The 55,093-nt window shown below is 63.0% G+C and carries 55 protein-coding genes and 3 pseudogenes (2 of these 58 running past the window's edge); 26 read left to right on the top strand and 32 right to left on the bottom strand.

What is annotated here, in order from left to right:
• From ACMGF8_RS19115 to ACMGF8_RS19090, 6 genes are all read left to right on the top strand, one after another.
• Positions 1-72, top strand: partial view of a hypothetical protein gene (locus tag ACMGF8_RS19115; protein ID WP_102864541.1) — the 3' end only. It extends 219 nt beyond the left edge of the window; only the last 72 of its 291 coding nucleotides appear in the window; the start codon falls outside the window, past its left edge; it ends in the stop codon at positions 70-72.
• Positions 73-357: 285 nt separating this feature from the next.
• On the top strand, positions 358-3,069 hold the full coding sequence (mgtA, locus tag ACMGF8_RS19110) for a magnesium-translocating P-type ATPase (RefSeq protein WP_207167750.1): 2,712 nt from the start codon (positions 358-360) through the stop codon (positions 3,067-3,069).
• A gap of 138 nt (positions 3,070-3,207) precedes the next feature.
• Entirely contained in the window at positions 3,208-3,408 is a 201-nt protein-coding gene (locus ACMGF8_RS19105) for a hypothetical protein (protein WP_102864539.1), read from the top strand.
• 27 nt (positions 3,409-3,435) lie between these two features.
• Complete coding sequence (locus ACMGF8_RS19100) at positions 3,436-5,151, top strand: Na/Pi cotransporter family protein (RefSeq protein WP_207167748.1); 1,716 nt, start codon at positions 3,436-3,438, stop codon at positions 5,149-5,151.
• Positions 5,139-5,489, top strand: a complete 351-nt coding sequence (locus ACMGF8_RS19095) for a DUF2493 domain-containing protein (RefSeq protein WP_060839003.1) — start codon at positions 5,139-5,141, stop codon at positions 5,487-5,489. Before ACMGF8_RS19100 ends, ACMGF8_RS19095 begins: the two co-directional genes overlap by 13 nt.
• Positions 5,490-5,562: 73 nt before the next feature.
• Entirely contained in the window at positions 5,563-6,348 is a 786-nt protein-coding gene (locus tag ACMGF8_RS19090) for a hypothetical protein (protein WP_207167746.1), read from the top strand.
• 756 nt (positions 6,349-7,104) lie between these two features.
• On the opposite strand, the gene ACMGF8_RS19085 is transcribed toward ACMGF8_RS19090, so the two are convergent.
• The 13 genes from ACMGF8_RS19085 to ACMGF8_RS19025 form a co-directional block, all read right to left on the bottom strand.
• The gene (locus tag ACMGF8_RS19085) at positions 7,105-7,821 is read right to left on the bottom strand and encodes an NAD(P)H-dependent oxidoreductase (RefSeq protein ID WP_416756964.1); all 717 of its coding nucleotides are present in this window, start codon (positions 7,819-7,821) and stop codon (positions 7,105-7,107) included.
• Between the two features lie 9 nt (positions 7,822-7,830).
• Positions 7,831-9,039: a pyridoxal phosphate-dependent aminotransferase gene (locus ACMGF8_RS19080; RefSeq protein ID WP_305949366.1), complete on the bottom strand. Its 1,209-nt coding sequence runs from the start codon at positions 9,037-9,039 to the stop codon at positions 7,831-7,833.
• A 27-nt stretch (positions 9,040-9,066) separates the two neighbouring features.
• Entirely contained in the window at positions 9,067-10,674 is a 1,608-nt protein-coding gene (locus tag ACMGF8_RS19075) for a 5-guanidino-2-oxopentanoate decarboxylase (RefSeq protein WP_305949365.1), read from the bottom strand.
• A 10-nt stretch (positions 10,675-10,684) separates the two neighbouring features.
• The gene (locus ACMGF8_RS19070) at positions 10,685-12,784 is read right to left on the bottom strand and encodes an acetate--CoA ligase family protein (protein WP_416756963.1); all 2,100 of its coding nucleotides are present in this window, start codon (positions 12,782-12,784) and stop codon (positions 10,685-10,687) included.
• A 21-nt stretch (positions 12,785-12,805) separates the two neighbouring features.
• A complete protein-coding gene (locus ACMGF8_RS19065) occupies positions 12,806-13,966 on the bottom strand; it encodes an acyl-CoA dehydrogenase family protein (protein ID WP_129405962.1) in 1,161 nt (386 codons plus the stop codon).
• A 218-nt stretch (positions 13,967-14,184) separates the two neighbouring features.
• Positions 14,185-14,976 carry an enoyl-CoA hydratase/isomerase family protein gene (locus ACMGF8_RS19060; RefSeq protein ID WP_060843407.1) on the bottom strand — a complete coding sequence of 264 codons (792 nt, stop codon included), beginning with the start codon at positions 14,974-14,976 and terminating at the stop codon, positions 14,185-14,187.
• Between the two features lie 1,358 nt (positions 14,977-16,334).
• A complete protein-coding gene (locus ACMGF8_RS19055) occupies positions 16,335-17,738 on the bottom strand; it encodes an amino acid permease (protein ID WP_416756962.1) in 1,404 nt (467 codons plus the stop codon).
• 208 nt (positions 17,739-17,946) lie between these two features.
• Positions 17,947-20,202, bottom strand: a complete 2,256-nt coding sequence (locus tag ACMGF8_RS19050) for an ATP-binding protein (protein WP_207167734.1) — start codon at positions 20,200-20,202, stop codon at positions 17,947-17,949.
• A complete protein-coding gene (locus ACMGF8_RS19045) occupies positions 20,199-20,996 on the bottom strand; it encodes a substrate-binding periplasmic protein (protein ID WP_207167732.1) in 798 nt (265 codons plus the stop codon). The genes ACMGF8_RS19050 and ACMGF8_RS19045 overlap by 4 nt, the downstream gene beginning before the upstream one ends.
• 1 nt (position 20,997) lies before the next feature.
• Positions 20,998-21,714 (bottom strand): response regulator, encoded by a 717-nt coding sequence (locus ACMGF8_RS19040; protein ID WP_060838992.1) that lies wholly within the window; start codon positions 21,712-21,714, stop codon positions 20,998-21,000.
• A gap of 82 nt (positions 21,715-21,796) precedes the next feature.
• Positions 21,797-22,435 (bottom strand): TetR family transcriptional regulator C-terminal domain-containing protein, encoded by a 639-nt coding sequence (locus ACMGF8_RS19035; RefSeq protein WP_060838991.1) that lies wholly within the window; start codon positions 22,433-22,435, stop codon positions 21,797-21,799.
• A gap of 1,024 nt (positions 22,436-23,459) precedes the next feature.
• Positions 23,460-24,254 (bottom strand): class II aldolase/adducin family protein, encoded by a 795-nt coding sequence (locus tag ACMGF8_RS19030; RefSeq protein WP_207167730.1) that lies wholly within the window; start codon positions 24,252-24,254, stop codon positions 23,460-23,462.
• Positions 24,255-24,341: 87 nt separating this feature from the next.
• Complete coding sequence (locus ACMGF8_RS19025) at positions 24,342-25,403, bottom strand: ABC transporter substrate-binding protein (RefSeq protein ID WP_129406772.1); 1,062 nt, start codon at positions 25,401-25,403, stop codon at positions 24,342-24,344.
• A 215-nt stretch (positions 25,404-25,618) separates the two neighbouring features.
• On the opposite strand from ACMGF8_RS19025, the gene ACMGF8_RS19020 reads away from it, so the two are divergent.
• Both ACMGF8_RS19020 and ACMGF8_RS19015 read left to right on the top strand, forming a co-directional pair.
• Positions 25,619-27,571, top strand: a complete 1,953-nt coding sequence (locus tag ACMGF8_RS19020) for an FAD-dependent oxidoreductase (RefSeq protein WP_207167728.1) — start codon at positions 25,619-25,621, stop codon at positions 27,569-27,571.
• 73 nt (positions 27,572-27,644) lie between these two features.
• The gene (locus tag ACMGF8_RS19015; RefSeq protein WP_416756961.1) at positions 27,645-28,256 is read left to right on the top strand and encodes a cupin domain-containing protein; all 612 of its coding nucleotides are present in this window, start codon (positions 27,645-27,647) and stop codon (positions 28,254-28,256) included.
• 38 nt (positions 28,257-28,294) lie between these two features.
• Here the strand turns inward: ACMGF8_RS19015 and ACMGF8_RS19010 are convergent, their stop codons facing one another.
• From ACMGF8_RS19010 to ACMGF8_RS19000, 3 genes are read right to left on the bottom strand one after another with little or no spacing between them, the layout of a single operon-like run.
• A complete protein-coding gene (locus ACMGF8_RS19010) occupies positions 28,295-28,432 on the bottom strand; it encodes a hypothetical protein (RefSeq protein WP_416756960.1) in 138 nt (45 codons plus the stop codon).
• Positions 28,416-28,907: a hypothetical protein gene (locus ACMGF8_RS19005; RefSeq protein ID WP_416756959.1), complete on the bottom strand. Its 492-nt coding sequence runs from the start codon at positions 28,905-28,907 to the stop codon at positions 28,416-28,418. The genes ACMGF8_RS19010 and ACMGF8_RS19005 overlap by 17 nt, the downstream gene beginning before the upstream one ends.
• A 9-nt stretch (positions 28,908-28,916) precedes the next feature.
• On the bottom strand, positions 28,917-29,174 hold the full coding sequence (locus tag ACMGF8_RS19000) for a hypothetical protein (protein WP_416756958.1): 258 nt from the start codon (positions 29,172-29,174) through the stop codon (positions 28,917-28,919).
• Positions 29,175-29,485: 311 nt separating this feature from the next.
• Here ACMGF8_RS19000 and ACMGF8_RS18995 point away from each other — a divergent pair, with 311 nt between their 5' ends.
• On the top strand, positions 29,486-29,785 hold the full coding sequence (locus ACMGF8_RS18995) for a hypothetical protein (RefSeq protein WP_305948503.1): 300 nt from the start codon (positions 29,486-29,488) through the stop codon (positions 29,783-29,785).
• Between the two features lie 54 nt (positions 29,786-29,839).
• Positions 29,840-30,280, top strand: a pseudogene (locus tag ACMGF8_RS18990) (cupin domain-containing protein); the annotation flags it as partial.
• Positions 30,281-30,333: 53 nt separating this feature from the next.
• Here the strand turns inward: ACMGF8_RS18990 and ACMGF8_RS18985 are convergent.
• On the bottom strand, positions 30,334-30,615 hold the full coding sequence (locus ACMGF8_RS18985; protein WP_305948502.1) for a hypothetical protein: 282 nt from the start codon (positions 30,613-30,615) through the stop codon (positions 30,334-30,336).
• A gap of 558 nt (positions 30,616-31,173) precedes the next feature.
• Between ACMGF8_RS18985 and ACMGF8_RS18980 the strand changes: the two genes are divergently transcribed.
• The 6 genes and pseudogenes from ACMGF8_RS18980 to ACMGF8_RS18955 all read left to right on the top strand — a co-directional run.
• Positions 31,174-33,414: a putative bifunctional diguanylate cyclase/phosphodiesterase gene (locus tag ACMGF8_RS18980; RefSeq protein WP_416756957.1), complete on the top strand. Its 2,241-nt coding sequence runs from the start codon at positions 31,174-31,176 to the stop codon at positions 33,412-33,414.
• A gap of 513 nt (positions 33,415-33,927) precedes the next feature.
• Entirely contained in the window at positions 33,928-34,470 is a 543-nt protein-coding gene (locus ACMGF8_RS18975; protein WP_305948500.1) for a redoxin domain-containing protein, read from the top strand.
• A gap of 11 nt (positions 34,471-34,481) precedes the next feature.
• The gene (locus ACMGF8_RS18970; RefSeq protein ID WP_305948499.1) at positions 34,482-35,021 is read left to right on the top strand and encodes a DsbA family protein; all 540 of its coding nucleotides are present in this window, start codon (positions 34,482-34,484) and stop codon (positions 35,019-35,021) included.
• 97 nt (positions 35,022-35,118) lie between these two features.
• A complete protein-coding gene (locus ACMGF8_RS18965) occupies positions 35,119-36,219 on the top strand; it encodes a low temperature requirement protein A (protein WP_115487450.1) in 1,101 nt (366 codons plus the stop codon).
• Positions 36,220-36,447: 228 nt separating this feature from the next.
• Positions 36,448-36,750 carry a putative quinol monooxygenase gene (locus ACMGF8_RS18960; RefSeq protein ID WP_023047152.1) on the top strand — a complete coding sequence of 101 codons (303 nt, stop codon included), beginning with the start codon at positions 36,448-36,450 and terminating at the stop codon, positions 36,748-36,750.
• A gap of 194 nt (positions 36,751-36,944) precedes the next feature.
• Positions 36,945-37,127: pseudogene (locus ACMGF8_RS18955) on the top strand (potassium transporter); the annotation flags it as partial.
• A 38-nt stretch (positions 37,128-37,165) separates the two neighbouring features.
• Here ACMGF8_RS18955 and ACMGF8_RS18950 read toward each other — a convergent pair.
• Both ACMGF8_RS18950 and ACMGF8_RS18945 read right to left on the bottom strand, forming a co-directional pair.
• Positions 37,166-38,149: an LLM class oxidoreductase gene (locus tag ACMGF8_RS18950; RefSeq protein WP_078047889.1), complete on the bottom strand. Its 984-nt coding sequence runs from the start codon at positions 38,147-38,149 to the stop codon at positions 37,166-37,168.
• Positions 38,150-38,620: 471 nt separating this feature from the next.
• Entirely contained in the window at positions 38,621-38,914 is a 294-nt protein-coding gene (locus ACMGF8_RS18945) for a DUF3077 domain-containing protein (RefSeq protein WP_305948497.1), read from the bottom strand.
• Positions 38,915-39,205: 291 nt separating this feature from the next.
• Here ACMGF8_RS18945 and ACMGF8_RS18940 point away from each other — a divergent pair.
• Positions 39,206-39,905, top strand: a pseudogene (locus ACMGF8_RS18940) (phytanoyl-CoA dioxygenase family protein).
• Here ACMGF8_RS18940 and ACMGF8_RS18935 read toward each other — a convergent pair.
• From ACMGF8_RS18935 to ACMGF8_RS18925, 3 genes are all read right to left on the bottom strand, one after another.
• A complete protein-coding gene (locus ACMGF8_RS18935) occupies positions 39,900-40,472 on the bottom strand; it encodes a DUF1963 domain-containing protein (protein ID WP_197662858.1) in 573 nt (190 codons plus the stop codon). The pseudogene ACMGF8_RS18940 and the gene ACMGF8_RS18935 overlap by 6 nt on opposite strands.
• An 86-nt stretch (positions 40,473-40,558) precedes the next feature.
• Positions 40,559-40,747, bottom strand: a complete 189-nt coding sequence (locus tag ACMGF8_RS18930) for a hypothetical protein (protein WP_305948495.1) — start codon at positions 40,745-40,747, stop codon at positions 40,559-40,561.
• A gap of 1 nt (position 40,748) precedes the next feature.
• The gene (locus ACMGF8_RS18925) at positions 40,749-41,012 is read right to left on the bottom strand and encodes a hypothetical protein (RefSeq protein ID WP_102864520.1); all 264 of its coding nucleotides are present in this window, start codon (positions 41,010-41,012) and stop codon (positions 40,749-40,751) included.
• Positions 41,013-41,234: 222 nt separating this feature from the next.
• On the opposite strand from ACMGF8_RS18925, the gene ACMGF8_RS18920 reads away from it, so the two are divergent.
• The gene (locus ACMGF8_RS18920) at positions 41,235-41,663 is read left to right on the top strand and encodes a hypothetical protein (protein ID WP_416756956.1); all 429 of its coding nucleotides are present in this window, start codon (positions 41,235-41,237) and stop codon (positions 41,661-41,663) included.
• 215 nt (positions 41,664-41,878) lie between these two features.
• Here ACMGF8_RS18920 and katG read toward each other — a convergent pair whose 3' ends face one another.
• The 3 genes from katG to ACMGF8_RS18905 all read right to left on the bottom strand — a co-directional run bounded on the left by katG (position 41,879) and on the right by ACMGF8_RS18905 (position 45,572).
• Positions 41,879-44,059, bottom strand: coding sequence for a catalase/peroxidase HPI (gene katG, locus ACMGF8_RS18915; protein ID WP_207167711.1), 2,181 nt, complete (start codon positions 44,057-44,059; stop codon positions 41,879-41,881).
• A gap of 257 nt (positions 44,060-44,316) precedes the next feature.
• Positions 44,317-44,889 (bottom strand): HD domain-containing protein, encoded by a 573-nt coding sequence (locus ACMGF8_RS18910; protein ID WP_207167709.1) that lies wholly within the window; start codon positions 44,887-44,889, stop codon positions 44,317-44,319.
• A gap of 125 nt (positions 44,890-45,014) precedes the next feature.
• Complete coding sequence (locus tag ACMGF8_RS18905) at positions 45,015-45,572, bottom strand: helix-turn-helix domain-containing protein (RefSeq protein ID WP_060843387.1); 558 nt, start codon at positions 45,570-45,572, stop codon at positions 45,015-45,017.
• Positions 45,573-45,761: 189 nt separating this feature from the next.
• Here ACMGF8_RS18905 and ACMGF8_RS18900 point away from each other — a divergent pair, with 189 nt between their 5' ends.
• Positions 45,762-46,103 (top strand): low molecular weight protein tyrosine phosphatase family protein, encoded by a 342-nt coding sequence (locus ACMGF8_RS18900; protein ID WP_102864516.1) that lies wholly within the window; start codon positions 45,762-45,764, stop codon positions 46,101-46,103.
• Positions 46,104-46,251: 148 nt separating this feature from the next.
• On the opposite strand, the gene ACMGF8_RS18895 is transcribed toward ACMGF8_RS18900, so the two are convergent.
• Positions 46,252-47,448, bottom strand: coding sequence for a PrpF domain-containing protein (locus ACMGF8_RS18895; RefSeq protein ID WP_207167706.1), 1,197 nt, complete (start codon positions 47,446-47,448; stop codon positions 46,252-46,254).
• 359 nt (positions 47,449-47,807) lie between these two features.
• Here ACMGF8_RS18895 and ACMGF8_RS18890 point away from each other — a divergent pair, with 359 nt between their 5' ends.
• The 4 genes from ACMGF8_RS18890 (at position 47,808) to ACMGF8_RS18875 (ending at position 49,957) form a co-directional block, all read left to right on the top strand.
• Entirely contained in the window at positions 47,808-48,395 is a 588-nt protein-coding gene (locus ACMGF8_RS18890) for an AidA/PixA family protein (RefSeq protein WP_207167704.1), read from the top strand.
• A gap of 240 nt (positions 48,396-48,635) precedes the next feature.
• Positions 48,636-49,256, top strand: coding sequence for a LysE family translocator (locus ACMGF8_RS18885; RefSeq protein ID WP_207167702.1), 621 nt, complete (start codon positions 48,636-48,638; stop codon positions 49,254-49,256).
• Positions 49,257-49,364: 108 nt separating this feature from the next.
• On the top strand, positions 49,365-49,646 hold the full coding sequence (locus tag ACMGF8_RS18880) for a ribbon-helix-helix domain-containing protein (protein WP_207167700.1): 282 nt from the start codon (positions 49,365-49,367) through the stop codon (positions 49,644-49,646).
• On the top strand, positions 49,643-49,957 hold the full coding sequence (locus ACMGF8_RS18875; RefSeq protein ID WP_102864511.1) for a type II toxin-antitoxin system RelE/ParE family toxin: 315 nt from the start codon (positions 49,643-49,645) through the stop codon (positions 49,955-49,957). Before ACMGF8_RS18880 ends, ACMGF8_RS18875 begins: the two co-directional genes overlap by 4 nt.
• An 81-nt stretch (positions 49,958-50,038) precedes the next feature.
• Here the strand turns inward: ACMGF8_RS18875 and ACMGF8_RS18870 are convergent, their stop codons facing one another.
• The gene (locus ACMGF8_RS18870; protein ID WP_242553944.1) at positions 50,039-50,746 is read right to left on the bottom strand and encodes an RNA polymerase sigma factor; all 708 of its coding nucleotides are present in this window, start codon (positions 50,744-50,746) and stop codon (positions 50,039-50,041) included.
• A 122-nt stretch (positions 50,747-50,868) separates the two neighbouring features.
• Between ACMGF8_RS18870 and ACMGF8_RS18865 the strand changes: the two genes are divergently transcribed.
• Positions 50,869-51,270 carry a hypothetical protein gene (locus tag ACMGF8_RS18865; RefSeq protein WP_102864510.1) on the top strand — a complete coding sequence of 134 codons (402 nt, stop codon included), beginning with the start codon at positions 50,869-50,871 and terminating at the stop codon, positions 51,268-51,270.
• 86 nt (positions 51,271-51,356) lie between these two features.
• The gene (locus tag ACMGF8_RS18860; RefSeq protein ID WP_207167698.1) at positions 51,357-51,911 is read left to right on the top strand and encodes a UPF0149 family protein; all 555 of its coding nucleotides are present in this window, start codon (positions 51,357-51,359) and stop codon (positions 51,909-51,911) included.
• Positions 51,912-51,996: 85 nt separating this feature from the next.
• On the opposite strand, the gene ACMGF8_RS18855 is transcribed toward ACMGF8_RS18860, so the two are convergent.
• The 4 genes from ACMGF8_RS18855 to ACMGF8_RS18840 all read right to left on the bottom strand — a co-directional run bounded on the left by ACMGF8_RS18855 (position 51,997) and on the right by ACMGF8_RS18840 (position 54,003).
• Positions 51,997-52,584, bottom strand: coding sequence for a hypothetical protein (locus tag ACMGF8_RS18855; RefSeq protein ID WP_207167696.1), 588 nt, complete (start codon positions 52,582-52,584; stop codon positions 51,997-51,999).
• A 16-nt stretch (positions 52,585-52,600) separates the two neighbouring features.
• Positions 52,601-53,212, bottom strand: coding sequence for a hypothetical protein (locus ACMGF8_RS18850; RefSeq protein WP_115582303.1), 612 nt, complete (start codon positions 53,210-53,212; stop codon positions 52,601-52,603).
• Positions 53,213-53,319: 107 nt separating this feature from the next.
• A complete protein-coding gene (locus tag ACMGF8_RS18845) occupies positions 53,320-53,670 on the bottom strand; it encodes a hypothetical protein (RefSeq protein WP_060838961.1) in 351 nt (116 codons plus the stop codon).
• A 39-nt stretch (positions 53,671-53,709) separates the two neighbouring features.
• Positions 53,710-54,003: a hypothetical protein gene (locus tag ACMGF8_RS18840; protein WP_207167695.1), complete on the bottom strand. Its 294-nt coding sequence runs from the start codon at positions 54,001-54,003 to the stop codon at positions 53,710-53,712.
• Positions 54,004-54,092: 89 nt separating this feature from the next.
• Here ACMGF8_RS18840 and ACMGF8_RS18835 point away from each other — a divergent pair, with 89 nt between their 5' ends.
• Entirely contained in the window at positions 54,093-54,521 is a 429-nt protein-coding gene (locus ACMGF8_RS18835) for an N-acetyltransferase (RefSeq protein WP_416756955.1), read from the top strand.
• 83 nt (positions 54,522-54,604) lie between these two features.
• On the opposite strand, the gene ACMGF8_RS18830 is transcribed toward ACMGF8_RS18835, so the two are convergent.
• On the bottom strand, positions 54,605-55,093 hold the 3' portion of the coding sequence (locus ACMGF8_RS18830; RefSeq protein WP_207168040.1) for a PhzF family phenazine biosynthesis protein. 297 nt of this gene lie beyond the right edge of the window; only the last 489 of its 786 coding nucleotides appear in the window; its start codon lies beyond the right edge, outside the window; it ends in the stop codon at positions 54,605-54,607.

The following is a 55,093-nucleotide window of genomic DNA, read 5'->3' as shown; positions in this document are numbered from 1 at the left end:
GGCGCGGCCCTGCTCTTGCAGCAGGCCGGACTGATCTTCGGCCTGTACCTCGGGGCGCGCACTTACCCATAAATCAACGGTCACTTTCCGTTGTTTCCACACAAACTTCTTACTTGGAAGTTTGACGGCACCTTATTGCCTTCTCGTTAATAAAACTTGCTGGAGAAAGTTATGGAAGAGGCCAGTAGTAGGTTCGCTGTCCATTCAACTTCATTGTTTGGGCAGCGAACGTTAAAACCTGAAAAACGCCAAGATCCGTATCGATCGCTAACCTGCGGCTCGACATACTTTCGCTCGTCTTTAATTAGTTGAGTGGTCGCTGTGTCGTGCCGTAGTCAGGCGGCAGGAGCACACGCAATGACTGAAAAAACCACAACTTCCCGCAACACCAGCGCCACCCGCGACAGCAACAAACTGTCGATGCGTGCCGCCCGCGAAGCCCAGAACGGCCTGGCCGTGACCCTGGCCAACGTCAACTCCAGCACCGCTGGCCTGACTGAACTGGACGCCGAAGGCCGCCTGCAACGCGACGGCCACAACGAGGTCGCCCACGACCGTCCGCCTCACGCCCTGGTGCAATTGCTGCAAGCCTTCAACAACCCCTTCATCTATGTGCTGATGACCCTGACCGGTATCAGTTTCTTCACCGACTTCTGGCTGCCGCTGCAAGCCGGCGAAGAAACTGATCTGACCGGCGTGATCATCGTCCTGGTGATGGTGCTGGCCAGCGGCCTGATGCGCTTCTGGCAGGAACACCGCTCGGCCAAGGCCGCCGAAGCCCTCAAGGCCATGGTCCGCACCACTGCCGCGGTGCTGCGCCGCGAGCAGATGGGCATGCAGGCCCGGGTTCGCGAAGTCCCCATGCGCGAACTGGTGGTGGGCGACATCATCCAGCTGTCGGCCGGCGACATGATCCCGGCGGACATCCGCCTGATCGAATCCCGCGACCTGTTCATCAGCCAGGCGGTGCTCACTGGCGAAGCCCTGCCGGTGGAGAAATACGACACCCTGGGCGCCGTGCAGGAAAAATCCGCCCAGGCCCTGGCCGCCGACCAGCAAGACCTGCTGGACCTGCCGAACATCTGCTTCATGGGCACCAACGTGGTCAGCGGCACCGCCACCGCGGTGGTGGTGGCCACCGGCGAGCGCACCTACTTCGGTTCCCTGGCCCGTTCCATCGTCGGCTCGCGCTCGCAGACCGCCTTCGACCGTGGGGTCAACAGCGTCAGCTGGCTGCTGATCCGTTTCATGCTGGTGATGGTGCCCATCGTCCTGCTGATCAACGGCTTCACCAAGGGCGACTGGGCCGATGCCTTCATGTTCGCCTTGGCGGTGGCGGTCGGCCTGACCCCGGAAATGCTGCCGATGATCGTCAGCGCCAACCTGGCCAAGGGCGCCGCGGCCATGGCCAAGCGCAAGGTGGTGGTCAAGCGCCTCAACGCGATCCAGAACTTCGGCGCCATGGACGTGCTGTGCACCGACAAGACCGGCACCCTGACCCAGGACCGGATCATCCTCGAACACCACGTCGACATCAGCGGCAGCCGCTGCGACGCGGTGCTGCAACTGGCCTGGCTCAACAGCCACCACCAGAGCGGCATGAAGAACCTGATGGACCGCGCCGTGGTCGCCTTCGCCGAGGGCAACCCGCACTTCACCCCGCCGGCCGCCTGGCGCAAGGTCGATGAACTGCCCTTCGACTTCGTCCGTCGGCGTCTGTCGGTGATCCTTGCCGACGCCCGTGGCGATCACCTGTTGGTGTGCAAGGGCGCGGTGGAAGAGATGCTCGAAACCGCCACCCGGGTCCGCCAGGACGGACTGGCCGTGAGCCTCGACGCCGAGCGCCGCGCCGCCCTGCTGCAACTGGCCGAGGACTACAACCGCGACGGCTTCCGCGTGCTGCTGGTGGGCACCCGGGACCTGCCCAAGGGCCAGACCCGCAACCAGTACAGCGCCAGCGACGAACGCGAGCTGGTGATCGAGGGCTTCCTGACCTTCCTCGATCCGCCCAAGGAAACCGCCGGCCCGGCCATCGCCGCCCTGCGTGACAACGGCGTGACGGTCAAGGTGCTGACCGGCGACAACCCCATCGTCACCGCGAAGATCTGCCGCGAAGTGGGCCTGGAAGCGGGCGAGCCGCTGCTGGGTCGCGACATCGAGCACATGGATGACCAGGTGCTCGGGCGCCTGGTGGAAGAACGCACGGTGTTTGCCAAGCTCACCCCGCTGCAGAAGTCCCGGGTGCTCAAGGCCCTGCAAGCCAACGGCCACACCGTGGGCTTCCTCGGCGACGGCATCAACGACGCCCCGGCCCTGCGCGATGCCGACGTCGGCATCTCGGTGGACAGCGGCACCGACATCGCCAAGGAATCGGCGGACATCATCCTCCTGGAAAAGAGCCTGATGGTGCTGGAAGAAGGGGTGATCAAGGGCCGCGAGACCTTCGGCAACATCATGAAGTACCTGAACATGACCGCCAGCTCCAACTTCGGCAACGTGTTCTCGGTGCTGGTGGCCAGTGCCTTCATCCCCTTCCTGCCGATGCTGGCGATCCACCTGCTGCTGCAGAACCTGATGTACGACTTCTCCCAGCTGGCCCTGCCCTGGGACAAGATGGACAAGGAATACCTGGCCAAGCCGCGCAAGTGGGACGCCAACAACATCGGGCGCTTCATGCTGTGGATCGGGCCGACCTCGTCGATCTTCGACATCACCACCTTCGCCCTGATGTGGTACGTGTTCGCCGCCAACAGCGTGGAAATGGCCGCCCTGTTCCAGTCCGGCTGGTTCATCGAGGGGCTGCTGTCCCAGACCCTGGTGGTGCACATGCTGCGCACCCGCAAGATCCCGTTCATCCAGAGCACCGCGGCCCTGCCGGTGATGCTGGCCACGGGACTGGTGATGGCCCTGGGGATCTACGTGCCCTTCTCGCCCCTGGGCAGCATGGTCGGCCTGGTGCCGCTGCCGTGGGAATACTTCCCTTGGCTGGTGGGCACCCTGCTCAGCTACTGCGTGGTCGCCCAGACCATGAAGACCCTGTACATCCGCCGCTTCAAGCAGTGGTTCTAAGGGCCTGGTTCTAAGGGCGTGAGCCCGGCGCGGCCGCCCTCGGACGGCCGCGCCCGATACACCTGACCAACGATGCCACCGTCGGCGCGGCCAGCGCCCTGCCGACGGCGACGCTGTTCGCCCGAAAGGAGCATCGCCATGTATCTCAAGCCTTTTTCCATGGTGCAACGCGGCCTCCAGGCCCTGCTGGTCTGCTGCCTGTGCACCAGCGCCCGCCTGCTCACCCGCGTGAGCATCCGGCTGTATGTTCGCGGCCTGCTGAGCGCCGTTGAAATTCGTTTTCTGCTGGGTTTCAGCGCCGCCATTACCCGCGCCTCGCTGCGGGTGGCGATCGCCTGAACCCGTCACCGACCCGGGAGCACACTCATGTCGGGCACCACACTTCTGATCAACCTGGCCGGGGCCATCGCCCTGCTGCTCTGGGGCTCGCAGATGATTTCCGGATCCCTGCTGCGCGGCTTCGGCAGCCCGCTGCGGCACTGGCTCGGACAACACCTGAACAACCGCTGGCTGGCGCTGCTGTGCGGCGTCGGCATCACCGGCGTGCTGCAAAGCAGCACCGCGGTGAGCCTGATGGCCAGCTCCTTTACCGCCGCCGGCACCCTGGGCCTGGCCCCGGCGCTGGCGGTCATGCTCGGGGCCAATATCGGCTCGACCCTGGTGGTCCAGCTGCTCAGCCTCGACCTGTCGCTGCTGGCCCCGGTACTGCTGCTGGCGGGTTTCCTGACCTTCCGCCTGCGGGACGACTCGCGCTTTGAAAGCATCGGCTGCGCGCTGATCGGCCTGGGCCTGATGCTGCTGGCCCTGGGCATGCTCGGCGCCACCCTGGGCGCGGTGGAAAGCACCCCGGTGTTCCAACTGGTGATGACCAGCCTCGACGGCGACCTGTTGCTGGCGCTGCTGGTGGCCATGCTGCTGACCTGGATGTGCCACTCCAGCGTCGCGGTGGTGCTGCTGATCGCCTCCCTGGCCGGCACCGGCCTGCTGTCGCCGGCCACCAGCATGGCCCTGGTGCTGGGGGTCAACCTCGGCGGCACCCTGCCATCCCTGCTCGGCGCCAGCGGTAACGTGGCCCGGCGCCTGCCCCTGGGCAACCTACTGGTGCGCCTGGTGGGCGTGGTCCTGGTGCTGCCGTGGATCACCGCCCTGGCCCGCCTGGACGCAGTGCAAGCCCTGGCACCGGAGTTGCTGGTGGTCTACCTGCACAGCGCCTTCAGCCTGGTCCTGGCCCTGCTGTTCATCGGCTTCACCCAGCCCCTGGGCAAACTGCTGACCCGGCTGCTGCCGGCCCCCGCCCCGGTCACCGACCCGGGCATGCCGCTGTACCTGGATCAGGCCGGCCTGGAAGTGGCCAACATCGGCCTGGCCAACGCCGCCCGCGAAGCCCTGCGCATGGCCGACATGCTTTCGAGCATGCTCGACCGGGTGCTGCAGCTGTTTCGCACCTCAAGCATCACCCATGCCGAGCAGGTGCGGCACATCGACCAGTCCCTGGACCTGCTCAGCGCGGCGATCCGCGCCTACCTGGCGGACATCGGCAAGGAAGGCATCAGCGACCAGGACGCCGACCGCTCCCAGGAAATCCTGCTGCTGGTGATCAACCTGGAGCACGCCGGCGACATTCTTTCCACCAGCCTGGCGCAATTGGCAGTAAGGCGCCTGCGCCGAGGCGAAGCCTTCTCCGAGTTCGAGCTGGGCACCCTGTACCCACTGCACCAGGAGTTGCTGGACAGCCTGAGCCTGGCCATCACCGTGTTCCTGCGCGAAGACCTGCCCACCGCCCACCAGTTGCTGGCGCGCAAGGAAAACGTGCGGCGCCTGGAAGCCGCCGCCGGCCGCGAGCACTTTCGCCAACTGCGCGAAGACCAGAGCGCCTGGGCCGAGTCCGGGGACATCTTCCAGCGCCTGCTGCGCGACTACCGCCGGGTCCACCACCACATCGCCGCCCTGGCCTACCCGGCCCTGGAGCGTGCCGGTGAGCGCGACATCGAACACGGCTACCTCAGCGAGCCCCTGGCCGAAGCGCCGGGCGCCGAGCACCCCGTGACCGGGCTCAAGGAGGACAGCCCATGCGCGTCCTGATCTGCGCCGGCCGCTACTACGCCGACAGCCGCCTGTGTCGCCGGGTCCTGGAAGCCTTCCAGCGCCTGCACGAAGTGCGGGTGGTGATCCACGGCGGCAGCCAGTTCCTCGGCGCCCACATCGAGGACTGGGCCCGGGAAACCGGGGCCCACATCGTCCGCTACCCGCCCAACTGGCAACTGCACGGCAAACACGCCGAGCGCCTGCGCAACAGCTTCATGCTGGCCGACAGCCGCCCGGACATCGTCCTCGCCCTGCCCGGCGGGGAAGACACCGAAGAGCTGCTGGCCCAGGCCCGGGTCCGCGGCATCCAGACCCTATCGGTGGACGCCCAGTAAACACCCCACGCAGCACCCACCCGCGCCGGCTCCCCAACCAAACGGTCCGGCGCCCAACAGAACGAGACCTGCCATGTCCAAGCACCGCCCACATCGCTCCTCGCGTTGCGCCTCCTGGGGCCACACCCTGCCTGCCGCGAAAAGCCGCATGCTCAAACGCAACCTGCTGTTCCTCGCCCTCACCGCCGGGGCCACCGCGACCCTGGCCCTGTGCTCCAAGGCCCAGGCCGCCGGCGGCGCCTACGTGGTGGATGACGGCGCCATCAACGCCCCCGGGGAATGCAACGTCGATGCCTGGTACCAGAGCACCCGGCATCAAGGCTCCAGCCACAACAGCGTGATCGCCCCGGCCTGCACCTTCAGCCAACTGCCCTGGGTACAAGTGGGAGCCGCGGTACAGCGCCAGCAGGCTGACGGCCAGGGCGAAACCCAGGTCAGCCCCCAGCTCAAGATCGCCCTGCTGGACCGCGCGGACCTGGGCCTGCAACTGGCCCTGGCCGGCTCCGCCCACTGGGCCCTGAACCGCCACCACAGCTTCGACGGCGGCGACCTCACCCTGCCCCTGACCTTCAGCGCCAGCGACCGCCTGCGGCTAAACCTGAATGCCGGCTGGACCCACGCCTACGACGATGGCGAGCAGAACCACCGCTGGACCTGGGGCAGCGGAGTCGAATACGACCTCATGCCGAGCCTGACCCTGATTGCCGAGCGCTACGGCCAGCGCGGCGGCGAACAAGGCTGGCAGGCTGGCCCGCGCCTGCACGTGGGCCAGCACCTTGACCTGGACCTGATCCTGGGCCAGCACCTGACCGAAGCCCGCGACCGCTGGCTGACCACCGGCGCAACCCTGCGCTTCTGAGCGCCCCATAGCGTCGCCGCCCCTGTAGCCGCTGCTGAGCCTGCGAAGCTGCGCAAAGGTCCAAAGGGCCTTGCCTGACGATCTTGGGCAGCCTCAAGATCCCCGCGTCTCCTACGGAGCCGTTCGCAGCCTGCGGCAGCGGCTACACAAAACGCGGCGAATCCTGTAGCCGCTGCCGAGCCTTAGCGAGGCTGCGCAAAGGTCCGCAGGACCTTGCCTGACGATCGCCTGCCAAACCTCTATCGATCTTGAGAACCCCGCGTCTCCTGCGGAGCCGTTCGCAGCCTGCGGCAGCGGCTACACGAAACGCGGCGAATCCTGTAGCCGCTGCCGAGCCTTAGCGAGGCTGCGAAAAGGTCCGCAGGACCTTGCCTGACGATCGCCTGCCAAACCTCTATCGTTCTTGAGAACCCTGCGGCCCTACGGGCCGTTCGCAGCCTGCGGCAGCGGCTACACGAAACGCGGCGAATCCTGTAGCCGCTGCCGAGCTTTAGCGAGGCTGCGAAAAGGCCCGCAGGGCCTTGCCTGACGATCGCCTGCCAAACCTCTATCGTTCTTGAGAACCCTGCGGCCCTACGGGCCGTTCGCAGCCTGCGGCAGCGGCTACACGAAACGCGGCGAATCCTGTAGCCGCTGCCGAGCCTTAGCGAGGCTGCGAAAAGGCCCGCAGTGCCTTGCCTGACGATCGCCTGCCAAACCTCTATCGCTGTTGAGAACCCTGCGTCCCTACGGGCCGTTCGCAGCCTGCGGCAGCGGCTACAGGGAGCAATCAGCCGGCAGTGGATGCAGGGCTTCGTCGAATTGGTCCAGGCGCGGGAAGACCAGGGGTTGGTCGTTCGCCAGGTGCTGCAGGCGTTGACGGTAGCGGTGCAGGAAATCTTCTCGGGCTTCCTGGCTGATGTAGGGCACATGCCAGGCCACGAACGGTTCCAGCACCTCGCACCCGACATAGGCCAAGGTGCCCCGCAGCAGCGGGCGCAGCATGTCCTGCAGCGGTCCATGGATCGCGCCTTCGCCAAACATGTGCTCACGTCCGCCCAGGGTCAGGGTCACCAGGGCTTTCTTGCCCACCAGCCCGCCCTGGTCATAGAAGCGCTTGCCGCCATAACACACCCCCGACACCAGCACCCGGTCGATCCAGCCCTTGAGCATGGCCGGCACCGAGAACCAGAACACCGGGAAGTTGAGGATCAACAGGTCGGCCCACAGCAGCTTGTCCAACTCGCCCTGGATGTCGGCGGCGATGCTCTGGTTCTTCACCCCCAGGCGTTGCTCCAGGGCGTACACCAGGTACTCCGGATTATCCCGGGCGGCAAAGTCGGCGGCGCTGGCCACCGGGTTCCAGTTCATGGCGTACAGGTCGCTGACCTGCACCTGGTGCCCCTGGTCCTCCAGCGTGCTGCGGGCCTGGTCGCGCAAGGCGGCGGTGAAGGATTGCGGTTCGGGGTGGGCGTGAACGATCAGTACCTTCATGAAGACTCCTCAAACGGTGGGCAAAGTGGCGGGGGCAACGCGGCGGCTCAGGCAGTGTTCGGCGCACAGGGCAATGCGCCGGCAGGCTTCGCGCAAGTCCTCCGGCTGCAGCACCAGCCCCAGGCGGATATGCCCGGCGGCGCTGGGGCCGAAGGCTTCGCCGGCCAGTACCGAGACGCCCTGCTCGTCCAGCAGGCGCTGGCTGAAGGCCTGGGCGCTGAGCCCGGTGGCGCGGATGTCGACCATGACGAACATGCCGCCATCCGGCTTCAGCGGCCGGGCGCCGAGGCAATCGGCCAGACAGTCGCAGACCAGATCCCGGCGCTGGCGGTAGGCCTCGGCCATCTCCCGCAACTGCGGCAAGGGTTGCTCCAGGGCCACGATGGCCGCGTCCTGGATGAATTCCGGCGAGCCGTAGAGCATGCACAGGGCGAGGTTTTCCAGGTGCGCGGCCAGGGCCGTCGGCGCCACCACCCAGCCCAGGCGCCAGCCGGTCATGGCGTGGGACTTGGACAGGCTGTTGAGGGTCGCGGTGCGCTCGGCCATGCCCGGCAAGCTGGCCGGGCTGACATGTTCGCCCTCGTACAGCAGCTCGCTGTAGACCTCGTCGCAGATCAGCCACAGGTCATGCTCGATGCACAGCGCCGCCAGGGCTTCCCAGGTGGCACGGGGGATGCTGGCGCCGGTGGGGTTGTGCGGGCTGTTGAGCACCAGGGCCCGGGTCTTGCCGGTGATGCGCGCCGCCACCGCCTCGGGCTGCACCCGAAAGCCGTCCTCGGCCCGCACCGGCAGCGGCACCACCTGGGCATTGCAGGCGCCGAACACCGCTTCATAGGTGACGTACATCGGCTCGGCCACGATCACTTCGTCACCCGGGTCCAGCAGGCACTGGGCCACGCTGTACAGGGCGCACTGGGCACCGGCCAGTACCACCACTTGCTCGGCCTCCACTACTTGCCCGCTGCGCTGCTGATGACGGCGGGCAATGGCCTCGCGCAAGGCGCGCTTGCCGCGCACATCGGCGTAATGGGTATGGCCGGCCTGCAGGCTGTCGATGGCCGCCTGGACGATAGGCTGGGGGGTGTCGAAATCCGGGTCGCCCACCGACAGCAACCAGACCTCTTCGCCACGTTCGCGTTTGGCCAGGGCCCGGTAATGAATGTCCCAGGCGGCGGCGCCGTCTCCGGCAATACGTTGGGTCAGTTGAGAAAAGCGCATGCTCAGGCTCCAGGCAAAAAGGGATGGTCAGCGCGCACAGGCGTGCTTGAGTTCGATCAGGCTCAGGCCGTTGCGGGCAAAGCCGTCGCGCAGTGCCTGCTGCAACTCGTCGAGGCTGGCGGGTTGGCTGACGCTGCAACCAAAGGCCCGGGCCAGGGCGGCAAAATCCGGGTTGCGCGGCAGCACGCCGATGGGCTCGATGTTCAGATCCAGCATGTCGTCGCGGATCTGCCCCAGGGCGTCGTTGTTCCACAGCAAGACCACCAGCGGGCTGTCCAGCTCCTCCACCGCCGTGGCCAGCTCCTGCACCGTGTAGAGAAAACCGCCGTCGCCCACCAGCACCAGCCCCGGACGCTCGGGGGCACCGAGCTTGGCGCCGATGCCCGCCGGCAAGCCGTAGCCGAGGGTGCCGTAGCCGGTGGGATGCAGCCAGCTGCGGGTGGCCCGGCTCGGGTACAGGTAGTTGCCGCTGTAGGCCAGCTGGGTCATGTCGCTGGCGATAAAGCCGTGTTCCGGCAGCTCGGCGGCAATGCGTTGCAGGATCGAACGGTGGATCTGTTGCAAGGGCCCCTGCCCGTTGTGCACCGCCTGACGCAGATCGGCCACCGCGTGAATCGCCGCCCCGGCTTCGGCCGGTGTGGGTGGCAAGGCCTGGAGCAAGGCATCCAGGGTGGCGCGGGCATCGCCGTTCAAGGCCACCGCGCACGGATAGAAGTCATTGAACTTGCGCGGGTCGATGTCCAGGCGCAGCAGCTCACCATTGAGCGGCAAGCGTTCGCGCCAGTAGTCGGTGTCGGCCATCTCGGTGCCCACCGCCAGCACCACATCGGCCTGGCTGATCAGCTGCCAGCCGGGCTCCACGCACAGGGTCGCCCCGGCATTGAGCGGCGCCTCGTCCGGCAGCAGGCCCTTGCCGGCGACGCTGCTGAAAAACACCGCGCCCAGGCGTGTGCTCAAGGCCCGCAACTGCTCGGCCGCATGCAGCGCGCCACCACCGGCAATGATCATCGGCCGCTTGGCGCGGCGCAGCTTGTCCGCCGCCTGCTGGATATCTGCCGCCGCGGCCGGGCCACGGGCGGGACGCCGGCGCACCTCGCCGGTCCAGTCCCGGGCGACCCTGGCCGCCAGCACATCCAGGGGCACGCTGATGTGCACCGGGCGCGGGCGCTCGCTGTCGAACACGGCAAAGGCCCGGGCGATCAGCTCTGGCAGGTCTTCCGGGCTCAGGGCCAGGGCCGAGAACGCGGTGATTGGCGCGGTGATGGCGCGCTGGTCCTGGGTTTCATGCAGCGAGCCCCAGCCCTTGCCCAGGCTGGCGCTGTGGTTGACGCTGGAAATCACCAGCAGCGGGATCGAGTCGGCATAAGCCTGGCCAATGGGCGTGGCGACGTTGGTCACCCCCGGGCCGCTGATGACGAAACACACCCCGGGCTTGCCACTGACCCGGGCGTAACCGTCGGCCATGAAGCCCGCGCCCTGCTCATGCCGGGTCAGCACATGGCGAATGCCGCTGCCGGGCAGGCCGCGATACAGCTCCAGGGTGTGCACCCCGGGAATGCCGAACACCGTGTCGACGCCGTAGCCGGCCAGCAGGCGCACCAGGGCCTGGCCACCGGTCAAGGTCTGATCGTGCATGTCTCTCTCCTCAAGCCTGGCCAAGGCGAATCAACGCATCGACCGCGACGGTGCCCTGGGCACCGACCAACAATGGGTTCACATCCAGTTCCAGCAATTGCCCGGCGTGTTCGCAGGCGTAGTCCGCCACCGCGCCGATGGCCGCCACCAGGGCATCGAGATCGGCCCGCGGGCGCCCGCGAAAGCCCTGCAGCAAGGCGGCGCTGCGCAGGCTGAGCACGGCCTGGCGGATCGCCCCTTCGGTGGTCGGCAGCAGCAGGCTGCGACTGTCCTTGAGCAATTCCACCAGCACCCCGCCGGCACCGATCACCAGGGCCAGGCCGAAGTCGTTCTCACGCTTGATGCCAACAATCAGCTCCGCCAGGGGCGGCGCGGCCATGGGCTCCAGCAGCACCCGCTCAAAGGCCACGCCCGGCGCATGCTCGGCGATCCGCGTGTGCATCAGGCGCAGGGCTGCGCCCAGGGCTTCAGGGTCCTTGAGATTGAGGGCCACCGCCCCGGCCTCGGTCTTGTGCGGCAACTGCGCGCTGACCGCCTTGAGCACCAGCGGATAACCGACCGCAGCCGCCGCGCTCAGGGCCTGCTCGGGGCTGCTCAACACCCCGTCCGGGATGCTCAGGCCGAAGCCGCGCAAGGCCTGCTTGGACTGCCACTCGTCCAGCAGCACCCCGGCACCGGGCAGGGCCTGCGGGCACAGCGGCACCAGGGCCGATTCGCCCAGGGCCAGCAACGCTGGACGCCGCTGTTGATAGGCGACGATCCGGCCCCAGGCCGCCAGGCCATCCTCCACCCCTTGCAAGGCGGGAATGCCATGGGCATGCAGACGCTCGCGGGCGCTGGCCGGCAACAGCTCGGGAAAGGCCGAGGTGACAAAACCGCGCAGGCCGTGGCGTTGCAGCGCGGCGCAGAACAGCTCCAGCAGCAGGTCGCATTCCTTGCGCTCACCGGTGAACTCGGCCGGGTAATCCAGCACCAGCATGGCGCTGTCGGCCTCGGTACGCAGGGCCGTGCCGAGCATGGCTTGCAAGGCCTGGGCATCGCCCCAGATGGCGGTGGTGAAATCCAGCGGGTTGACCAGATTGGCGTAGCCGGGCAGTACCTGGGCCAGCTCGGCGCATTGCCCGGCCGCAAGCTTGGGCAACTGCAGGCCGTTGCGCTCGGCGTAGTCGGCGATCAACCCGGCATCGCCCCCGGAACAGGCCAGGGCCATCAGCTGTGGGCCGGCCGGAAACTGCCCGCAGGAGGCGGCCTTCAAGGTCTCGACAAAACTCACCGGGCCGCTGACCCGGATCACCCCCAGACGCTGGAACAGTGCGTCGTACAGCGCGTCCGATCCCGACAGCGAACTGGTGTGACTCAAGGCCAGCTCGGCGCCGATCTGCGACACCCCGGTCTTCAGGGCGATGAGCGGAATGCTCTTCTCCAGGGCCTTGTGCGCCGCCCGGGCAAACCCTGGCACATTCTTCAGCCCTTCCAGGTGCAGGCCGATGGCGGTGACCCGGGGTTCGTCCAGCAGCACGTCCATCAGCTCGGCAATGCCCAGCTGCGCCTGATTGCCCACCGAGGCCATGTAGGCCACCGGCAGCGAGCGATCGCTCATGGACAGGTTGTAGGCAAAGTTGCCGCTCTGGGTCAGCACCGCCACGCCCCGCTCCACCGGCTTGCCACCATGGGCCACCGGCCACAGCGCGGCGCTGTGCAGGTAGTCCAGCAGGCCGTAGCAGTTGGGGCCCAGCAGCGCCATGTCGCCGGCGGCCGCAAGCAGTTGCCGTTGCAGGGCCTGGCCCTGGGCGCCGGTTTCGGCAAAGCCCGAGGCGTAGCAGATCGCCCCGCCCGCGCCCTTGGCCGCCAACGCCGCGACGCAGCTCAGGGTCAGCTCACGGTTGGTGGCGACGAACACCGCGTCCGGGCCGCAGGGCAGTTGGTCGATGCTGGCCACACAGGGCACGCCATCGAGCTCGGCATGCTGCGGGTTGACCAGCCACATGGGCCCGGCAAACCCGCCTTCGGCGCAGCGCTTGAGGGCCCGGGCCATGCTGCGCCCGCCGACAAAGGCCAGATGCCGGGGCGCCAGCAAACGCTTGAGATTGTCACGAAGAGTCTGGGACATGACGGCAGTTCTCCAGGGCGCTCAGCGCATCAGCGGCCGCAGCAGTTCACGGGAAATGATGTGGCGCTGGATCTCCGACGTGCCTTCCCAGATGCGCTCGATCCGCGCATTGCGCCAGATGCGTTCCACCGGGCCTTCGTCCATCAAACCCATGCCGCCGTAGATCTGCACCGCCTCGTCGGCCACCCGGCCCAGCACTTCACTGGCGAACAGCTTGGCCATGCCGGCCTCGCCGTCGGTCATGCTGCCCTGGTCCATCTTCCACGCGGTGTGCAGGGTCAGCAGCTCGGCGGCGCGGATCTGCGTGGCCATGTCCGCCAGCTTGAACGACACCCCCTGGTAACTGCCGATGGCCTGGCCGAACTGCTTGCGATCCGCCGCCCATTGCAGGGAGGCATCCAGGGCGCGCTGGGCCTGCCCGACGCAGTTGGCCGCCACCATCACCCGCCCGGCGGTGAGCCAGGCGTTGGCCACTTCCCAGCCCTTGCCCACCTCCCCCAGCACCTTGTTGGCCGGCACCCGGCAGTCGTCGAAGAACATCTCGAAGGTGTGGTAGCCCCGGTTGCTCACGCACTTGGGGCCACGGCGGATAGTCAGGCCCGGGGTGTCGCGGTCCACCAGGAACGCGGTCACCGCGTTGCGCTGGCGGCCGTTGTGCTCATAGGTGCCGGTGACCGCAAAGACAATGGCGAAATCCGCATGCCCGGCGTGGCTGATGAAATGCTTGCTGCCGTTGAGCACGAAGTCGCCAGCGTCACGCACGGCGCGGGTCTTGATCGCATTGGCATCGGAACCGGCGCCGGGTTCGGTCAGCGCAAAGCAGTCGACCTTGCGCCCCTGCACACAGGGCAGCAGGTAGTCGCCGATCTGCGAGCCGGTGCAGGCCATGAGGATTTTCGAAGGCCGGGCAACGAACACATGCAGGGCCCAGGAACACTTGGCCAGCTCGCGCTCGATCAGCGCCTGGGACAGGTAATCCAGGCCACCGCCGCCCACCTCCTCCGGCATGTTGAAGGCATAGAAACCGGCGGCGATGGCCTTGCTGCGGATCTCCCCGGCGAGGTCGGCGCTGACCTCATCGGCGCGGTCCACCGCCTCTTCGTGGGGCAGCAACTCCTTGCTGACAAAACTGCGAACCGCGTCCACCAGCATTTCTTGTTCTTGGCTGAGTTGGAAATTCATGGCGCTACCTGTGAGTGAGTGACGGTGCAAAAAAACCAGTGATCGGGCAGGACGGCCTGCCGAAAATCTCCTTCCCGCAGGAGCCGGCCTGCTGGCGAAGAGGCCCTTGAATGAGGCGCTGTTCTTGCGGGCGCCTTCGCCGGCAAGCCGGCTCCTACAAAATGGGCGCATGGCCCTGGGGCCCTTTCGCCGGCAAACGGAGCGCCGCCCGGCCGCTCCTACATGCCCTGGAAACGTGGCGGGCGTTTTTCCGTGGCGGCGCGCAGGGCTTCGGCGCCATCGGCGCTGCGCCCGCACAGCAGGCCGGCGGCCAGCTCGGCCGCCAACTGCTGCGGCAAACTGCGCTCGGCCCCCTGGCGGATCAGCTTCTTGGTCTGGGCAAAGGCAAAGGTCGGGCCCGCCGCCAAGCGCGCCGCCAACTCGCCGACGTTGCCGATCAGTTGCTCGTCGGCGCACACCTCACCGACCAACCCGGCGGCCAGGGCCCGTTCGGCGCTCCACAACTCATCGAGAAACAGCAGGCGCTTGGCCTGTTCACTGCCGATCAGGCGCGGCAAGTGCCAACTGGCCCCGGCGTCCGGCGAGTAGGCCATGCTGGTGTAGCCGGCCTTGAACCGCGCCGACTGCGCCGCCACCCGCAGATCGCAGCACAGACTCAGGTCCATGCCCGCGCCCACCGCAGTGCCGTTGATGGCGGCGATGGTGGGTTTGTCCAGGCTGTGCAGGCGGGTCATCAAGGCGTGGGCGGTTTCGGTCCAGCCGTAGCTTTCCAGGGCGCCGCGGGCTTCGGCTTCGGCCCACTCCGCCAGGTCGGCACCGGCGCAGAAACTGCGGCCGCTGCCGGTGAGTACCACGGCTCGGACGCTGGGGTCGCTGTTGCAGGTGTCCAGCAGGCTGTGCAGCGCTTTGAGGGTCGGGATGTCCAGGGCGTTGCGTTGCGCCGGGCGGTTGAGGGTGATCCAGGCTACGCCGGCTTCGATCCGGCTGAGCAGCGACGATGAAAGGGTCATGGGCGTCCTCGAATTATTGTGGTTGGCGTGAGGGGGTGGCTTGAGGGTGATACTAAACGAGTGTTCAACAAGGCGGCAATTGGGGGGCTTGGGGGGAGTTTTGGTCGATTTTTTGAAGTATCCCTTTGTTTTTATTAGGTAAAAATCTGGGCATTGGGGGGTTGTTGCGTGGGGGTTGTTACAACTTCGAACAAGCCTCGACAAAAGGGGGGTTGGGGGAGGTTTTTGTGGTGAGGGAGCTTGCTCCCGCTCGGGTGGGTGGCGGCCGTAAACCTGAGGGGGCGGTCTGATTGGTGGGCATATCCGTTGCTGCGGGTTTGGTTGCTGGCGGTTTCGCTTTTACAGCGAGTGGGACGGGGTACATATCCATTCGTGCGGGTGCGGCCGCTGGCGGTTTCGCTCTTACAGCGAGTCACTTTGGAAAGAGCCCAAAGTAACCAAAGGCTCTTGCCCCTCCACTCGGTGCCTCGCCTAGGCTCGGCATGCCCTCACTCCGGCATTGATCCGTGGGCCGCCGCCACCGGCCATCCATGGCCGGGTGGCGGCTAACCCGGCATCCCTGCCGGGTTACCCACGGCTCAATGCCTGCGTTCGGCCATCGTGGTTAATGGGGCGTTCAGATCAAGATCAAAATCAACAGCAAGATCAAAATCTGACGGCGGCCTACCGGCCGGCCTGTTTCATCGCCGTTCGCGTTAATGTAGCCGCTGCCGAAGGCTGCGACCGGCTCCGCAGGAGACGCTAAACCTGCCTCCCCGATATTCCTGACCTATCGCGCCGCCTGGTTTTGCGAGCGCGAGCGCTCGTTCGCAGCCTTCGGCAGCGGCTACAAGGAGCCGGCCTGCGCACCTTGGCTTTGGCTTTGGCTTTTGATCTTGATCTTGATCTTCCGGCCCCTTCCCAGCCGGCCGAGCGCAGGCGTTGCGTAGGGGGCAGCTCGGCATGGATGCCGAGCTAGCCGCCACCCGGCCATGGATGGCCGGTTGGCGGCGGGCCCCCGGAGCAATGCCGGAGAGAGGGAACCCCGAGCCCCAGCGAGGGGCCCATGGAGGGGCAAGCGTTTTTTGGTTCCTTTTTTTGGCGTTTGAAAAAAAGGGACTCGCCGTAAGGGCGAAACCCTAAGTGGCCGTACCCGCAGGAACGGATATGTACCCAACCCCCGCTGTAAGAGCGAAACCCTAAGCAGCCGAGACCGCAGCAACGGATATGCCCCCCACTCCCCGCCATAAAAGCAAAACCACCAACGGCCATACCCGCAGGAATGGATATGTACCCCACCCCGCTAGCCGCAAAGGCCAGCGAAGGCACCCACCCAGACGCTGCACATCTGACGAGCCCCTCCGCCGGCAAACCAACCCCTACACCGCCGCTACAGGTTGCAACTGACGCTTGCGCTGCATCAGGTAATAAGCGCCATAGCACAGAGCAATAAACCCCGCCCCCCAATACAACGACGGCCGCTGGGTTTCATCCAGCGCCAAAAACACAAACAACGAGCTGCACAGCACGATGCACAACAACGGCACCAGCGGAAACCATGGCGCGCGGTACTTGAGCTGCTCCAGTTGCCCCCCATCACGCAGGAACTGGCGACGAAAGCGGTACTGGGCCAGGGCAATCACGATCCAGGTCACAGTGCCAGCCATGCCGCTCACAGCCATCAGCACCATGAACAGGGTGTCGGCAGCGATAAAGCTGGTCATCAGCGAGATCAGGGCAAAGCACAGGGTGATGAACAGGGCCCGCAGGGGCACGCCCTGTTTGCTCAGGGGCGACAGGGCCTTGGGCGCCATGCCGGATTTGGACATGGCCCAGAGGATGCGCGTGGAGGCATACAGCCCGGAGTTGCCCACCGAAAGAATCGCCGTGAGGATCACGAAGTTCATCAGGTCGGCGGCATAGGGAATGCCCACCATGTCGAACACCTGGACAAAGGGGCTTTCCACCAGCCCGGCCTGCTGCCAGGGAATGATCGCCGCCAGCACCATCACTGCCAGGACGTAGAAGATCAGCACCCGGAACACCACGTTGCGCACGGCCTGCGGGATGCTTTTTTCCGGCTGGTCGGTTTCGCCAGCGGCCACGCCCATGATCTCGCAGCCCTGGAAGGCGTAGACCACGGTCATCATCACCGCGAACACCGCCGGCAGGCCGTTGGGGAACAGGGAGTCGCCCTTGAGGTTGTCGAACATCGGCGCCGGGGCGCCGCTGGGCAGGTCGATGACGCCGAAGATCACCAGCGCGCCGACCACGATAAAGCTCAGGATCGCCAGCACCTTGACCCCGGCGAACCAGTATTCGGCCTCGCCAAAGGCGCGGGTGGCCAGGGCGTTGATGCCGAACAGCAAGGCCACGAACAGCGCCGACCAGTACCAGATCGGCACGTCGGGGAACCAGCGCTGCATCAGCATGCCGGCGGCGGTGAACTCCAGGCCCACGGTGGTGGCCCAGCTCATCCAGTAGACCCAGCCGATCATGAAACCGGTGGCCGGGCCGATGTATTTCGTGGCATGGGCCTGGAACGAACCAGACACCGGCATCTGCACCGACAGCTCGCCGAGGCAGACCATCACCAGGTACATCAGGAACCCGGCCACCAGATACGAGAGGATCGCCCCCCAGGGCCCGCCCTGGTTGATGGTGACCCCGGAGCCCATGAACAGCCCGGTGCCGATCACCCCGCCCAGGGACAGCATGAAAATGTGCCGGCTCTTCAGCGAGCGCGTCAGGTGTATGCCTTTACGTTCAGTGGTGGTTGTCATGGCGCACCTCAGCAGTCGGTAAGGCGCAGGGCGCGGGTCGAGGGGGTGCGGCGGGAGGCGGAAGCAGCTTGCAGGCGTTTCATTATTATTATCTCCAATAAGCTTCGAAGACCGCGGCGGGCGCGGTTCAAGCGATTATTGGAAAGCCATGTAAGTTCGGATTGAACGCCAGGATCGAAGATGTAAAAAGTCGTAAGGATTTTGTACGTCAGGCCGCCAACAGCTGTTGCAGCAAGGCCCGGGACTGCTGCCAGGACGCTTGCAGATCTGCCGCCAGGGCCGCCAGCGTCGGGCGATCGGCCTGCTCTGCCGCACCTTCCAACTCCCGCAGCACTCGGGCCAGGGCGCAGAAGCCCAGGGAGTCGGCGCTGCCCGCCAGGCGATGGGCCAGGTGCAGGACTTCGGTGCAGTCTTCGGCGGCCAGGGCGTCGGCCAGCCGTGGCCGTTGCTGATCCAGGGCATCGGCCAGGACCTGGAGCAGGCTGTGCAATTTCTGCTCGCCCAGCAGGCTGCGATGGGTGTCCAGCACGCTCTGATCGAGCAAGCCTTGCCGGGTGTCGGCCGGCGGCACCTGGACCTGCCCGGCCAGCACCTGCCGCAGGCTGGCCAGCTGCAACGGTTTGCCGAGAATGCCCTGCATGCCGGCCTGCAGATAACCGCGCACCAGCGACGGCTGCACGCTGGCAGTGAGGGCGAAGATTCGCGCCTGCCGATTGGGCCCGGGGCGGCGGCGGATTTCCCGACACAGCTCGACCCCACTGATGCCGGGCAGGTGCACATCCAGCAGCAACAGGTCGAAGGCCTGCTGCCGGCACAGGGCCAGGGCGCTTTCACCGTCTTGCGCCAGCCACACTTGATGGCCGTCACGCTCGAGCAGGCCGCTGGCCACTTCGCGGTTCAGGGCCACGTCTTCCACCACCAGGATGTTCAAAGCCTGCATCGGCAACTCAAGCGCGGGCACCGACAAGGGTTCCTGGCCGATGCCCAACGCCAGTTCGAACCAGAAACAACTGCCCTGCCCCAGCTCGCTGTCCACACCGATGCGCCCGTCCAGTTGCTGCAGCAGGTGCTTGCAGATGGCCAGTCCCAGGCCGGTGCCGCCATAGCGCCGGGTCACCTCGTCACTGGCCTGGACGAAACGCTCGAAGATCTTCTCGCGCATCGACGCGGCAATGCCGATGCCGTTGTCGCACACGCAGCAGCGCAGGCGCTGGCCCTCGGCGCTGCTGTGCAGCACCTGCACCTCGACCCGCACCCAGCCGTCTTCGGTAAAACGAATGGCGTTGGCCAGCAGGTTGCTCAGCACCTGGCGCAAGTACTGCTCGGCGCCCTGCTGACGCGGCGCCAGTTGTTCGTCGATGTGCAATTCCAAACGGGTGCGGTTGGCCTCGGCCCGGGGCTGCAACAAGGTGGTGACTTCTTCCAGCAACTGACGCAGGGAGAAGTCCCGCAGTTCCGGGCGGCTTTCGCCCTCTTCCAACCGGGCAAAGGACAGCACTTGGTTGAGGATGCTCAGCAGGCCCTCCCCGGCTTGATGCAAGGCCTGCAAGCGCTGGCGGTCCTGCTGATCCAAAGGCGCCTGACGCAGCAGTTCGGCCATGCCGAGGATGCCGTTCAACGGGGTGCGCAGTTCATGGCTCATGGTCGCCAGAAAGCGCGACTTGGCCAGGTTGGCGGCTTCGGCCTCGTCCTTGGCGTGCATCAGGCTGGCGGTGCGGCGCTGGACCATTTTCTGCAATTCGTCGCGTTTGTCCTGCAAGGCCAGGCGGTCGGCTTCACGGCGCTGCACATCGTCGAGCACCGCCCGGCGCATGTCGTCCAGGGCCCGGGCCACGGTGTCGATCTCGTCGCCGCCGGGGCGCTGGCGCTTGTCCAGGTGCAGGGGCTCATGCAGCTCGCCGGCGGCCACGCGCCGGGCGAAGTCGGCCATCACTTGCAGGTGCCGGGTCACCAGCCGATAGAACAGCCCGGACAAGGCCACCGCCAGCCCGCAAAGAAACACGCTCATCCACAACAGGCTGGCCAGCCCGGTGGCGTACAGGCGCCGGTACACCGCCCCCAGATCGGTGCTGACCTGCAACTCGCCGAGCTGGCGCAAGGGCCCGGACGGCGGTTGATAGCTCAAGGGAAAACGCTCGACCCGCAGCGGCCCGATCAGCTCGGTGCTGCCCTGCTGCAAGTCGAAATCGTTGCTGATCAGGTGCACCCGGGCCACGTCGGAAAAGTCCACCAGCCCCTGCAACTGCACGGTCAGTTGCTCCTGGTTGAGGTCCCACAGGTTGCGTTCCAGGCTGCCCAGGTAACCGGCGCGGATCAGCTCCATGCGGCTGTCGATCTCGCGCATTTCCCGGCGGTATTCGAAGTACAGCTGCACGCTGCTGGCGAGCACGGTGAAGCACAGGCTGAACAGCAAAATAAACAGCAGCAGGCGGCGCAACAGGCCGGCGGAACGCAGCGGGATCATGGCGCCGTTCCCCGTTGCGCCTTGAGCATGGCGCGGTAGTCGTCCTGGCTTTGCGCCAGCCAGCGCTGCACCGCGCCGCTGTCCACCTGCTGCTGCAACCGCGCGTCGATCTCGGCCATGCGCGGCGCCAGGGGCGAATGGCGCGACACCGCCAGGCGCAGGTAGTCGACGCTCAACGCCTGGGGCAAGGCGACTATGTCCTCGGCCCCCGGCAGTTGCTCGATGAACAGCTGCCCGGTGCGCCGTTCATGGGGGATGAAATCGATGCGCTGGCGGATCAGCTTGCCGAAGTTCTGCTGGCTGCTGGAGACCCATTCGATGTTGCCGTGCTGCACCACTTCGCGGTCGAAATCCTGGCCGTAGCTCTCGCCGAACAGCAGGCCGCCGCGATAGGCGCGCAAGTCCTGCAAGTGGTTGAAACGCGGCAGCTGGCGGCGGTTGACGAACAGCGCGACTTCTTCGCGCAGCACCGGCACCCGGGAAAACAGCAGGTCCTGCTGGCGCTGGCTGGTGCTGTAGGCCAGCACCACATCCACCTGGCCGGCGGCGGCATCCAGCAGGCAGCGTTTCCAGTTGCCCAGCACCACCACCTGCACCTGATACCCCAGGTCCCCCAGCACCTGACGCACCAGGGTCGGCGCCAGTCCGCGCACCTGCTGGCCGTCGCTCCAGGAAATCGGCGGGTACACCGGGTAGTCGCAATAGCGCAGCACGGGTTGGGGTTCAGCGAACGTCGGGCCGGCCGGCAGGATCAAGCACAGGCTCAGGCACAGGCCCAGTGCGCGACGCGGCAATTCAGGCGGCCACGCTGGCGGTGAACAGGTAACCGGCACCGTGGATGGTGATGATCAGCTCCGGCTCGGCCGGGTCGTCGTGCAGCTTGCGCCGCAGGCGGCCCACCAGCACGTCGATGGAACGGTCGCTGGGCACCCATTCGCGGTTGCGGATCTGGTCCATCAACTGGTCGCGGCTCAGGGTGTGGCCGCTGTTGCGCAGGAACACGCTGAGCAACTGGTACTCACCGTGGGTCAGCAGGGTTTCGCCGCCGCGCGGGTCGATCAGCCGGCGGCGGTCGGTGTCCAGGGCCCAGTCGGCGAACTGCTTGACCGGGCTCGGGCAGCCGGCCTGGGGCTGGGACTGGCGCGCATGGCGCACCCGCCGCACCAGGTTCTTGGCCCGGGACACCAGCTCGCGGGGGTTGAGGGGTTTGATCACGTAGTCGTCGGCGCCGCATTCCAGGCCGACGATGCGGTCGATGTCGTCGTTGCGCCCGGTGATCAGGATGATCCCCACTTCCGAGCGCACCCGCAGCTCGCGGGTCAGGGTCAGGCCGTCCTTGCCCGGCAGGCGGATGTCCAGCATCAGCAGGTCCACCGTGTGCTGGCCGAGAAAGCTCTCCGCCTGCTCCGCGGTGGCGGCGCAATGCACGTCGTAGCCTTCCTGAGAGAGATAAGCCTGAAGCAGTTCGCGAATCAGCGGATCGTCGTCGACGATCAAAACCCGAGGAGTCATCGCCTGTTTCCTGATTATTTTTATTGGAAAAGGAACCCTGTGCGCAGCAGCCTAGCCATTACTGAACAACCGATCAACAACCCTATGTCGGCCTGACGAAACCGCGCCCCCGGCTGGCCAGCAGCCCCTCGACCCAGGCTTCACAGATCTGCACGCCCTGCTGCGGGCTGAAGGTCCCGGGGTTGAGCCCGGACTCCAGCCACAGGCCGTCGAGCAAGGCGCTGAGGCTGATGGCCGCCAGGTCGGCGTCGAAGCGTTCCCAGCCCTGCTCCCCGGCCAGCCGGGTCAGCAGGCTGGCCAGCTCGTTGCGGTACTCGCCGTAGGAATGTTCATGGGCCAGATTGATCGCCTCGGCGGTCTTCACCGCGCCCCAGAACGCCAGCCAGGCGTCCAGCAGCTTCGGGTCCAGCAGTTCGGCGCAGAACGAGGCGCGAAAGAACGCCGACAACCGCTCCCGGGGATCGGGCGCGGCCTGCTCCATGGCCTCGCGCAGCAGGTTCATGACCCGCCCGGTGACCGCCCGATAGGCCTGGGCCACCAACTCGTCCTTGCCGGCGTAGTGGTGACTGATCAGCCCCACCGACACCCCGGCCTCGGCGGAAATCTTGCGGATCGACGCCCCCTGAAAACCGTGGCGCTTGAGGCACGTCAGGGTCGCCTCGATCAGCTCGGCCTTGCGCAGGTCGGGTTCCAAACGGGAAAAGCGCGCTTCCTGGCTCATGGGGCGGGTTCCTTGGACAGTGGCCGGACGGCGAAAACTGAACGACTGTACAACAGGCCTTCCGTAGCGATCCAGCGATTGCGCGACCGCCAGCCGCACCGCTTCCTGTGGCCGCTGCCGCAGGCTGCGAACGAGTTGGGCGGCATTCCGTCGTAGGGACGCAAAGATCCTGCGGGCGCCAAAGGTTCGGCTGAAGATCGTCAAGCAAGGCCCTGCGGGCCTTGTCGCAGCTTCGCCAGGGCTCAGCAGCGGCTACACATGACAAAGCCGGGAGCACCGTGACAAAAACAACAAACGGCACGGTCCCTGTAGCCGCTGCCGCAGGCTGCGCACGGCCCGCAGGGACGCAACGATCGTGAAGACGACACAAGTTCGGCTGAAGATCGTCAAGCAAGGCCCTGCGGGCCTTTTCGCAGCTTCGCCAGGGCTCAGCAGCGGCTACACATGACAACGCCGGGAGCACCGTGACAAAAACAACAAACGGCGCGGTCCCTGTAGCCGCTGCCGCAGGCTGCGCACGGCCCGCAGGGACGCAAAGATCGTGAAGACGACACAAGTTCGGCTGGAGATCGCCAAGCAAGGCCCTGCGGGCCTTTTCGCAGCTTCGCCATGGCTCAGCAGCGGCTACACATGACAAAGCCGGGAGCACCGTGACAAAAACAACAAACGGCGCGGTCCCTGTAGCCGCTGCCGCAGGCTGCGCACGGCCCGCAGGGACGCAACGATCTTGAAGACGACACAAGTTCGGCTGGAGATCGTCAAGCAAGGCCCTGCGGGCCTTTTCGCAGCTTCGCCAGGGCTCAGCAGCGGCTACACATGACAAAGCCGGGAGCACCGTGACAAAGACAACAAACGGCGCGGTCCCTGTAGCCGCTGCCGCAGGCTGCGCACGGCCCGCAGGGACGCAACGATCGTGAAGACGACACAAGTTCGGCTGGCGATCGCCAAGCAAGGCCCTGCGGGCCTTTTCGCAGCTTCGCCAGGGCTCAGCAGCGGCTACAGGTAGATACAAAACCAGGTGTGGTCAGGCGCGGTAGTCGGGGGCGATGCGCTCAAGCAGGCGCAGCAGCGCCGCCCAGGCCAGTTGCATGGCGTCCGGGTCGTTGAGTTCGCCTTCCTGCAGTGGCCGGCCCGGGTCGTTGAATTGGCGTTCGGTGTGGGCGCAGACCGCGTCCGGCGGCAGGACGATCTCCCCCGCCGCCTGGGCCGCCAGCTGGATCTCGCAGGCTTTCTCCAGGTAGTACATGCGCAAAAACGCCTGGCTCACGGTTTCGCCCACGGTGAGCAGGCCATGGTTGCGCAGCATCAGCACGCTCTTGTCCCCCAGGTCAGCCACCAGTCGTTGCTGTTCGCCCAGGTCCAGGGCCACTCCTTCGTAGTCGTGGTAGGCCACGCGGCCATAGAACTCCATGGAGATCTGGTTCACCGGCAGCAAGCCGCATTTAAGCGCCGCCACCGCGCAACCGGCCTTGGTGTGGGTGTGCAGCACGCATTGGGCGTCTTCGCGGGCGCCATGAATCGCGCTGTGAATCACGAAACCCGCCGGGTTCACCGGGTACGGCGACGGCTCCACCGCCTCGCCGTTGAGGTCGATCTTCACCAGGTTGGAGGCGGTGATTTCCTCGAACATCAGGCCGTAGGGGTTGATCAGAAAGTGATGCTCGGGCCCGGGCAGGCGCACCGAGATGTGGGTGAAGATCAGGTCGGTCATGCGAAAGTGCGCGATCAGCCGGTAGCAGGCCGCCAGCTCTTCGCGCAGGCGCTGTTCGGTGGCGCTGCGCTCGGCGTTGGCGTGGGGGCTGGGAGCGATATTGTTCATTGTTGGAGTCCTCCAGGCGGGTGGGTGGGGCAATCTGGGCGGGCAAACAATAGGACCGGACGCCCGCAGGCGTCCAGCCCGGTGCGCTTACTTGCTGGCCCAGGCGTTGAAGCGCTCTTCCAGCTCTTCGCCATGATCGACCCAGAACTCCACGTTCATCGCCAGGGCGTCCTTGAGGTTCTGTTCCGAGGTCGGCACCCACTGCGCCAGGGCCGGGTCGAGCTTGGCCGCGGCCAGGGTGTTGGTCGGGCCATAGGGGATCTGCTTGACGTAGTCGACCTGGACCTCGGGGCGGTTGGCGAAGGCGATGAAACGCTTGGCCTGATCCACGTGTTTCGAGCCCTTGATGATCGCCCAGTAGTCCATGCCGTACAGGCTGCCGGGCCAGACCACTGCCAGCGGCGCGCCGGCCTGGGCGGCCACGGCGATGCGGCCGCTGTAGGTCGAGGTCATCACCACATCACCGGCGGCCAGCCACTGCCCCGGCTGGGCCCCGGCTTCCCACCACTGGATGTAGGGCTTGAGTTCGGTCAGCTTGGCGAAGGCCCGCTCCACCCCTTGCGGCGTGGCCAGGACCTTGTACACGTCCTCGACCTTGACCCCATCGGCCATCAGCGCGAACTCCAGGTTGTACACCGCGCGCTTGCGCAGGCCGCGCTTGCCGGGGAACTGCTTGACGTCCCAGAAATCCGCCCAGGACGCCGGGGCCTTGGCCAGCTTGTTGCGGTCGTAGGCGATGGCCACGCTCCACACCAGCACCGCCGAACCGCAGGGCTGGGCGGCGTCGGCAATCAACTGCTCGGCACGGCCCAGGGCCTTCCAGTCCAGGGGCTCGTACATGCCCTCCTCGCAGCCGCGCATCAGGTCCGGGCCTTCGATCTGCACCAGGTCCCAATCGACGTTGCCGGTGTCGACCATGACCTTGATCCGGGCCATTTCGCCGTTGTACTCGCTCTGGATCAGCTTGCTGCCATCGGCCTTGCTGAAGGGTTGGAACAACGCCACATCCTGGGCTTTTTGTCCGGCTCCGCCGTACGCCACGACCACCATGTCGGGGGCTGCCTGGGCAGTGCCCTGGCCCAGGGACAAACCCAGGGCCAGGCTCAGGGCCAGGAAAGAACAACCGTGCTTGCGGGTGAGCGCTTTCATCTGTGAATCCTCGTCGCGGTGCCACACCAGCAGGCGCCGGCACGGCCCTTTTTTATTGTTGTGAGGTTCGCGCCAAAAGCGGGCGCAGACCAAAGCTACGGCAAGCCTTAGTAAAAAAACAAGTTGATTTTTTACTGTAGGTAAATTTTGATAGGCCAACAATAACAACGCCAAGGCTGTGCTCCCCTGCCCTTGGCCCGCCTGGAGTCACCGCAATGACCAGCGCCTTCCCGCACCTGTTCGCACCCTTGCAGATCCGTGGCAAACGCCTGAAGAACCGCATCATGTCCAGCGGCCACGACACCTCAATGCCCACCGACAACCTGGTCAACGAACAGCTGATTGCCTACCACCGCGCCCGCGCCGAAGGCGGCGTCGGCCTGATCGTGCTGCAGGTGGCCGGGGTTCACGACAGTGCGCGCTACACCAGCCACGTGCTGATGGCCACCGACGACGCCTGCATCGACGGCTACCGGCGCCTGGCCGAAACCTGCCACGCCCACGGCACCGTGGTGCTGTCGCAGATCTTCCACCCGGGGCGGGAAATCATGGAGTCCGCCGACGGCCTGCTGGCCGTGGCCTACGCCCCTTCGGCGGTGCCCAACGAACGCTTCCGGGTCATGCCCCGGGCCCTGGACCAGGACATGATCGACGAGATCATCCAGGGCTACGCCGACGCCGCCCGGCGCCTGCACCAGGCCGGGCTGGACGGCGTGGAACTGGTGGCCAGCCACGGCTACCTGCCGGCGCAGTTCATCAACCCGCGAGTCAACCGCCGCAGCGACGGCTACAACGGCGAACTGGAACAGCGCCTGCGCTTTATCCGGGAAATCCTCGATGCCATGCGCGCCAGCACCGATGCCGACTTCATCATCGGCCTGCGCATTTCCGCCGATGAACGCGACCCCGAAGGCCTCACCGAAGACGAATCCCTGGCCGCCGTGCAATTGCTGCAAGGGCAACTGGACTACGTGCACATCGTCGCTGGCACCTCCGCCTCCCTCGGCGGCGCGGTGCACATAGTCCCCCCCATGGCGGTAGAAGCGGCTTATCTGGCCCGGGAAGCCGGCACCTTCAAGGCCCAGCTGTCGATCCCGCTGTTCGTCACCGGACGCATCAACCAGCCCCAGGAAGCCGAGGCGATCATCGCCAAGGGCCAGGCCGATGTGTGCGGCATGACCCGCGCGCTGATCTGCGACCCACAGATGCCCAACAAGAGCGAGCGCGGCCACAGCGATGACGTGCGCGCCTGCATCGCCTGCAACCAGGCGTGCATCGGCCACTTCCACAAGGGCCTGCCGATCTCCTGCATCCAGCACCCGGAAACCGGCCGCGAACTGCTCTACGGCCAGCCCAAGCCCAGCGCCCGCGGCAAACGCATCCTGGTGGTGGGCGGCGGCCCGGCCGGGATGAAAGCCGCTGCGGTGGCCGCGCAACGCGGCCACCACGTCACCCTCTACGAAGCCAGCGGGCAACTGGGCGGCCAGATCCAACTGGCGCAACTGCTGCCCCGGCGCAGCGAATTCGGCGGCGCCAGCACCAACCTGCAACGGGAAATGCAACTGGCCGGTGTCGAAGTGGTGCGCAACACCCGAGTCGACCGTGCCCTGATCGAGCGGGAAAACCCCGACCACGTGATCATCGCCACCGGCGCCCAACCCTACTGGCCGAACTTCGAACGCGGCGGCGAGCTGCAAGTGGTAGACGCCTGGCAAGTACTGTGCGATGAAGTGCAACTGGGCCGCAGCGTGGTGGTGGCCGACTGGCGCTGCGACTGGATCGGCCCCGGCATCGCCGAACGCCTGGTACGCGCCGGGCACCAGGTGCAACTGGCGGTCAACGGCACCCACTGCGGCGAAAGCCTGCCGCTGTACGTGCGCGACCAGATGGCCGGCGAACTGCACAAACTGGCGATCCCGATCATCCCCTACGCCCGCCTCTACGGCTGCGACGACAGCACCGTCTACCTGCAACACACCGCCAGCGGCGAACCCATGCTGCTGGAAAACGTCGACAGCCTGGTCCTGTGCCAAGGCCACCAATCCGTGGACGACCTCGGCCAACAACTCAAAGGCCTGGTGCCCTTCCAACGCATCGGCGACTGCCTGGCACCGCGCACCGTGGAAGAAGCCATCCATGAAGGCTTGAAAGTCGCCTGGGCGCTTTGAGGCTGCTTTATACTCCAGGGCTTTTGCAGGACGGGTGCCCGGACGCGCCCGTTCACCTGGTCCGGAGCCCGCCATGAATCAAAGCAGCAAGACGCCGCCCGAGCCCGGCGGCGACAACCAAGCCCCTGGCGGCCCACAGTTTCTTGGCACCCGCATCCGCGGCCTGCGCAAACGCCGCGGCCTGACCCTGAGCGAACTGGCGCAACAGAGCGAACTCACCGCCGGCTACATCAGCCAACTGGAACGCAACCTCGCCTACCCCTCCATCCCCGCCCTGTTCAACATCGCCCGCAGCCTAGGCGTGACCATCCAATGGTTCTTCGCCAGCGAAACCCAGACCGCGCCCGAGGATCAAGGCTATGTAGTGCGCAAGAAACAGCGGCTACAGGTGAATTATGAGAACGGGATTATTGATCAGCTGTTGACCCCACAGCCGACCCGGCAGCTGGAGTTTTTGCACTCACGCTTTCCGCCGGGGACGTACAGCAAGGAGAGTTACAGCCATGAGGGCGAGGAAGCCGGGTACGTGCTGTCGGGGCGCTTTGAGCTGTGGGTGGGGGAACGGTATTTTCAGTTGAGTGAGGGCGATAGCTTTAGCTTTTCCAGTCAGGAACCGCATAAGTATGGGAATCCTGGAGAGGAGGATGCGGTGGTGTTGTGGGTGATAACGCCGCCGACGTTTTGAGCGGTAGCGCCCTGCATCGCTCTTTTGCTTACTGATAACTAGCTGTCACGGGCCGGGAAGTAGAACTGCTGCCGCAACCACTCGCTGAACTGGGCCTCGGTCAGCGGAGCGTGTTGCTCGCCCATCTCATTCCAGGCGCGGTTAATCATGTGCTCCCAGTTACGGGTGAGCTCCATTAGGGGCGCTGCTGAGCTTTAGCCTTTCTATTGCCCTGGTGCATCCATGCTCGGCGGCTTTATTGAGAAACCGCAGCTGCTCTTGCTTAAGGTTTTGCGTCAACATTTGAGTCGCCATACTCATATAAAGGTTGGCGCGAAAACTTTTTTCGTCGAGCAACACGATTGGATTGCTGTCAGAGCGACTATTTCTATCGCAACTCGGCATCATCGTTGGCTGGGGGTAGTATCTGCTATACAGCGTTTCATCATTAGGCAACGCGTCGACAAGTGACCGATACCCAGGTGTTTTAACCTCATCGAAGCAATAGAAAAGCATCTGCAAACCCGCTGGAGTAAATCCGTTACTGAAACTGGACTTTAGGAGAGTGCAGACTTTTTCGGCGACTTGATCGCGAGATTCAAAAGTCGACAACATCAACGCTAGACGGTACTGCGCTGCTGGGTTGCCTTCCTCAGCTGAACGCTTGAGCAAAGGCATTCCTTATTTTACAAGCAGAAGCATTTCTTCTCTATATTGTTCCTTTTTTTGGTCGGGCACCTTTTCGTTGACTGCTAACTGCTTTCGAAAAGTGAACAAATCGTTTTGTGCTTCATCGATTTTTTCTAGATAAGGCAACGCTTTGAAGTAAAACACTTCGCTTTCTGCGGACACTTTTAGATTTTTTTCATTCGCGCTAGCGAATGTGGCTAAAAAAACAGAAACAACAGCCAAAAAACTCTTAAGAGAAGCTTTTTCCACTGGAAACGTCCTTTGTATCTTCGTTGTGATTACGATTGCGGCTGAATCGTCCATACGTTGGTAGAGAACAGAATGAGCGCTTCCACGGCCATGCTGCTTTTCATGACGTGTCGAATACGCCGTGCCAGATAATTCCTATCTCTGAATCGCCCCTAAACTCGTAGTCACTCGATGACTGATTTTGGCCGGTTTCTGCCTGTCGTGACCGGCAGAAGCCGACCCATAACAGTCTTTCGCTTTTGACAGTCTGAAAGTTTATGTAATCTCGCGAAATCCGTTCGCAAATTCGTTGTAATACCCGGGATACCTTTATGCAGACTGCTCAAACTAGGCTACTCGCGCTTGCACTGATAGAGATCAGGACGTTGCTTGCAGATTATCTGGGCAGTGATGTAGATGCTCCAATGAGCGTCCGTGTTGCGGCCCATATGGCCTATGCACTCCACAATGAGGCGGAGGCTACATACAGCAATGCTGACTTTCAACTCGACTGTGCGACCCAGAAAATAGCCGCAATTGATCAGATTCTTGGTGTTTCGGATGGAGCCGCATTGTTGAGTAGATTTGACGTCAAAGACAAAATCAACCCGGATGACGCCCAACCTGGATGACCGTTTCTGGCCGAAAGCAGCCTCAGCAACCAAAAAATTCCTCCTATCATCTAACTGGAACGCACCCTCCCTCCCCACACCTCACTATTTAACTTCGCCCGCAGCCTGGGCGTGACCATCCTATGGTTCTTCACCAGCGAAACCCAGACCGCGCCCGAGGATCAGGGCTACGTGGTGCGCAAGAAACAGCGGCTGCAGGTGAATTATGAGAACGGGATTATCGATCAACTGTTGACGCCACAGCCGACCCGGCAGCTGGAGTTTTTGCACTCACGGTTTCCGCCGGGGACGTACAGCAAGGAGAGTTACAGCCATGAGGGGGAAGAAGCCGGGTATGTGCTGTCGGGGAGCTTTGAGCTGTGGGTGGGCGAGCGGTATTTTCAGTTGAGTGAGGGGGATAGCTTTAGCTTTTCCAGCCAGGAACCGCATAAGTATGGGAACCCTGGGGAGGAGGATGCGGTGGTGTTGTGGGTGATAACGCCGCCGACGTTTTGAGGGGGGTGATTCTGAACGGTAGCGCCCTGCACCGCTCTTTTGTTTAGTGACAACTAGCTGTCACGGGCTGGGAAGTAGAACTGCTGTCGCAACCACTCGCTGAACTGGACCTCGGTCAGCGGAGCGGGTTGCTCGCCCATTTCATTCCAGGTGCGGTTAATCATGTGCTCCCAATCTCGGGCGACTTCCATGAGTGGCGCTGCTGCTCCCCAGAAGTGTCCAGTCTCCAGCGTTGCCCTGACTCGACCGTTTAGTTCGGCGAGGGTGGCGGTGCCTTCCAGGTAACGCCGCCCGGCTTCTAGCAATTTTCTGTATTCGGTGATCTCAACGGTCATGTCTGGTCCCTTAAACAGAGCGTTTGGATAAGCAGCCTTTAGATTGATGCAGAGGATAGCTGCTCTTCTGTTGTCACTTCACCCGGGGCGATTCACTTAGGTGAAGTAAACCATCCGGATTTCCATCCTAGATGTATGCGAAAGTCTCCTTTTAGCCGATAGCTGCCGTCCACAAATGACTGCTTTCGGCCATAGGGAGTATGACGGGACTCCAGTAGAGCGGTCTGTAGGGCACGGACGAAATCGCTAGGGTGCGGCGTCGTCTTGGCATCGCCCACGCCGTAGCCACGGGTGAACAATCGGGCTTAAATTGCAGCGTTCAATCTGGCCAACTGCGGTGTCGTGAAGGGCTGTAGGGGGGATTGCCACAAGTCGAGAAAGCGAAGTCAGCCAGACGGCAACAATGTGATCCTGTTTTTTTTGTTGGATCTGAACCTGTTTTTAACGGGTCAACGCTCTATAGAGTGTGTATCCGACACACAAGTGGACAGTGATCGGCCCGCCACTGTTTCTGGCTCTCTGAAGACCGGACGAATCGAGAGTCTTCAGGAATTTACAATGAATCCTCGTCCAAGTTTTCAGAGCAAGACCTTCCACCAATCGCAATGTGACATTCTCGGCATGATTGCGACCGATCAGCATCTGGGCGATGTACTCTGCGCCATCTGCCAGATGCTCGACACACAGACTCCCGAAACCTACTGCTCTATCTTGCTGGCGGATGCCGAGGGCAAACACTTGCTTAACGGCGCGGCACCCGGCCTGCCGACCGAGTACAGCGAGGCGATAGATGGCATGGCCATTGGTCCGCAGGAAGGGACCTGCGGCACCGCGGCGTTCCGGCGCGAGCTTGTGGTCACTGAAGACATCGCCCGGGACCCGAACTGGGACCGTTTCCGCAGCTTGGCGCTGGGGCATAACCTGCATTCCTGCTGGTCTGTCCCCTTGCTCTCCCATCAAGGAACGGTGTTGGGGACATTTGCCCTGTACCAAAAGAGCATCCATGCGCCGGACGAGGCGCAGATTCAACAACTGGTTTTTGCCGCGCAACTGGCCGTCATTGCGATCCGTCATGAGCGTGACGGTCGGCGATTGGAGGAGAGCGAACAACGTTTTCGTTCATTGTTCACCTATAACCCCAACCCGGTGTTCGCCCTCGATCTGGCCGGCAACATCCAGAGCGTCAATCCTGCAGGCCTGAAGCTGAAACCGCACACGGCCGTCAATTTCATTGGTCATCACTTTTCCCATCTGGTTCTCGATGAGGATCTGCAACGGGTTAGTCAGCATTTTTGCGCAGCCCGTGCCGGAGCGCCTCAGCGCTTCGAGGCACAGCTTCGCGACGAAAGTGAGCAACTGTTGACCATGGATATCTCCAACCTGCCCATCATGGTCAACGGAGAAATCGTCGGAGTATTCGGCATTGCCCGGGATATCAGCGCGCAGAAACATTTCGAACGCGAATTGAGCTTCAACGCCAGCCATGACCGGCTTACCGGTTTGCTTAACCGTGTTTCGCTTGAAGAGCGACTGGTTCTGGATTGCCACATCAGTCATCGGCGTAATCGGCGGCTCGCGGTGATGTGCATTGATCTGGATGGATTCAAATCCATCAACGATTCGATCGGGCATTTCTTTGGCGATCAGGTGCTGATCGAAGTGGCGCAACGTATGACCCAGCAAGTTCGTCCCGGTGACACCATCGTGCGCATGGGCGGTGACGAATTCATTGTGCTCCTGCCTGACCTGCTGCGTGACGAGGACGTTGTACCCGTAGCCGAGCGCCTGATGGCGAGCATTGCCAGACCCTACTGCATCCAGGGTATTGACCTGCATGTGAGTGCAAGCGTCGGCATCACCCTGAGCGATGGTGACATCGAGCAGCCGATGCAACTGATTCAGCAGGCGGACATGGCCATGTACAAAGCCAAGCAGGAAGGGCGCAACAACTTTCAGTGGTACACCAGCGACCTCAATCAACGTTTTTGCGAGCACGCGAGCCTGCGCAATGACCTGCAAAAGGCTATCGAAACTCAATCCTTCCAGTTGCATTATCAACCGCAGATAGACGCACGCACGGGGCGGGTGGTCGGGATCGAAGCGTTGCTGCGTTGGGATCATCCAGAAAAAGGATTTATCTCGCCAGCGGTGTTTGTGCCGGTGGCAGAGGACAGTGGCCAGATCATCCCGCTGAGCCTTTGGGTGCTCGATACCGCCTGCGCACAGCTGCGACAGCTAAGCGAACAGGGCATCACAGGTCTCTCGATGGCCGTTAATATTTCGCCGATTCATTTCCAGCGTGGGCAATTCGTCGAGTGTATCCAGGCAGTGCTGAACAGGTACGAACTTAGCGCCGGGCAGTTGGAACTGGAGATTACCGAGTCGCTCTTGTTGCATAACGTTGAACAAGCCATCGACACTTTGCACCAGCTCAAGGCTTTAGGTGTACGCATTGCGCTCGATGATTTCGGCACGGGCTACTCCAGCCTCAGCTACCTCAAGCGTTTACCCATCGACAAGATCAAGGTTGACCGTTCTTTCATTCGGGATATCGCTACCGACCATCACGATGCAGCGATCACCCAAGGCATTATTTCCATGGCCCATCACCTCAGCCTGTCGGTGGTCGCCGAAGGTGTGGAAACCAAGTCTCAAATCGATTTCCTGAAGGGCAGTCGCTGCGATATTTTTCAGGGGTACTACTTTGCCAAACCGATGCCCTGTGTAGACCTCGAAGCCTTCCTTAGCCTACGCGCATCCCGGTCCCTGAAGCCCGGTCTTGTTTGTCCGCAGGTTTGAACGGGGGAATTCGCAGATTCAAACGCGTCCGGTTGTCCTGAACTACACTTCAGTTGCCACTTCTGTCCTGGAGCGTTCCTGTTGAGCGCTTCAGATCTTTTGCCGGGTCCAGAAGCGTTTGGGAAACTGAGCGCTTTAGACCCAAGCTCTGCTCAACACGCCTGGCCGTGGACGCATTAAGCGCGTGACTGTTGTTGGCACTGGAGGGTACCGAAAATTCGTTCAGTTACTACGGTAAGCGTCATCAACGACTATAGTCATTGGTGAGCCAGAGCGAATCCGACCATTCCCCTGCCAACCTGGCCTAATCCAATTCCGCGATTACACGGCGGATCTTCTTGTGTTCCTTGATGCGGAACGTAAACGTTTCGCTGCCGAAATTACTCAGGCTCAGGCTGAGATCGAGGCAGCGTTGTCTTTTTTTTTCCCCTTGATGGTGGATGGAGTTATCCCGCCGGGCACGTCGTATCCCACTGAGCACGTCCCAACCACCCATCTATCAAGGTTCAAGCAATGAATACTTCAGAGTTAGATGATGCACAAAAAACCAATGGCGACCTGGTTCAGGGTCCGCTGCCGGCCGGCACTGTCGCGCCCGACTTCACTCTTCACGCAACCCCTGATCAACAGTTGTCGCTGCGTGAGCTAAAGGGAAATCCCGTGATACTGGCGTTTTATCCCGCTGACTGGACTTCGGTGTGTGGTGACCAACTGACCTTGTACAACCAGTTGTTACCCACCTTCAGAGAATATGGTGCGGTGCTATTGGGTATCTCGGTTGACAGCGCCTGGTGTCATCAGGCCTTTGCCAAAGATCGAAATTTCCACTTCAGCCTGCTGGCCGATTTCGAGCCCAAAGGGGCGGTGGCACGACAGTATGGAGCGTACGAGTCCCAGCTCGGAGTTTGTAAGAGGGCACTGTTCGTGATTGACAAGGAGGGGGTGGTCGCCTGGAGCTACGTCTCACCAATGGCAATCAACCCTGGGGCGGACGGCATTCTGGATGCGCTGGATGCTCAGGTGAATTCGCCACAAAGCACGCCAACCAAAAATTAACAGGTGATTACATGGCCACTCTCAAAGTCCCGGTAAGTGCCAACGACCATCGCCAGGGAAGTGCGCATGCCAAGGTCACCTTGGTGGAATTTGGCGACTATGAATGTCCCTATTGCGGTGAAGCTTATTGGATGGTCAAGAATCTGCAACAGCATTTTCGCGATGACTTGCTGTTTGTGTTCCGTAACTTCCCTCTGACCACCGCTCACCCCCATGCATTGGGTGCAGCGGTCACCGCTGAGTATGCCGGGAGTCGAGGATTCTTCTGGGAGACCCACGACGAATTGTACGAAAATCAGGAACGATTGGGCCTGCCGCTGTATCGCGCCATCGTTCTCAAACACGGCCTTCCCAAGGAGGAATTCGATCTTGCAATGCAAGAGGATACTTACATTCCCAAAATACAAGCCGATTTCAATGGCGGTGTACGCAGCGGCGTGAATGGCACCCCAGCGTTTTACATTGACGGGCTTCGCTATGACGGAGTTCCAGAGTTCATCGGGATGAGTCAGATGATTGAGCTTTTGTTAGTGCGTGGACGAAATCGCTAGAGAGCCAAATCGGCTTGGCATCACCCACATCGGAGCCGAGGAAAAACCAACGTTAGCTTCCTTTACATTAAAGAGGTGGATACGGAGCCGGCAACTAATGAAATCTTTGAAGTATTATGAAGAAAATCGACACGCCACATGGTTGGAGTTGTTTTTTGACCTGACTTTCGTTGTTACGATAGGCCAGGTTACGCACACTCTCGGACATGTTCATGACGGCCACTTTGAACATAAGCAATTATGGACATTCTTACTGCTTTTTGTACCGTTGTGGTGGATCTGGTCCAGTCACACGATTTACTCTAACAGGTTCGATACAGACAGTAATCTTCACCGTTTGGCAACATTATTCATAATGCTACTGCTCATTGTGCTATCGGCACGGATTGGGGAAGACCTGGAAGTGAACTACCCGCTTATTATTGCCTGCTATTTTGGTATACGAGCGATCATCAGTGTTATGTACATTTCATCCATTAGTAAACTCGATTCTCGCGGCGAACTTTCCTCAAGGCTTGGTTTTGCCCTATTAGTTAGCGCAGTTATTAGTCTTTCATCCGTTATTTTTGACCCGCCCTTGCGTTACCTTGTTGCTTATATTGGGATTGTTCTTGATATTCTGTTTCCTGTATTTTTCTGGACTAAACTAAAACCGTTGCCAGCGCACACGGAACACTTGGTTGAGCGCATAGGCCTACTCACCCTAATCTTATTGGGGGAGTCAATTATTAGCCTTTCCGGAGGCCTGTCTAACATTCAATGGGGTTATTATAATGTGATGGCGGCCATCACCGGATTTATCATGATTTGCAGTATCTGGTGGATCTATTTTGATAGTTTTTACTTATTGAACAAACATCAAAGCAGTATGAGTGGGCACGCCTTAATCTACTCGCACCTTTTTCTTTTTATGGGGCTGGCACTTCTGGCAAATTTGATCAGGCATGCGATCCTGAACGACATTGCGATACGCGATTTTCAGATTATGTCGATCACCGGCATGGCCTTGTTTTTCCTAGGTAAGCAATATGGCTATTTCATAGCCGTGAGTAGAATAAGGAAATACATACTACAAAACACGTTGATAGTGTTTTCTTTGGGCGGGTTAGTCGTATTTTTACCCCGCATCGAGTACATATTGGTCGGCCTGACAGCAACCATGATCTCTTATGTTTTTCTAAATTTCAGATATCGTTGAATCATTATTATCAGACCAGAGGGTGGGACCAAGTGAGCAAGTGGCTGACTTGCGGTTACATGCTGCCCACTACGTCGTTCTCACTGCCCGTGCGCTACTCGCCGCTACCCTTGGTCTATTTGGGTTTGTAATCCTGGTATCGTCGACCATAGTTAAGAGTCTCGGATACCCCTCTTAGCTATCGCGATCTGATAGCGCCAGCCGCATCGTAACAACAGGAGCCACATAATGGTCAAAGTAGCGTTGTTCGTTCGCCTGGAAGCAAAACCCGGGAAAGAAAAGGATGTAGAAAGTTTTCTTTTGGGCGGCCTTCCGTTAGTGGAGGAGGAGCCAGCCACTACAGCCTGGTTTGGAATCCGCTTGGGGCCGTCCACCTTTGGCATCTTTGACGCATTCCCGGATGAAGCGGGCCGGCAGGCTCATCTTTCGGGCAAGGTCGCGGCGGCGCTTATGGCAAACGCTGCCGAGCTATTTGCCGAACCGCCATCAATCGAGAAGGTTGACGTCCTTGCGGCCAAGCTGCCCGGTTAAGCAAATCCAACAGGAAGTTCCATTCAGTTCGGGGAGGCTCACGATGTCTTGTATGAAAATCAGGATCGCCTGGGCCTGCTGCTGTCCCGGGCGGTGATCAATTAAAACACTTGTATTGAAGATAAATGTCATGGCTAAAGTGCCGTGTCCAGGATTCATGCCATGCTTGCGCGCTCGGTAGAAGTGAAAGGATACGCGCGCAAATCGTGTCCATGGACGGCGTGGAGGCCGCACAGAATCTGCAAGGCAATGTGCTCATCACGGGTTTAGGCTGGGTAGGGTAGATTGTTTGCCGGGCACCGGTCGCTCATGCCGCGAAGATCTCCATCATTGATATAGAACCGGAGGTCATCCGCGCCGTGACACCTTATGGTTTCGTCAAGTGAGCATTCGTCGGCGTAGCAGTGACCGATGTTCAATGAGCTGCCTGACGCGGCTGCACTCCGAACTGCGCAACGATGTGCGTACCCAATTCCTCAATAACTTCCACCGCAGGGCGCTTGCCGTATTTGAGATTGAGAATGACGTGGTCCACGCCGATTTCCTCAAGCGACTCCAGCAAAAATCGTAGATGGTAACGTCCAAGTCTGAACCCCAAATGGATACGTGTGGGTGGCGTTGACGGATTCTCATCGAGATCGATGTACAGCGACTGAGTAAAGGGCTTATACACAGAGCCACATTGTTTCGTGACCTCCAGTCGCCAATCTTCCACGACCAGCCGCTGCATGTTCGGAATGCGTGGATAGTTGATCCATCCGTTGCTCTCACGCGCGATCCAATCCAGTGACTGGCGACTGTTGCCGGTCACGAGCATTGGAATGAATTGGGTGGTAGGTTTCGGAATCAGGTCTGCGCCTTGCATTTCACCAGTGCTCCAGTGGATGGGCTCAAAACTGGTGCTGTGGGCGCGGCGAATCACTTCGTAGTGTTCTCGAAAGATCTCTCCACGCCTTTCGGGATCGACGCCAAACGCCGAAAACTCCACTGGCCGATCTCCCGAAGCAACCCCCAGAATCAAGCGACCAGTGCTCAACTGATCGACGCTGGCTGACGCCTTGGCCGTGTGCAGGGGATGGTGCAGCGGGATGGCGATGGAGGCGGTGCCAAGTGCAATCTCCGAGGTATGGGCGGCCATATAACCCAGGTAAACCCAGGGGTCGAAGACTTGGCCGACATCGCCGAAGCCAGGGTCGCGAAGCGGCACGTCGCGAAACCAGAGCGCGCAGAAGCCCAGCGCCTCGGCTTTTTTAGCCAGTGTGACCTGGTTGAGCATGCTCGGAGTGTCCCCGTCGAACGCCTCCATGGGAAAGAATAATCCAAGGCTCAAATGCCCCTGAGTGAAGGTTCGGCTGAACCCTCGATGCTGCTGGTAAGGAATCGTGCTCGGCCGATACATACGGATTGACCTCATGACAGAACGTGAACAGCGCCCCCGTTTCCAGAGGTGCTGCGGCATCGGTCGCTTTTGAACGGCAGGTGGGGGGACTGGGTCTGGCTTTTACCCGTTGCGCCGTACTGCTGGTCGTGTGGACCGGACTCAGGGGGCAGTTGCTGGCGATAGGCGCGGGTTGGTCCGGGTAGGTGTTAAGCGGACGGTCAAAGGAAGTCAGATCTCTCGGCTCTATACCACCAGATGGGCAAGGCGTTCGAGGAATCATTCTATAAGCGTAGGCGGTTTTGCAGCTCTCCGCCATATTCTTACAATCGAGCCGCTGACGGGCGAAAGTCGCGTATCGAAGGCAGTTATCGGTCGTTTCCTGCCATTCCAGAACGGCCGCTATTGGCCGAAAGCAGCCTCTCAAGTAATAGAGACACTGCTTATCAAGCAACGATAGCGGCGCTTTTATCTACTCCGTGCGATGTTGCCCTAACTCAGAGTCGATCCACCACTCCCTCTTTCCCTCAACCCCAACTCAACATCATCAATCACCGCCTTCCCCATCTCCGCCAAAAAATACGCAGCCCACGCATACCGCTCCCCCTGCTCTTCCATAGCAGCATCCAGCGCTAACTTCTTGGCGTAGTACAACAAGGTAGAAGCCTGCTCCAACGCCTGCTGCAAAGGCACATCCGCATTAACGCGAAACAACGTTAGTTCAGGATCGGCGCAATTGCCAAAGGTGACAAAACCCTGGGTTTTGATGGGGGTTGACTGGCTCATTGTGCACCTCCCGCCAGGGTCTGGCAGCAGAGGTTTTTGAGCGGAGAAAGGCGAAAGGAACGGCAGCAAATTTCAGACAGATTACCGGCAGACATGATTGAAACTCCCTGATCAAAAATGTGCCTGCATCTGATCGGGTTCTCAGGCCCGGTCGCTGATTTTGCAGCGACCGCAGCAGACTAGGCGGCTGTTCGCGTTGGGGCAATGGCTAAACCGTCGCCGGTTATGTCCAGGGCTTTTGCGCGCAGGTATGCTCGACGGGTTATTGCAGATAAGGATATCCAGCCCCCCATGACCGCCCGCGAACAACTCCACCGCAATGGCTATGCCCTGCTGCGCCAGGTCATCCCGACCGACTGGCTGGCGGACCTGCGCGCCACCTTCGATGCCGGGGTAAAGCCGTCGGATCAGTGGCCGGTGCCCCGTGGCTGGGACTGGCGCCATTCGCAGTTGGATACGGATGCGCAGGTGCAGGCCCTGTGCCGCTTGCCCCAGGTGCTGGCGGTGGTGGGCGAGTTGATCGGCGAGCGTTTCTATCTGTCCCAGGTGGAAGGGCGCGAGCCCGTGGCCGGGGGCGGTCATCAGGTGTTGCACCGGGATTTGTCGGTGCAGCGGCCGGGGGATGTGGTCAATGCCATCGCCTTTCTCGACGACTACGGGCCGCAGAACGGGGCGACGCGTCTGGTTCCCGGCAGTCATCGCCCCGGTGCGCAGGAGCCGCCGTTCGACTTCGCCGATGAATCCCGCGCGGTGCAGCTGTCCGGTGCTGCGGGGGACATTCTGCTGTTCGATGTCGATCTGGTGCACGGGGCCTGCCGCAACCCCAGTGGCGCCGCGCCGGCGTTCGCTACTGATCAGTTACTTTGCCGAGCCGCTGTACGCCAGCCAGCAGCAAACCGCGAGCCAGCGCAATGTTCAGATGGACACCCGCGAGCGCTTCGATCCCAAGGATTTGCCCTCGTGGGCTGAGGGCCCGCCCCCTGTCTTATGAACTCTGGATGATCAGGGCCCCGGCCATCAGGTCTTCGTCATCAATGCCTTGCTTCAATAGCAGATAGCCGGTTCCGCCGACCAAAATGCCCTTGTGCCCTGGAGCGGCCCTGTTCAGCCGGGAGTTGTTGATCTGCAGCACATAGTTCAAGCCTGGGCGTGTCTCTTGCCCCTGAATCCAGGCGGGTATTCCGGCGATCTTGGCCAGGCCGTTTTCGTCGCTGTCCTGCCCCGGATTTTCAATCACTGCGATTCGCCGCGCCGGGGTGATGGGCTGTCCGTAACCATCCACCTGTCGCGCCGCGGGCCTGTAGGCCAGCACCTTGCCGCCCTCTTGCATGGCCTGCTCGATGTAGGTGTCGCTGACGATTGAGTAAGGCGTAAACAGCGAAATCACCAGCTCGTCATTCAACTGCATGCCGGCAAGGTATCGATTGATAACGCTGGCCGGCAGGCTGGCAAGGTGCAGCAAGGGGGCGCCCGTCGAGTCGGTGGGCCAAGGGATGGACTCAGGCAGGTAGGGGTTGCCGCCGAGGTAGGCGGAGTCCTGGTCGGGGTCTTCGGGCAAAAACACTAGTTCGTTAAACAGGGGCTGTTCCTCTCAGGTGTGTCGTTACCCAGGTAGTTGCGTGGGCGCGGGTCTTGGGGCTGCTTTCAGTCCGCAAGGCGGCTGGCCAAACGTTGCAGTGCCTGGGCCAGTTCCAGGGCCTGTTCTGCCGTTAGCTCCACGGGGTCGTTGTGTTCGGTGCAGGCCTTGAGATGAATGGCACTGCCCTGCTCTATCCATAGGCGCACGGCGCCCTCGCTGCTCTCGACATAATCCGTTGTGCGCTCAGCCGACATGTCATTCACCTTGTGCGTAGGCGGTGGCCAGTTCCAGCAGGCGGGTGAAGTTGGCGATGGCGAAATACAGGTCATCGCGGGTGTCGCCGTCCCATTCTTCGACGGCTTCGCGGGCGGCCTTGAGTGAGGCGATGCGGGTTTTGATCTCGGCGATTTCCGCCGCGCCGCATTGTCTGGAGATGAGTTCCCAGCCGATCGGGGAGATGTTTTGCTGGATGCTAAGGCCTTCACGGGCTTGTTCAATCAGCGCTGTCAGTTTGCTCATGGGGGTTGTCCTTAAGAGGCTGGGGATTTGCTGGCTCCCTTGCCGGGCATGCGCATACGTTGTGCCTTGGCGCCCAGGCGGCGGATGGTAACCCACTCGCGCCTCGCCCGGCGCGGGTTGTACACGATGGGTTTTTTATCCCGCCTGTTGCCTCGGGTGCTTGGCAGCGCCGCACGGGTCGGCTTCAATGAGCGCCCCTTTTTATGTTCAGGAGCTAGAAGGATGCAGCTTTATTACCGTTGGGCGGCCGCATGGGTCATGGCGTGGGTACTGGGAATCGGACTGGTCCAGGCCGAGGAACGGCCACAGGTCGCGGACAAGATCCTGGCCTACACCGGGCCGCACGGGGTGAAGGTCTGGACCCTGCGCATCGGTGAGCGCAGCGCCCATCAGGCGCTGGTGCAGGTGGAAGACGCCGACCACGACTGGAACATGCGCATTCAGAAAATGAGCGTGGAGCAAACCGATCGCGACACCCGTTACTTCACTCAGGTGGATGGGCAGAAGTTCGTGGTGCTGCTGCTTCAGGAAGGCTATGGCGAGCTGCATCTGCCGGGTGAGGCCAAGCCGCTGAAGGTGGGCTATGACAGCAACCTGTCCAGCTATGGCGATGCCCAGGCGTTTCTCAATGAGTACCTCAAGGCCCAGTAGAGCCTCTGGCGGGCGCTGTGGATGCAGCGCCCGCGGATTCAAGGGTGGTCGCGGCCAGAGGGCGGCGACCGTGTTGCTGGAAACGCCTTACTGGGGAGGTGGCTGTGGCGTTTTTGGGGCTGCTTCGCAGCCCAGCGGGAGCAAGCTCCCTCGCCACAGATCATCAGCGTGAGTCCACTGTGAGGCGTTGTGGTTTGACCTAGCTGTAAATCTCCTTAGCGCAGATCGAACCGGTCCAGGTTCATCACCTTGTCCCAGGCGGCGACAAAGTCCTTCACGAACTTCTCTCCCGCATCCGCCGCTGCATACACCTCGGCCAAAGCCCGCAGTTGCGAGTTGGAGCCCAGCAGCAGGTCGACCCGGGTGCCGCTCCATTTGTATTGCCCGGTGGCGCGGTCGCTGCCCTCGTACAGGTCGCGGGCCTCGGACTGGGGCTTCCATTGGGTGCCCATGTCCAGCAGGTTGACGAAGAAGTCGTTGCTCAAGGTGCCCGGGCGCGCGGTGAACACGCCGTGGGGCGCTTGCCCGACATTGGCCCCCAGCACTCGCAAGCCGCCCAGCAGCACGGTCAGTTGCGGGGCGGTGAGGGTCAGCAGTTGCGCTCTGTCCACCAGCAGGGCTTCGGCGGTGACGCCGCTGACCGGCTTGAGGTAGTTACGGAAGCCGTCGGCCACGGGCTCCAGCACGGCGAAGGATTCGACGTCGGTCTGTTCCTGGCTGGCGTCCATGCGCCCCGGGGCGAAGGGCACGCTGATGTTGTAGCCGGCATTGTTTGCCGCCAGTTCCACCGCCGCGCAGCCGCCGAGGACGATCAGGTCCGCCAGGGATACGCGCTTGCCAGTGCTTTGCGCGCTGTTGAAGGCGCTCTGCACCGCTTCCAGGGCGCGCAGCACCTGGGCCAGTTGTGCCGGTTGGTTGACCTCCCAGTCCTTCTGCGGGGCCAGGCGAATCCGTGCGCCGTTGGCGCCGCCGCGCTTGTCCGAGCCGCGGAAGGTCGAGGCCGAGGCCCAGGCGGTGGACACCAGTTGCGCCACGGACAGACCGGAATTGAGGATCTGGCCCTTGAGCTGCTGGATGTCCTGGGCGTCGATCAGCGGGTGGTTCAGCGCCGGAATCGGGTCTTGCCAGATCAGTTCTTCGGCCGGCACTTCCGGGCCCAGGTAACGGGCGCGCGGGCCCATGTCGCGGTGGGTGAGTTTGAACCAGGCGCGGGAGAAGGCGTCGGCCAGTTGCTCGGGGTGCTGGTGGAAGCGTCGGGAGATGGCCTCGTAAGCCGGGTCGAAACGCAGCGCCAGGTCGGTGGTGAGCATCGACGGCGTGCGGCGTTTACTCGGGTCGTGGGGGTCGGGCACGCTGTCGGCCCCGGCGCCGGCCTTGGGTTGCCATTGGTGGGCGCCGGCGGGGCTGGTGGTCAGTTCCCATTCGTAGCCGAACAGGTGGTCGAAGAAGTCGTTGCTCCAACGGGTCGGGGTGGTGGTCCAGATCACTTCCAGGCCGCTAGTGATGGCGTCGCCGCCAACGCCCGTGCCGAAGCTGCTGCGCCAGCCCAGGCCCTGCTCTTCCAGGCCGGCGGCTTCCGGTTCCGGGCCGACATGGGTTGCGGGGCCGGCGCCATGGGTCTTGCCGAAGGTGTGGCCGCCGGCGATCAGGGCCACGGTTTCTTCGTCGTTCATGGCCATGCGGGCGAAGGTTTCGCGGATGTCCCGGGCCGCGGCCAGGGGGTCGGGGTTGCCATTGGGGCCTTCCGGGTTGACGTAGATCAGGCCCATCTGCACCGCCCCCAGGGGGTTCTCCAGCTCGCGGTCGCCGCTGTAGCGCTGGTCGCCAAGCCAGGTGGTTTCGCTGCCCCAGTAGACGTGGTCGTCCGGCTCCCAGACGTCCTGGCGGCCACCGCCGAAGCCGAAGGTTTTAAAGCCCATGGATTCCAGGGCGACGTTGCCGGTGAGGATGATCAGGTCGGCCCAGGAGAGCTTGCGTCCGTATTTCTGCTTGATCGGCCAGATCAGCCGCCGCGCCTTGTCCAGGCTGACGTTGTCCGGCCAGCTGTTGAGCGGGGCGAAGCGCTGCTGCCCGCCCCCGGCGCCACCGCGGCCATCGGCGATGCGGTAGGTGCCGGCGCTGTGCCAGGCCATGCGGATGAACAGCGGGCCGTAGTGGCCGAAGTCCGCCGGCCACCAGGGTTGGGAGTCGGTCATCAAGGCCAGCAGGTCGCGCTTCACCGCGGCCAGGTCCAGGGTCTTGAATTCGGCGGCGTAGTCGAAGTCCTCGGCCATCGGGTCGGACAGCTGCGAGTGCTGGTGGAGGATCTTCAGGTTCAGTTGGCCGGGCCACCAGTCACGGTTGCTGGTGCCTTCGCCGGCGGTGTGTTTGAACGGGCACTTGGATTCATTGGACATGGATCACTCCTTCGGTCATCGAAAACCTGCCGCTCGACGTTGGCCCCGGGTTGGACAACCGTGTGAAAAGCGTAGTGAAGGACAAGCGAAGGTAAAAATAGCTTCGCTTGATGACCCTGCCAGAAAAAAACCATGACCGGTGTCAGGCCCCAAGCGGGCGCCCTGCCCCCTGCCGGAGCCTGTTCATCCTTTTGCGAGCGCTGCCCGGGCATGCTCAGCGGCGCCTGAGCCAGGCACCGCCGATCGTGAACCGCTGCTCAGTCCTGGGCGTCGAGGCGGCGCCGGGTGTCGGCATCGATCTGCTGGCGCAGGGCCTGGAACAACGGGCTGGCATCGGTGTAGCGGCGGCCGTAATCGAGGTTGAAGCCGTAGTCGAAATCCGCCGGGTTCTGGCCCTGGGTGTGTTGCAGCAGGGTTTCCAGCTTGTCCAGGGCCTTGACCGTGCGCGCCTCGGTGCTGGCGGCGCCTTCGTATTCGTCCCACAGCTCCAGCAGGCGCTGGCGGGCCGGGGCGTCCAGGGACCGGGCGAGGTATTGCAGATCGTCGCGTTCCTGTTGGCTCTTGTCCGGGTGGGCGGCCTGGGCCACCGCCGGGATGTCGCCATGGATGGCTTCCCCCAGGTCGTGGACGATGCACAGTTTCAGCACCCGCAGCAGGTCCAGGTCCCCCAGTTGGTCTTCGAACAGCAGCGCCATCAGGCACAGGCGCCAGCTGTGCTCGGCGGTGCTTTCCTGGCGGCCGCTGGAGGTGTGGGCGCTGCGCAGCACGTCCTTGAGTTTTTCCGCTTCACGGAGAAAGTCGAGACGGCCGCTGAGAAGTTCGGGGGTCATGGACAAGCCTGCTGCACGTGAATGAGGCCCGCGCCGTGGGGCGGCGGGCGAAGGCTTGCCAGACTAGCCAGCGGGCAGCAACCGGTCCACGGATAAAATATGCGTGACGTGCCTCGACAAGCGCGTCAGAGGGTTTCCACCAGCCGCACGGCGTTGCCGTCGGACAGGTTGAGGCGGGTCCAGCGGCACTGGCTGGGGGCGATGGGCACGATGGCCGAATCGTTGTGGCCGCTGAAGAATTCCAGGGACGGCGGCGCCAGCACTTCGCGCCAGCCCAGGTCATCCAGGGCGGCTTCCTTGCGCACGATTTCCTCGGTGCAAAAGCCCCACAGCGATTGGCCCAGCAGCTCGCTCAAGGGCACGCCGAACTGCGCGGCGCGGGTCGGCGAACAGGCCAGCAGGCGGTGGGTCAGGTCGCACACCAGGTGCACGGCGCGCGGGCTGTCATTCACCAGCCGCGCCAGGGCCTGATCGGCAGCGGCGCTGAGGTTGGCCGCCAGCAGGTGCTCCAGGCGCGCACGCTCCGCCGGCTCCATGGCCTGCCGGCCGTTTTCCCAGCGGGAAATGCTCGACTGCGCCACGCCGAACAGCTCGGCAGCGTGCTGCTGCTTGACCCGGTGCAACAGGCGCCAGCGCCTGAGGGCCAGGCCCAGATGGGGTGAGGTGAACAGGGCTGCGGACATGGCGTGAGCGATGCAAGTCAAGGGGCTGGCAGTTTCGCAGCCACAGCCCTTGGCGGGCAACCGGTGCTGACCAACGCCATTGGCCCGGCCCGTCACAACTTGCTGGACAGCGCGGTAAAAGCCCCGAAAAATCAGCGCCTTTGCCCTGCCCGTTACGGGTTGGGTGTCTGTGCCAAGGAGTTCGGCCCAATGCTCAATGTCTTGTTTGTCTGCAGCCAGAACAAGCTGCGCAGCCCCACCGCCGAGCAGGTGTTTGCCGACTGGCCAGGGATCGAAACCGCCTCCGCCGGGCTCAATCACGATGCCGAAGTGCCCCTGGGCCCGGAGCTGGTGCAATGGGCCGGGCTGATTGTGGTGATGGAAACCCGCCACCGGGAAAAACTGCGCAAGCGCTTCAAGGCGCAGTTGAACAACCAGCAGATCGTGTGCCTGAACATCCCCGATGATTACGACTTCATGGACCCGGAGTTGATCCAGTTGCTGCGGCAGAAGGTGCCGCCGTTTCTTCCCGATGGCGACGCGGCTCGCTGATATGCCTTTGGCATTCAGGGCCCCGCCTGAGCGGCGGCTGGAGCTGCGCAAGGCACCGCAGGGGCCTCGGCGGTTGCGAGATCGCTGGCGAGCCTGCGGCTCGTTCGCAGCCTTCGGCAGCGGCTACATGAGGCGGATGCGGGCGGGGTCAGGCGCGGTGTGCGGCGCCAAGGGCGGCGGTCAGTTCGGGGGAGGCGTTGTACAGCGGGGTGCTGCCTTGCAACAGAATCTGCGCGCTGCGCCGGTAGGCGGCGCCGTCGATCAGTAGCTCCCCGGCCACCTGTCGGGCATTGATCAGGGTCTCCAGCACTCCGGCGGGGTTTTCAATCGCCAGCGGGTATTCGCCCTTCCCTTCACCTATTGCCGGCGCCCGCGCCAACAGGGCATGGGCCACGGTGCCTTCGGCCAGGCAGGCCGCCGCCAGGCAGCAGCCGCCGGACACCGCCAGGGACGGGTGGGCGTTCTGTGGGGTGAAGTAGCGGGTGGCGATATCACCGCCTTCTCGCGCCGGGCTGACGATGCAGATTTTGGGGATGGTTTCGCTGCGCCGCAGGTCGTCGGCGCTCATCAAACGGCCGTCGCGCTGGCGCAGGCCCATGCGCAACCCGCCCAGCACCATCAGCTCCAGCAGGCGCGCCTTGAACCGTGGGTCGGCATCCAGTTCAGCCGGGCTCTCCTGCCCGGTCTTGCCCAGGTCCGCCGCGCGCAGGATGACCATGGGCACCGCCACATCGATGCAGGTGGCGGCAATCCCATCCAGCAGGTCGACCCGTTGCCCACTGGGAAACAGCGCGCCGGTCTTGGCTCCCACCGGCTTGTCGAGAAACAGGTCGACCCCGGGAAACACCCCGTTGACCCCGGGAATCCGCGTGTCGCTGAGCAGTCGGCCGTCGCGTAGGCTCAGGCGCGCATACATCGTGGTCTGGGTGTTGCTGTTGTAGATCTCGATCTGCCCGCCGCCCTCCCCGGGCTGCAGCCAGCCGCGTTGCAGGGCGTACAGCGGCAATGCCGCGGACATGTTGCCGCAGTTGACGCTCCAGTCGATGGCGCTCTTGCCCGCCGCCAGTTGCGCCAGGGTGCTGATCATCCGTGTCTCGCCGGGGCGGCGTTCGACGATGAACACTTTGTTGCTGGTGGGTCCGCCGCGGCCCAGGCCGGTGATCTGGGTATTGCCCGGCCACTCGCCCTGCTGGGGCACGCCCATCAGGTGGCGCAGCAGTTCTTCCACCAGGGCTTCGTCCCGGGGCAGCGCTTCGCGGGCCAGGATCAGCCCGGTGGAGGTGCCGCCACGGGCGTGGCACACGGGGAACTCAGGGATAGCAGCAGGCTTTGGCAGATCGGGCATGGCGGGCGCCTCCACGGTGGGCGAAAAGAGCAGCCCCTTGTCGGCCGGGCAACGGGCGGCAGCGCGGCATGATAAACCCTCGCGGCCAATCTCGGGTCGGTGGCCGGGCTGAAGACGCCCAAGTGGGCGCCTGGCCCTGGCCTTGCACCGCTCGTCTTGCGCTCGCTCTTTTTACAGCGGGCCATTTGACTAACCGTCTTGAGGATCTAGATTCCACTCGCGACTTCATGGAAGTGCATCAAGCTCGAAGCCCGGCAAACCGGGGCCCGGGTAGCGATGCTCAGTGGCCGCGCCCGGAAACTCGATTGCCTGTTTGCCTGGGCACTCCAGGCATCTAACGCGACAGCAGGGAGCTGGACATGAACGACAACATCATCGACATCATGGTCACCATTGATGTGGACACCATTCTCAATAGCCAGGGCAAAACATTCGACAGCGGCCAGACATTCAACCTGCAAAAAAGCGACCCGACGCAGCCCAGCCACCTCTACAACTTCACCACCGGCGGGGTAAGGCTCTCCAGTCAGGCGATCTACATGGTCGCCAGACGCAACAACGCCCCAGTCGGCGAAGGTACGGATGAACTGTCGGTCAACCTCAAGGAGGGCGACCTGATCCACTGGCGCAGCACCAGCCTGTCCGAGGGGCTGTACCACACGGTGCTGCTGTATCAGTACACCCAGACGTCGCCGGTCGTGACGCAACAGAACCCCAATTACGTGCAAGACATCACGCCGGTGGTCTTGAACCACACGCCCATGCCGATCATCAATCAAAGCAATCCATCCGGGCAGCCCATCGCCCAGAGCGTCAAGAATTTCTATTGGGAAGGCCGCGCCGTGCGCCAAGGCAGCATCACCTATACCTGGGCCTTCATGATTGTCGACAGTGACAACCAGGTGGTGGGTTATTGCGACTGGGACCCCTACATCAATATCAACTGAGTGCCTTGCCCCTCTCCCTGTCGGCACCGGGAGAGGGGCTTGCCGTCGCCCTGCCCGATCACTGTCACTGCCTCTGCTCCCCGCTCAATCTTGGCCAAGCCTTGATGCACCGCGAACCAGGCACTTGCCTCCCGCCCGACGCGGCCCGTATTTTATCGACCCCCGCCGCAACAACCTCCCGGCCAGCCCCGAGGTCGCCGATGGCGTGGGCCCGTTCCCTTGCCTTGTCCCGGAGACTGTATGGATCTCACCACCCTGAGCCTGTTCATCCCCGCCTGTTTCGCCCTGAACATGGCCCCCGGCCCGAACAACCTGTTGTCCGTGAGCAACGCCACCCGCTACGGCTATCGCCACTCCTGCCTGGCGGGCAGCGGCCGGTTGCTGGCCTTCGCCGCCATGATCGCCCTGGCCGCCGCCGGCCTGGCGGTGGTCCTGCAAACCTCGGAGCTGTTGTTCCATGGGATCAAGATCCTCGGCGCGGGCTATCTGCTGTACCTGGCCTGGCAACTGTGGCGGGCCAATCCGGGCACTGAAGCGAGCGAGGACAGCGCCCGCGTCGGCCTCTGGGCCCTGGCCCGCCAGGAGTTCCTGGTGGCGGCGGGCAACCCCAAGGCGATCCTGATCTTCACCGCCTTCCTGCCGCAATTCGTCGATCCGGCGCAGTCGATGGGCCCGCAGTTCCTGATCCTGGGGGCGCTGTTCCTGGGGCTGGAGTGGATCGCCATCTGCGCCTACGCCTACATGGGCCTGCACATGCGCCGCTGGCTCGCCGAACCCCGGGGCAAGCGCCTGTTCAATCGCAGCTGTGCGCTGCTGTTGTCAGGGGCGGCGTCGGTGCTGCTGATGGCGCGGCGGGGCTAGAGGAGTACAACCTTCAGTCGGACGGGGACAGCCCATGGATGAGGGGTTCTAGGCATTTTGCTCGGTGCGAGGGTAGGATTAAATCCTATCCAGCTGGAGAAAGTCCCCATGCGTAGCACTCAGCAATTCAGCATCACGCTGCCAAACCAGATGGCCAACGCGGTGAAGGCCAAAGTCGCGACTGGTGAATATGCCAGCGAAAGTGAAGTCATACGCGATGGCCTGCGGGCATTGATGGCCCGTGATCGAGCCGTGGAAAGCTGGCTCACCGGCCAAGTGGCAACCGCCTACGATGCCTTGAAAGCGGACGCTTCACACACACTCAGTGCCGATCAGGTCCGTGCTCGGTTGTCAGCAGAGCACCAGAACGCCCGCAACAAACTGGAATGACGCACACCGTCGAATTTGCTCCAGAAGCTCTGGAGCAGCTAACCGCGCTTTATCGCTATATAGCCACGGCAGCCTCGCCAGACATTGCCCAACGCTATACCGACGCCATCGTGAGCCATTGCCAAGCGTTACAGACCTTTCCTCAGCGGGGAAACCAGCGGGACGATATACGCCCTGGCCTGCGCACCACCCACTATCGCAAGCGGGTTGTGATCGCCTTTGTCGTCGATACCCGACAGGTTGTTATTTTGGGCGTTTTTTACGGTGGCCAGGATTTCAAGACCACTCTTCTGGCTGATTGGGACGACTAAAAGAGATGACGCCAAGCGCAAAGGCTCTGCGGGGACGGCCAGCCAGGGCGGCTCCCGCAGGCGAATGAACACGCCCCGCACTCAAAACACCCGGAACGTCGGCGCCTTGATGGCGGTCGAGCCCCGCCGCCGATGCCCGCCCGCGACAGGATCGAAGGCGCCTACCTGATGGCGCTTGAGGGCGGCAAATAGCTGCAAGCGGGCGCGATGCAACAGCACGCGAACATGACTGCGCGAAATACCCAACTGCCCGCCGATCGCCTCAAGCGCGTGGCCCTGGCGCTCACGGGAGAACAAGACCCGGCGTTGCAACAGCGGCAGGCTGTTCAGTGTCTGCTCCAGGCAGCCACGCAGTTGCTCGGCGCACAGCAAGGCTTCCGGGCTGTCTTCGTGCCACTCCAGCGGCGGCGCCCAGTCCCCCTCCTCGGCGAAGCGCTGCTCGCCCGCCTGGGCCGGCCGCACGAAGCGACCCGCCTCGCGACGGTTCTGCACGTAGCAGCCCTTGGCCGCGTTGGCGGTGATGGTCAGCATCCAGGTCTTGAGGCTGGAGCGGCACTGGAAGCCGCCAAGGTTGTGCACAATCGCCAGCCAGGCGTCCTGCACCACGTCATCGACGTACCGCTGCCCGACAATCGCCAGGACCACCGAGCGCATGGCGCCCTGATGCTGTCTGACCAGTTCGCGAAAGGCCCGCTGCTCGCCGGCCAGCAGGCACGGCAATAACTGCAAGTCGTCGCTGACGGCGGTCAGTGGCAGGTGCTGCAAAGATTCCATGTCGAGGATCTCCATGCTCATCAGCTCGCCCCCTTTACCGCCGAGGTAACAATCCTACGAACAAGCCTAGGGAACGGATGCACACTCGTGCATATATTTCTCTGCGCGCCGCGTTCGGCTCGCTATGATGGTTTCCCATGAACCCCAGCCCCGCCCTTCGCCAACCCTGTCCGCCCGGCGCCTGCATCTGCGAGCGCGAGCAGTTGCTGGACACCCCCGGAGCCGACCTGCGCATCCTCAATCTGACGCGCCAGGAGGAAAAACGCCTGCTCGAACGCCTGGAGAATCTCAAGGACCTGGCGGACCTGGAGCACATGCAGAGACGGATCTACCAGCAACTGGGGGTCCGTGTGGAGATCACCCCCAGCGACAACGAAGTGCGCAGCATGCGCGGTATCACGATCGCCCTGGCCGAGCACCCCGGCCTGTGCCGCAAGACCCGACAGTCGATTCCCGCCGCCATCCGCCGGGCCATGGAGAACCGCCCGGAAATTGCCTACCGCCTGCTCGATGCCCAGGACTTGCTGCGCGATACCTGACGGCAAGTTTCAGCTACAAACAGCAGGCTTGCGGCTTGTGGCTCAAAGCTGGAAACTTGCCGCTGCTTTTTTTCAGGATTCCGTACATGCCCAACTCGCCTCTCAACGCCGCCGACTTCGAGCTGATCGAAGACACCCTGCTCCAGTACGGCGACGACCACTCGGTGCTCAATCCCTGCGAGCTGGACGGTTACTTCACCGCGCTGGTGTCGGGCCCCGCTCAGGTCGATATCGCCGAATGGTTCCCGGGTATCTGGGGCGGCGAAAACCCGGCCTGGGAAACCCCGGAGCAATGCCGGCAGTTCATCGACCTGTGCGTGCGCCACATCAACACCCTGGCCGTGCAATTGACCCAGGCCCCGCAAGCCTTCAAGGCGCGCTTCGAACACACCGAGCACCAGGGCCAGGACCTGCTGCTGGCCGAAGAGTGGTGCTTCGGCTACCTGCGCGGCGTGGCCGTGGGCAACTGGCCGGAGATGCCGGCGCCGCAGGTCCAGGCGCTGCAGTTGATCATCGACTGCGCCGAACAGGACAACTTCGAGCTGCCCGCCGACCTGGATCTGGAGCAGCATCGCCAGCAGATCGCGGCCATCGAACCTGCCGCGCGGCTGTTGCATGCCTACTGGTCGGCACAGCGCTGAAATAAACCGCATCCGAAAAAAAACGCCGCGGGCTCCGATCAGAGCCCGCGGCGTTTCTGTCTGCATCCTGCCTTCGGCGCGAGGCTTACAGCAATTTGCGCTGCACCGCTTCATCCAGGGTGCTGCGGGCCAGTTGCTGGACCACGTCGCGGGTGTCTGCCTGGAAAGGAATGGCGACGATCAGCAGCAATTGCATCCAGGTGCGCACCGATTCGCTCTTGCGAATCCGCCCAAGCTCCTTGCCGTCCTTGTCCTTGAACACCGTCTCCAGGGTGAAGGTGTTCTTGGCCGTTGACGGAATCACGAAGAAGGTGACGCCGGTGATGATGGCCGAGGCCATGCTGAACTGTTCGTTGTTGTACAGGGTGGCTTCGGCATACAGGTCCGACTCGACCTTGTCGGTGCTGACCCGGGCAAAGCGCCCGGACTGGCGGTAGGCATCGGCCACCACGGTTTCCCAGGCGGCCGCCGGAGCGCCGGCGGCGGCATTGGCCGGGCCGCCGTTGACCTGGTACATGGCGGTGGTGCGAACAAAGGCGCTGGGCTTTTGCTCGGTGGTCTGTGCCGCCGGAGGCCAGGTGCCGACGGCTGCCAGTTCGTGTTGCGAGTAGGACACGCAGCCGCTCAGCAGCACTGCGCCGAGCACCAGGACGTGCTTGATGGAAACCAACATGTGTCTCTCCTTGATCTTAGCGTTGTGCCAACCGGGCGCTGGCGTTGTCGAGCAATTTGGCAACCAGTTCATTCAGTTGCTTGGCGCCCTGGGTCGGGGCCCAGTACTCGCGGCCGTACAGGCCGACGTTGCGCTCGAACTTGAGCTGCTCCTTGGCACTGGCCAGTTCCTGGCCGTTGCGGTCGACGATCGACAGCTCGCCGGCCAGGTCGAAGCTGTCGACGTAGATCGGCCCGTTGACCCAGATCCATACGGTCAGGGTCAGCAAGGCCCCGGGCAGGTAGCCCGGATGGGGCGCGCGGTGGCCCTTGAGGGAGGTCATGTTGAATTTCAGCACCACGTCTTCCTCGCCCAGGCGGGTGGGGAATTCGCTGAGCTGGCGGAAGTAGCCGGCGCTCTTGACGTAGGGAGTCAGCTGGGCGGTCAGGGAGCGGCTGATGGCAGTGCGGGTGGCTTCGTCGATACCGGGAGCGGTGACCTGCACATCGGCAATTTGCGCAGTGCGCGGGCTGCTGATGGGTGCAGGATGCAACGGCGCGCCCAGCGGGCCGGTGACGTGGTAGGAGACACAGCCGGTCAGCGCCAGGGTGGCGATGAGGGCGGCGGCCCCGAGCAGGGTTCTGAACACGAAATATCCTTATTGAAAGACAAACAGCACCAACGTCTCGACCCCGGCGCCCAGAACTTTAGGAAAACCGCGCATTGCGTCGAGCGGCACTGGCCCGCTTGCGGCCCCTATTGATAGCCCTCTTCATGGGCCTGGAGCAGATTGAACAAGTGCTCCTGGGGCATCGCGCAGTCCTGCAACGGTTCGGGCGCAACCCCGTTCCACTCCTCATCGGGGTCGCTTTCGACAATCAGCAGCGGCACCTGGGCGCTGTTGAAGAAGGCGAGGATGTCGCGCAGTTCCTGCTCGCGCTGTACATGGTCGTTGTGAAACAGCTTGGCGCTGTAGAAGAAGCCCTCGGCGCCACGGCGCAGATAGCCCTGGGCAACGCTCAGGGACAGGCCCAGGCGCTGATGGAGAAACTTGACCAGCGCCAGGCTGGTGGTGGGAGTGGCCGTGGCGAGGCTGATGCGGGACATGGCAGGTTCCTTGAAAAACGACAGGTAATGACCGCGCGGTTACTCGGGGCGCCACAGTTCGAGCCCCTGCACATGACGCTCGATGTCGTCCATGTCGTCCTCCCCCAGGGTGCAGTCGAAGGGCTCGCTGAGAATCCTGCGCACCTGGGCCAGGCGCTGGGTGACCTGCTGGTTATCGATGAAATCGGTGGTGGCGCGCTGGTAGTCGGCCACGGGTTTATCCCTGTAGTAGGCGCCCATCTTGTGCAGCGAGATCAACACGAACTCCAGCTCCGCCAGGGCTTGCAGGGCCTGCTCCCCCGAGAGGGTGATGGTGCGGTTGCTTTCCAGCATCGAATACTTCCTTGGCTCTCAACAATTGGACAGACCGCCGCCAGCTGGGTAGCGTGCGGCGCACATTTCAATCCGACAGGCCCCCAAACATGCTGATCAGGGACTTTCAAAGCAGCGATCTGCAAGCGTTGCTGGCGCTCTGGCTGGACGCCTCGATCCAGGCCCATCATTTTGTCGACCCCGATTTCTGGCGCTCCAAGGTCGAGGACATGCGCAACCTCTACATTCCCCATGCCCAGACCCGAGTGGCCGAACGCGACGGCCAGCTCCTGGGTTTCTATTGCCTGCATGAGGATCAGTTGGCAGCGATTTTCGTCAGTGTGCAGCACCAGGGCCAGGGCGTGGGCAAACAGCTGCTGGCCGATGCCCGCGAGCGGCGCTCACGCCTGGAACTGGCGGTGTATGCCGCCAACCTGCCAAGCATCGGCTTTTACCGCCAGCAGGGATTCCAGGTGATCGGCAACGGCATTGACCCCAATACCGGAGAAGCCGAGCTGATCATGGCCTGGCCGGGCTGAAGGGCGCGACTCTACTCCCGCAAGCGGCGCCCAGACAAATCCGCCGGCGGGTATCAGGCCGGCTCGTTAACGCCACCGCCGCTTCAGAGGAAGAGGCTGCCCTTGAGGTACAAGGCGCCGTAGCCGCTGATGATCACCCGCCCGTTGTCCAGCACCTGACACTCCAGCTGGCCCTTGCGCGCCCCGCCCTGCTGCGCCCGCAACTGGTGCTTGCCCAGGCGCGCGGCCCAGTAAGGCGCCAGGGAGGTATGGGCGGAACCGGTGACCGGGTCTTCATTGACCCCGACCCGCGGGCCGAACCAGCGCGAGACGAAATCGAACGCCCGGGACGGTGCCGTCACGGCGATGCCGCGCACATCGAACGCGGCCAGTGCGGCGAAATCGGGCTTGAGCGCCTCCACCAGAGCTTCGTCGTCCACCACCAGCAGATAGTCGTCGGTGCGGTACAGGGCCTCGGCCGCCGGCAACCCCAGGGCTTGCAACAGGGCCGCAGGAATCGCCAGCGCCTCGGGCTGCTTGGCGGGAAAATCCATGGACAGCAGGCCGCCCTCGCGGCTCACCCGCAACTCACC

It is taken from the genome of Pseudomonas sp. BNK-7, from assembly GCF_048072025.1.
GTDB lineage: Bacteria > Pseudomonadota > Gammaproteobacteria > Pseudomonadales > Pseudomonadaceae > Aquipseudomonas > Aquipseudomonas danubii.
The sequence above is the reverse complement of the archived record's forward strand: the minus strand, read 5'-3'. Positions and strand labels throughout refer to the sequence as shown.

Bases quoted from the DNA above. Each gene is read 5' to 3' on its own strand.
- mgtA (WP_207167750.1), top strand. From the start codon at position 358: ATGACTGAAAAAACCACAACTTCCCGCAACACCAGCGCCACCCGCGAC.
- ACMGF8_RS19105 (WP_102864539.1), top strand. From the start codon at position 3,208: ATGTATCTCAAGCCTTTTTCCATGGTGCAACGCGGCCTCCAGGCCCTG.
- ACMGF8_RS19100 (WP_207167748.1), top strand. From the start codon at position 3,436: ATGTCGGGCACCACACTTCTGATCAACCTGGCCGGGGCCATCGCCCTG.
- ACMGF8_RS19095 (WP_060839003.1), top strand. From the start codon at position 5,139: ATGCGCGTCCTGATCTGCGCCGGCCGCTACTACGCCGACAGCCGCCTG.
- ACMGF8_RS19090 (WP_207167746.1), top strand. From the start codon at position 5,563: ATGTCCAAGCACCGCCCACATCGCTCCTCGCGTTGCGCCTCCTGGGGC.
- ACMGF8_RS19085 (WP_416756964.1), bottom strand. From the start codon at position 7,821: ATGAAGGTACTGATCGTTCACGCCCACCCCGAACCGCAATCCTTCACC.
- ACMGF8_RS19080 (WP_305949366.1), bottom strand. From the start codon at position 9,039: ATGCGCTTTTCTCAACTGACCCAACGTATTGCCGGAGACGGCGCCGCC.
- ACMGF8_RS19075 (WP_305949365.1), bottom strand. From the start codon at position 10,674: ATGCACGATCAGACCTTGACCGGTGGCCAGGCCCTGGTGCGCCTGCTG.
- ACMGF8_RS19070 (WP_416756963.1), bottom strand. From the start codon at position 12,784: ATGTCCCAGACTCTTCGTGACAATCTCAAGCGTTTGCTGGCGCCCCGG.
- ACMGF8_RS19065 (WP_129405962.1), bottom strand. From the start codon at position 13,966: ATGAATTTCCAACTCAGCCAAGAACAAGAAATGCTGGTGGACGCGGTT.
- ACMGF8_RS19060 (WP_060843407.1), bottom strand. From the start codon at position 14,976: ATGACCCTTTCATCGTCGCTGCTCAGCCGGATCGAAGCCGGCGTAGCC.
- ACMGF8_RS19055 (WP_416756962.1), bottom strand. From the start codon at position 17,738: ATGACAACCACCACTGAACGTAAAGGCATACACCTGACGCGCTCGCTG.
- ACMGF8_RS19050 (WP_207167734.1), bottom strand. From the start codon at position 20,202: ATGATCCCGCTGCGTTCCGCCGGCCTGTTGCGCCGCCTGCTGCTGTTT.
- ACMGF8_RS19040 (WP_060838992.1), bottom strand. From the start codon at position 21,714: ATGACTCCTCGGGTTTTGATCGTCGACGACGATCCGCTGATTCGCGAA.
- ACMGF8_RS19035 (WP_060838991.1), bottom strand. From the start codon at position 22,435: ATGAGCCAGGAAGCGCGCTTTTCCCGTTTGGAACCCGACCTGCGCAAG.
- ACMGF8_RS19030 (WP_207167730.1), bottom strand. From the start codon at position 24,254: ATGAACAATATCGCTCCCAGCCCCCACGCCAACGCCGAGCGCAGCGCC.
- ACMGF8_RS19025 (WP_129406772.1), bottom strand. From the start codon at position 25,403: ATGAAAGCGCTCACCCGCAAGCACGGTTGTTCTTTCCTGGCCCTGAGC.
- ACMGF8_RS19020 (WP_207167728.1), top strand. From the start codon at position 25,619: ATGACCAGCGCCTTCCCGCACCTGTTCGCACCCTTGCAGATCCGTGGC.
- ACMGF8_RS19015 (WP_416756961.1), top strand. From the start codon at position 27,645: ATGAATCAAAGCAGCAAGACGCCGCCCGAGCCCGGCGGCGACAACCAA.
- ACMGF8_RS19010 (WP_416756960.1), bottom strand. From the start codon at position 28,432: ATGGAGCTCACCCGTAACTGGGAGCACATGATTAACCGCGCCTGGAAT.
- ACMGF8_RS18995 (WP_305948503.1), top strand. From the start codon at position 29,486: ATGCAGACTGCTCAAACTAGGCTACTCGCGCTTGCACTGATAGAGATC.
- ACMGF8_RS18985 (WP_305948502.1), bottom strand. From the start codon at position 30,615: ATGACCGTTGAGATCACCGAATACAGAAAATTGCTAGAAGCCGGGCGG.
- ACMGF8_RS18980 (WP_416756957.1), top strand. From the start codon at position 31,174: ATGAATCCTCGTCCAAGTTTTCAGAGCAAGACCTTCCACCAATCGCAA.
- ACMGF8_RS18975 (WP_305948500.1), top strand. From the start codon at position 33,928: ATGAATACTTCAGAGTTAGATGATGCACAAAAAACCAATGGCGACCTG.
- ACMGF8_RS18970 (WP_305948499.1), top strand. From the start codon at position 34,482: ATGGCCACTCTCAAAGTCCCGGTAAGTGCCAACGACCATCGCCAGGGA.
- ACMGF8_RS18965 (WP_115487450.1), top strand. From the start codon at position 35,119: ATGAAATCTTTGAAGTATTATGAAGAAAATCGACACGCCACATGGTTG.
- ACMGF8_RS18960 (WP_023047152.1), top strand. From the start codon at position 36,448: ATGGTCAAAGTAGCGTTGTTCGTTCGCCTGGAAGCAAAACCCGGGAAA.
- ACMGF8_RS18950 (WP_078047889.1), bottom strand. From the start codon at position 38,149: ATGTATCGGCCGAGCACGATTCCTTACCAGCAGCATCGAGGGTTCAGC.
- ACMGF8_RS18945 (WP_305948497.1), bottom strand. From the start codon at position 38,914: ATGAGCCAGTCAACCCCCATCAAAACCCAGGGTTTTGTCACCTTTGGC.
- ACMGF8_RS18930 (WP_305948495.1), bottom strand. From the start codon at position 40,747: ATGTCGGCTGAGCGCACAACGGATTATGTCGAGAGCAGCGAGGGCGCC.
- ACMGF8_RS18925 (WP_102864520.1), bottom strand. From the start codon at position 41,012: ATGAGCAAACTGACAGCGCTGATTGAACAAGCCCGTGAAGGCCTTAGC.
- ACMGF8_RS18920 (WP_416756956.1), top strand. From the start codon at position 41,235: ATGCAGCTTTATTACCGTTGGGCGGCCGCATGGGTCATGGCGTGGGTA.
- katG (WP_207167711.1), bottom strand. From the start codon at position 44,059: ATGTCCAATGAATCCAAGTGCCCGTTCAAACACACCGCCGGCGAAGGC.
- ACMGF8_RS18910 (WP_207167709.1), bottom strand. From the start codon at position 44,889: ATGACCCCCGAACTTCTCAGCGGCCGTCTCGACTTTCTCCGTGAAGCG.
- ACMGF8_RS18905 (WP_060843387.1), bottom strand. From the start codon at position 45,572: ATGTCCGCAGCCCTGTTCACCTCACCCCATCTGGGCCTGGCCCTCAGG.
- ACMGF8_RS18900 (WP_102864516.1), top strand. From the start codon at position 45,762: ATGCTCAATGTCTTGTTTGTCTGCAGCCAGAACAAGCTGCGCAGCCCC.
- ACMGF8_RS18895 (WP_207167706.1), bottom strand. From the start codon at position 47,448: ATGCCCGATCTGCCAAAGCCTGCTGCTATCCCTGAGTTCCCCGTGTGC.
- ACMGF8_RS18890 (WP_207167704.1), top strand. From the start codon at position 47,808: ATGAACGACAACATCATCGACATCATGGTCACCATTGATGTGGACACC.
- ACMGF8_RS18885 (WP_207167702.1), top strand. From the start codon at position 48,636: ATGGATCTCACCACCCTGAGCCTGTTCATCCCCGCCTGTTTCGCCCTG.
- ACMGF8_RS18880 (WP_207167700.1), top strand. From the start codon at position 49,365: ATGCGTAGCACTCAGCAATTCAGCATCACGCTGCCAAACCAGATGGCC.
- ACMGF8_RS18875 (WP_102864511.1), top strand. From the start codon at position 49,643: ATGACGCACACCGTCGAATTTGCTCCAGAAGCTCTGGAGCAGCTAACC.
- ACMGF8_RS18870 (WP_242553944.1), bottom strand. From the start codon at position 50,746: ATGGAGATCCTCGACATGGAATCTTTGCAGCACCTGCCACTGACCGCC.
- ACMGF8_RS18865 (WP_102864510.1), top strand. From the start codon at position 50,869: ATGAACCCCAGCCCCGCCCTTCGCCAACCCTGTCCGCCCGGCGCCTGC.
- ACMGF8_RS18860 (WP_207167698.1), top strand. From the start codon at position 51,357: ATGCCCAACTCGCCTCTCAACGCCGCCGACTTCGAGCTGATCGAAGAC.
- ACMGF8_RS18855 (WP_207167696.1), bottom strand. From the start codon at position 52,584: ATGTTGGTTTCCATCAAGCACGTCCTGGTGCTCGGCGCAGTGCTGCTG.
- ACMGF8_RS18845 (WP_060838961.1), bottom strand. From the start codon at position 53,670: ATGTCCCGCATCAGCCTCGCCACGGCCACTCCCACCACCAGCCTGGCG.
- ACMGF8_RS18840 (WP_207167695.1), bottom strand. From the start codon at position 54,003: ATGCTGGAAAGCAACCGCACCATCACCCTCTCGGGGGAGCAGGCCCTG.
- ACMGF8_RS18835 (WP_416756955.1), top strand. From the start codon at position 54,093: ATGCTGATCAGGGACTTTCAAAGCAGCGATCTGCAAGCGTTGCTGGCG.